Source organism: Pedobacter sp. UYP1, assembly GCF_040547305.1.
In the GTDB taxonomy this organism is placed as follows: domain Bacteria; phylum Bacteroidota; class Bacteroidia; order Sphingobacteriales; family Sphingobacteriaceae; genus Pedobacter.
Genome location: NZ_JBEPPL010000003.1, coordinates 346029 through 403699, shown reverse-complemented (window position 1 = coordinate 403699; position 57671 = coordinate 346029). Strand labels below are relative to the sequence as shown.

Below are 57671 nucleotides of genomic sequence, written 5' to 3'. Positions count from 1 at the left end.
GAGAAGAAAACGACCGATAAAACAAAGATATAGTGAGAAGTTTTTTCACTTTCCAGTTTAGTAAAGAACCACTTCGCAATTTTTGGGATCACAATAAATACCGTTGCAGTAAAAATAGTCAGGGATATAGCCAGTTGAATCCAGAAAGAACTGTTCAGCTCACCCTCCACAGAACCCATAATCACGGCCAGGATAATTAACACCGCTGTATCTGTCAGAATCGTCCCTCCAACAGTAACCGCTACCGCTTCATTTTTAGCAATTCCGAATTTATTGACAATAGGGTAGGCCACCAGCGTATGCGTAGCAAACATACTTGCCGTTAAAATTGAAGTCAGTAAAGAATAATGCAGCAAATAATAACAGACTGGAAAACCAATTAAAATGGGAACAGCAAAGGTCAGAAACCCAAAAATAAAACTCTTGTGCTTTTTCTTCTTAAACTCTGCCAGGTCAAGCTCAATACCCGCAATAAACATGATGTACAATAAACCAATGGTTGCGAAAAGCTCTATAGCAGAGTTTTTCTTCAGAATATTGAACCCATTAGGGCCGATCAGGATTCCCGCGATAATAAATCCTACAATGCCGGGGATTTTAATTCTGCCCAGTAAAATCGGGGCAATCAGGATAATAAAAAGTAATAAAGAAAATATCAGTACCGGATTGGTAAAAGGAAGCTGGAACTGCTTGGTGATATGGTAAAAGATATTTGTGTGCATATATTCATTATGAATTTATTTTACCAATTTGTTAACTACCTTATTTAAGGTTAATCCCTGAACGATAATCGAAAATATAACGATGATATAACTTGCCGAAACAATCAGCGCCTTATAAGGAGAGTCTGGTAAAGATAAAGCAAGTGCAACAGAAATACCACCTCTTAATCCTGCCCAGATCAGAATACCCAGCCTGTTATAATCAGTTTTTAAGGATCTTCTCATTAAAATAGTTGGCGCAGCGATACTCAGTCCCCTGGCAATCAGTACGAAAAATACAGAAAGTAAACTAATCAGCCAATAATTTTTAAAGAAAGGAATTACCACAATTTGCAGTCCGATCATCACAAAAAGGATCGTATTCAGCAAATCATCAATTAATCCCCAAACCTTATCTAATATATCTTTAAGATGTACAGTATTCGCATTTTCTCCTAATTTCATGTTGCTTAGCATCAATCCGGCGGTAACCGCTGCCAAAGGAATAGATACATGTAATAAGCCACCTACTACAGAAATTCCCATTACCATAGAGAGCGTAATCATTAAGATCGTTTGCAGTTCATCTACCTTTTTAACCAGCCTGGTACATAAATAACCTGAAGCCACACCCAATAAAATACCACCAAATACTTCTTGCGCAAATAACAACGAAGAATGAGACCAGGAAAAAGCCATACCTGTATTTTCAGTAAGCTCCCGCAGTGTTACAAATAGAAGGATACCCACGCCATCATTAAACAATGACTCACCACCAATGATGGTTTCCAGTGAAGGTGGGATTTTGGATTTCTTTAAGACCGACAATACTGCCACAGGGTCGGTAGGGGAGATCAAAGCACCAAACAGGAAACAATACATCAGCGGGATGTCTATATGCAGAAAAGACGCTGCCCAGAAAAACAGAAAGCCAAAGATTGTTGTACACCCGATCACACCTACTGTACTCAAAATAAGTACTGGTCTTTTTTGTGCTTTAAGCTTCTCAAAATCGAAATGTAATGCACTGGCGAAAAGTAAAAATGCCAGCATTACGTCCAATAACGTTTTGGTGAAATCTATACTTGAGGTAAGTTCAGAAATAAAATTATAAGCTGCCGGGAAAGTCTTTCCCGTAATCAAAATCAGTACAGAAAGACTGATTGCAATCACCATGATCCCGATCGTACCAGGCAATTTAACGTAACGGTGATTGAGGTAGGAAATGAGTGCGCTGATGGTTACCAGGATGGTAATCGTAGTAAAAGTATCCATTAATTAAATTAGGGTTTTCATCTCAATTTATTGTTTAAACAACAAAATAGGCTAAATTGTTCGTTTATGGATACATTTTTTGGACTCTTTTCCTATTTACCATAGGAAACTAAAAGGAATTAATCGTGTGTGCGAGAGAAACCTAAAAGGAATTAATCCTGCAAATCCCAAAAAACCTTCAAACAAATTCGGGGGGCTATAGTAAATAAGTTAAAACAAAACATTGATAACCAGTACTTAATAAACAATCCTGTAAATCTGTTGCAGAACTAAAAAAAACGGTTAATTTAGTCTGCTTGGCAGAGCGCTTAAAAATAACCCGGGCTGCCCTTAAAACAAGCATACACAATACCTAAATAAATAAGATGCAATATTCAAAACTTGGAAGATCCAGTCTGGAAGTTAGTAAAATTGGATTTGGCTGTATGTCTTTAACCGGAGATACCAGCGGAAATCAGTTAATTATTGATCGGGCACTGGATCTGGGAATCAATTACTTTGATACCGCAGATCTTTATGAACATGGGGAAAATGAAACTAAAATAGGTGCATTACTGAAATCCAGGCGGGATCAGGTGATCCTGGCCACCAAAGTTGGCAACCAGCACCGTTCTGACGGAAATGGTTGGGACTGGAACCCCAGCAAAAAACATATCCTGTCCGCAGTAGAAGGCAGCCTTAAAAGGCTGCAAACGGATTATATCGATCTTTACCAGTTACATGGAGGTACCATAGAAGACCCGGTTGATGAAACTATTGAGGCCTTTGAAATTTTAAAACAACAAGGTAAAATCAGGTATTACGGCATCTCTTCTATCCGGCCAAATGTGATCAGGGAATATGTACAGCGCTCTAAAATGGTGAGTGTGATGATGCAATATAGCTTACTCGACCGCAGACCTGAAGAAGAATGCCTGGAATTACTTCATGAACACAACATTGGCGTACTCGGGCGTGGAAGTATTGCACAAGGCTTATTAGCAGGAAAACCCGCAGCACCTTATCTGAGTTATAGCGAAGCAGAAGTTGCTCAGGCAGCAGAAGTTATCCGCTCCATTACCACTGAAAGCAATTCTTCTGCACAAACAGCTATTCGTTTTGTTTTACAGCACCAGGCCCTGGACAGCGCAGTGATGGGAATCCGGACATTGGCACAATTAGAAGATATTGCTGCGGCAGCAGACTTTCCACCACTTTCCAGCTGGGAAATTGAATTATTAATTAAAGCAGTAGCTACACCTTACTATACAGCACACAGATAATATGAAACTATCATTTGGCACAGAAGTCAATCATCAGCCTAATTATTTTCTGGAGAAAATATGGAAAGGCCTTATGTTAGGGCCCGGTAACCTGGAAGGAAGCTATCAGGATTACCAGCGCCGTCACCTGGAGAAATTCGGTAAATGCTGGGATGGAGATACCTTCGGGGAGTTCCTGGAACCAAAAATTCACACTATCCGCAGAGATTTAGATAATGAATGGAGTGCCGGAATGGAAATACAGCTCGTTATTAACCTGAATTCAACCGATGAATTTCAATTTGCACCCATCCTGAGATGTCAATCTGTGCAGCGGATACAAATTGATTACTCCAATCTGATTAATGATAAAGGACCGGCGGTTTTTATAAACTATGAATTGATAGACAAAGAAACTTTAGTAAGGCTGGCTATTAATGATGGCTTTGCCACAGTAGAAGATTTTTTTCTTTACTTTAATGAGGAGTTCAGCGGGAATTTAATTCATTGGACGCCATTGAAATACAGCTAATCTATCTGTAACCCATTGCCTGAAGATTAAACAGTTCCGCATAACGTCCGTTTTTATCCAGCAACTGCTGATGACTTCCAATTTCTACCAGTTCTCCTTTTTCCAGCACAAGGATTCTGTCGGCCATTCTTACCGTAGAAAAACGGTGAGAAATCAGGACCGCTGATTTTCCATGGGTCAGCTCAGAAAAACGTTGAAAAACTTCGTACTCAGCTCTTGCATCAAGCGCTGCCGTAGGCTCGTCCAGAATTAACAATTGTGCATCTTTCATATAAGCCCGGGCCAAAGCTACTTTTTGCCATTCCCCGCCAGAAAGCTCCACACCTTCAGAGAACCGTTTCCCCAATACCTGATCATAATGTCCCGGTAGTTTTTCTGCAAGCTGATCGGCCAGACTCTGATGTGCAGCAGCTTTGATCAAATTCTCATTGTCTTTCTCTTTGATATTCCCAACTGCTATGTTTTGAGAAAAACTCATTTGATAGCGGATATAGTCCTGGAAAATAATGCCCAGGTTCATCCTTAAATCTGCAAGATCATACGCTTTCAGATCTATGCCATCCAGTAAAATCCGGCCTTCCGTAGGGTCATATAAACGTGCCAGCAACTTCACCAATGTTGTTTTTCCAGCACCATTTTCACCAACCAGGGCCAGCTTTTCACCCGGAAACAGCGTAAAACTCAAATGCCTGTTCGCCCAGCGTTCAGAATTCAGATACCGGAAACCGACATCTTCAAAAGTAAAACCTGTTTGAATAATCTTTGGAAAGGGAATAGGTTTGTCTGCAGTAGTAATCTTCGGTTTGATTTCAAAGAATTCAAAGAAATCACGCAGATAAATAGCTCCTTGAGAAACCGCTGTGAAACGGGTCAGAATTCCTTCCAGTAAAGTTCTGAGCTGCCGGAAGGAACCTGCTAAAAAGGTAAGCTCTCCAATCGTCACTTTTCCTGAAACTGCATCCAGAATAATGACTACATAAGCCCCATAATATCCAGCTGTGCCTAATAAAGCAAAAAATACCCCCCAGGCCGAACGCTGTATCGCCAATCTTTTATTTGCTTTGTAAAACCTGTCCGATAAAAGTGAAAACCGGTCAATTACAAAACCAGAAAGATTAAATATCTTGATTTCTTTAGCCGTTTCATCACTGGCACCCAGAAAACGCAGATAGTCCAGCTCCCTTCTTTCGGGCGTCTGGCCTCTGGTTAATGCATAACTCTGATCGTTAAAATAAGACTCTCCCAAAAAAGAAGGCAGAATAGCGACGAATAAAAGTAAAATCAACCATGGATTAAATACAATCAAACCCGCTGCAAGAAAACCCATCGTAATCAGATCCTGTAACTGGCTCATCACCTGGGAAAGTAAAATTGTACGTCCCACAGTTTGCTGCCTGGCACGTTCCAGCTTATCATAAAAAATAGAATCTTCAAACTGATCCAGATCCAGTGTGGCAGCATGCTCCATGATCTGTACCGAAGTATGTTTAGAAAAAAGATCTCCCAATAAACTGTCCAGCAGGGAGATCGCCCTGCTCAATAAATCTGAACAAATGGCCAGTGCAAATTCCAGCGCAATCAACTCCCACAAATAAGTCAGATCATGCTGCTGCGGCGTTTTACTGAATAAGATCACCTGATCGATAATCAGCTTACCCACATATAACATAGCCAGTGGAGTTGCGGAACGTGCTATCCGCAAAAACAAGTTTGAAATGGTCATCCGCGGGCTTGTCTGCCAGACCATTTTAAAGAATTCCGGCAAATTACCTAAAGCTGCAAGTCTTTCTTTGAGCGTTAAACTTTCTTTTTTGGAATTCTGAAGAGAAGATTTATTGAACAACCTGTTTGTCGCCATGCTTACAAAAATACGTAAACTCTTCGAACAGACTGGCATCCTCTCCAGGTTTCAATCCTTCATGCGGAATCGCATAGTATTTTCCGTTAATCTGGTGTCCCTGCTCAGTTTTCTCAATCTCAAGATTTAAGAAACCATGCTGCATAGTACAAGCATTCTGCAATGTAACCGTATCAAAGAGGTCACTCTTATTCGTATACAAAAGATCATCACTTTCCACTAACCAATGTAACTCATCAAAACCACCCGCACCACAAACGATGAATGGAACGACTTCTCCATTTGAGTAAGTTTTATTAAAGCGCTGATAATTATGTACATGTCCACTTAAAACAAGATCTGGTGTTACACCCGCAGCTTCAAAACAATCTTCCATGAAATTAATCATCGGTAAACTAGAGCTATGGTTAAAATCTGCTGAATAAGGTGCATGGTGAACACAAACTACAATTGCTTTCTCTGCACGTTCAGTAGCAGCCTGTTTCAGCTCCTCAATAAACCATTGTTTTTGTTCTTCAGTAATGACCCCGAATTTAGGAACATTACTATGCAGGCCTATAATATTGGCTAATGGTGTTTGTAAAGTCCAGTACACATGAGGCTGCATTCCGCTCATACGATTTAGTCTCGTGCCGAAAGGAACCAATCTTGGGCTCTTTCCACAAAACACACTCGTAAACGGAGCAAGACTTGAATAAGGTGTTTTTGCATTCGGATTCACATCACTATCATGGTTACCCGCAATGGCATAAATCGGAGCAGGATAGTCTTTATAGGGAGTAAAAAACTGGCGCTCATATTGTTCAGCTTCCCCAAAATGATAGACAATATCACCTACATGGTAAAGAAACTGAGGCTGATCTGCCGGGCTTTTAGCCTGATGATATTGCTTGCCCATTTCTTCTGCAATAAGCTTTTGAAAAGAAGGGGACTTTAATCCTCCTGTATCACCAGCAATCTGGAAGACCATTTTATGCGGATCGGGCAATGTTAATGCTGGATTCAACCGGTAAGGATATTCCCCGAACGGTTCCGGCAGCGGCTGAAATTTATAGGTGTCGTCTGGTTGGTTTAATTTAAATAAAGGTGTTTTTCTATTTTCTGATGACATGCTTATCTACGCGTTTTTAATCAGGATAGCCTCGAGCACATTCGCTGCATCATCGCATTTATCGGTAGCCATCTCCAGGGTCTGGAGAATCTCTTTTTGCTTGATGAGCTCGATCGCATCTGTTTCTGAGATAAACAAACGGGCGATGGCAGTGTTGCAAAGAAAATCTGCCTGGCTCTCTCCCTTATTAATTCTTGAACAAACATCAGCAATAATATTGGTATTCTTGAAATTACGGAGTTCCATTATCGCTAATTCCAGATCTTTGGACATTTCTGTGATTAACTTGGCCAGATGTACAATTTCCTGACTAAAAACAGTGACTTTATACAATTCAATATTTAAAGAAGTCGCGTAGATATAATCTGCCACATCATCCAGCGCACTTACTAAAGCATGGATATCTTCCCTGTCAAAAGGAGTGATAAAATTTTTACTCAACTCCAGGAAAATTGAATGTGTAATGTCATCTCCCGTCTGTTCCAGTTTTTCCGTTTCTCTGAATTGCGCAATACGCTGTTCAGTATCTTCAGTAGTTACCGTAAGCAAAAGGCTTTGTGAGATCTTAACCAGATTTTTAGCATCCTGCTCAAACAGCGGCTGGAATTTTTTGTCTTTCGGACTGAAGAAATTGAATACAGAATTCATCGGAATGGGGTTTCTGTAAAAATAAACAGGTAATGTTAAGTCTTCATCAACTCTGTATGAGATTAGCTATCAGGCAATGAGTTTCTGTAAAGCAGCTTCGGGGATCAACGTCGGGTCCTTGAATTGTTTGTTCAATAAACCCCTGCGAATCCGGATTGTCCGCGTTGTGGTGACGATAACTGCACCAGATTTAGTATAACTATGAGACACATAAGATCCGATTGAAGGATCAAACAACTGAATTCTAAAAAGTAGTTCGTGGAAAATGAAAATAGGTAGCGGCACGGTGTAAAGGTAAATTAACAGTTTGGTAATGTTTAATTATCATTCTGTTAATGATGATTTTAAGTTAACATAGATTTAATATTGAACTGGTGATTTGGTCTCAGATGACCTTTATTATAACGGAAGAAATTTGTAAGATGTTTAAACAGATTGGATTAAATATTAATTTTTTAAATTATAGTACTCTTCAATGTATAACAATCCCTACATTTGCGCCACTCAAATTAAAAAAATGGCAAATCATAAAGACGTCAATAAGCTAACCGCGGCAGGTTTACTAATTAGCTTAGGGATTATTTACGGGGATATAGGTACTTCTCCACTCTATGTTTTCAAGGCAATTATTGGCGACAGGTTAATTACTGCAGACCTGATACTGGGAGGTTTATCCTGTATCTTCTGGACATTAACACTTCAAACAACTATAAAATACGTAATCATAACGCTACAGGCAGACAATAAAGGGGAGGGTGGTATTTTCTCTCTATACTCTTTGGTTAAGCGTAAAGCAAAATGGCTTATTATTCCCGCTATGATCGGTGGCGCAGCCTTATTAGCTGATGGGATTATGACACCAGCGGTAACCGTTTCTTCAGCAATTGAAGGATTGGGGATCATTTATAAGGATTTGCCAACTGTGCCGATCGTGATACTGATTATTACTTTCCTTTTCGGTATCCAGCAATTCGGAACTTCATTTATTGGTAAAGCATTTGGCCCGATTATGTGGCTTTGGTTTACGATGATTGCTGTTCTGGGTGCAACTTATGTCATGCAGTTTCCGGAGATCCTTAAAGCAGTTAACCCCTATTATGCTTACCATATCCTAACCACTAATCCCGAAGCATTCCTGATTATTGGTGCAGTATTTTTATGTACTACAGGAGCAGAGGCACTTTACTCTGATCTTGGTCACTGCGGACGCTCTAACATCCGTGTGAGCTGGGTTTACGTTAAAATCTGTTTGATTTTAAGTTATATGGGACAAGGCGTATGGTTATGGCAATTACAAGGTAAACACCTTGGAGAAATTAACCCATTCTTCCATATCATGCCAGATTGGTTCTTGATCTACGGGATTTTGATTGCAACTGTAGCGGCAGCTGTAGCCAGTCAAGCGTTAATTTCAGGATCATTTACCCTGATTTCAGAAGCTGTAAGATTAAATCTATGGCCTAAAGTTAAAATAAATTACCCAAGTAACTCAAAAGGCCAGTTATATGTGCCATCCATGAACTGGGTCTTGTTTATCGGTTGTATCCTGGTGGTCTTGATTTTCCAGAAATCAGAGCATATGGAAGCAGCGTACGGTTTATCAATTACCGTAGCCATGCTGATGACAACAATCCTGGTCTCTATCTTTTTAATGCGTAAAAAGGTACCGATGTACCTGATTGTGATCTTCCTGACTATTTACGGAGTGATTGAATTAACTTTCCTTGCAGGTAACGCAGTGAAAATCCTTCACGGAGGATGGTTTACATTAATCCTGGGTATGTCCCTTTTTTCTATCATGTGGGCCTGGTCAAACGGTCGCCGGATCAGAAACAGGTACATGCGTTTTGTGGATATTGAGAAGTATTTCCCAATTATCAGCAAGATCAGTGAAGATGAAACTATTCCTAAATATGCCTCACAATTAGTCTATCTGACCAGTGCCAATTTCAATTTCGAAATTGAATCTTCGATCATGTATTCTATTATTCAGAAACATCCTAAAAGAGCTGACGTATACTGGTTATTACACGTTGATGTAACCGATGAGCCTTTTACAATGGAATATAAAGTGGAGCAATTAGTTGATAAAAAACTGATCAGAATTGATTTCCGTCTTGGATTCAGGGTAGAGCAGCGCGTCAATGTGCTGTTCAGAAAAGTAGTAGAAGAGATGGTTAAAAACGGAGAAATTGATATCACCAGTAAATATGCTTCTTTGAAAGAACATAATATTGCTGGAGATTTCAGGTTCGTTGTGATTGAGAAAGTACTTTCAAACTCTAACAGTTTACGCTTTATTGAACGCTTTACGATGGCCTATTATACCATTCTTAAAACGTTTAGTGTACCAGAAGAAAGAGGATTTGGACTTGACTTAAGCTTTGTAGCGGTAGAAAAGGTTCCTTTGATCGTTGATATACCAACTGATTTTTACTTAAAAAGACTGGATTAGTCCTTCTTTCCAAAATCTGACGGCCTGATGTTCGTGAGCTGAAAAAATGCTTTACTGAAGGCCGCCAGACTATTATACCCTGTTAAATAGGCGATTTCTGTCGTCGTTTTATCACCCAGCATAATGAATTCTATAGCTTTTACAATTCTGAGTAACTTCAGATATTGCAAAAAAGAGATGCTCATTGTAGATTGAAATAGCCGCGATAAGGTGCGTTCCCCCATTCCAAAACGACTGGCCAGGTTTTCTAAAGTTAATGGTTGTGCAAAATTCTGAGAGAGATACAAGACAATAGGTCTTAACCTTGTATTGGATGTGGTAGGCAAAGCAATTGGAAATGATTTAGTACTTAACTGTGGTAAAATATCTTTGATCGCTACCAAAAAATTGAAACCAGGGTCTTTCTTCTCAATTGTTCCCGTCCAGTTCTCTGCAAAAACCAGCATCTCAAATAACAGACTGTTTACCGGGTAGATCCCTAACTTCTGATAAAAAGGGTCTAAATGATCATCTTCCGTATAAAAGTATAAGTTATGGGTCACCGTAGCTGCATTTCTCACATTCAGATAATGCTCCAGGCCGCCTGGTATCCATACATAATGTCTTGCCGGAATAATATAGGTCTTACTCTGGATATGAATATAAGCAATTCCACCTTCCACATAAGTGAGCTGTCCTTTGGTATGGGAGTGTTTAGGAAGGCTGCGTTCTAACTTCTCATGGACAATAAAAATGCTTTTTGGTTTAAAATCTATGTTTTTAAGGTACGCTGCTGTGTCTAAAATTGGCATTGGCTGGAATGGACAAATATTTGGTAATATAGATAAAATTACAAGTATTTCATAGCTGTAATTTTGTATCATTCTTAAAGACATGTACTACATTAATAAAAAAATCGTTCTGTTGCTCTTCTCTATTTTCCTGTTCAACAGGCTGAAAGCACAAGAGACAACTCCAATTTCAATGTCACTGAACCAGATCTGGGAAAAGGTGGCTGCAAATAATAAAACTATACAAATGCAGGACCTTCGGGTAAAAAGGACTGTAGAGGGAATTAAAGATGCTAAAGCAGAGCGTCTTCCTGAAATTTATGCCGAAGGCGAATACGCAAGAGTCAGCAATGTTCCTATTTATGACAATGGACTATTCCATACTCCCAGTCAATTTGAAGTGGTACATACCTCCTATAAATTTGGCGGCAGCGCTTATCTTAACTTGTATAACGGGAGTAAAACTAATATCAAGATCGCCGAAGAAAAGAAAGAAAATGAGATTGCTATTGAACAGCGTAACCTGACTACTTCGGAAATGAAATTAAGGGCGACTGCTTATTTCCTTGACCTGCAGAGAAGCAATATTTTTAAAGCCTTGTTATTAAAAGATATCAGTGATCAGGAAAAACAGCTGCAGGAAATCAAACAGTTGCTTAAAAATGGGGTCGTGCTCAAAAGTGATGTCCTGCGGGTAACCTTAAAATTATCCAGGCAAAAAATGGCGTTGGTTCAGTTGAATAACGATCTTGCTATAGCCAATCAGAAATTGAATATACTGACTGGATTACCCGATGAAACTGTGATTCAGCCGGCAGAAGATTTAAAAGCTGATTTGCCGGTTTTGAAGCCTTATAGTACTTATTTGTCGGATGCAATGGCACACTCCTTTGCTTATAAAATAGCTGAAAAAGAAACAGAGCTGCGTAAGTTGGAGGTAAAGAATGTGAAAGCAAATGTGTCTTTTAAATTGGGGTTATTCGCCAATTACGCTTATTCCTATCCTCAGATTTTGCTTTACCCTTATTCGATAGCCGTTTATGGCTTAGGGATGACTGGGATTAAAGCAAGTTTCCCGATTTCTTCTTTTTATCACAATACACATAAAGCAAGAGCGGCCGAATTGAAATATCAGCAGCAGGAAGTTGAGCATTCGGATACAGAAGATAAAATCAGACAGGAAGTGAACGAAGCTTATTTGAGATATAAGGAATCGCTGACCAGGATTGATGTGGCGAAAGAAAATATCACTCAGGCCACAGAGAACCTAAGAATTGTGAACAATACTTATTTCAACCAGTTAGCCTTAGTGACAGACTTACTGGATGCAGATACACAATTACTTCAAACGCGTTTCGATTACGCTGCGGCCAGAATCGCAGCACAACTACAATTTTATCAATTACAAAAGGCAATAGGTAACCTCTAACATGAAAACAAAGAATAACTATACAAATACGGATCAGCTGATTACAAAAATAACAGCCTGGATAGCTGGTGTCATTGCTGTAGGGCTTGCCGTCTGGGGAATCATATCCCTGGTTCAGCTTTACAATTATGAGGATACCAATGATGCACAGATAGAAGAATATATCAATCCGATCACTTCACGCGTGGGTGGTTTTATCAGGGAGATCAAATATGAAGAAAACCAGGAAGTGAAAAAAGGAGATACTTTACTGATCATTGATAACAGTGAGTATCAATTGCAGCAAGAAGAAGCTGAAGCTGCACTTTCCAATGCACAGGCGCAGATTTCTGTATTAGAAAGCAATGTTTTAACGACCTCTAAAGTTTCGCAGGTGAGTCAATCACAAATTGCTTCTGCAAAAGCAAAATTGGTAAGACAACAACAAGATTATGACAGATATTCTAAATTATTTAAAGTAGAATCTGCCACTCAACAACAACTGGAAAATAGTAAAGCAGCGCTGGATGTAGCTACTTCAGAATATCAGGCGGCTCAGGAAAACTACCAGGCATCCTTGTCCAAAGTAAATGATATCAGGTCACAAAAAGGAGTTTATGAAGCGGAAATCAAACGTCGCAAAGCTTTACTGAACAGAGGTAAACTCGATGTGAGCTATACGATTATACGTGCGCCATATAATGGTAAAATGGGCAGAAGAACAATTCAGGAAGGGCAACAAATCCAGACTGGACAAACATTGGCCTATATCGTAGATCAGGAAGCAGGTAAATGGGTGATTGCTAACTTCAAAGAAACACAGATTGGAAAAATGAGAGTCAATGGAGCAGCAGAAATTACTGCCGATGCTTTTCCTGGTCAAACATTTAAAGGTGCTATCGTTTCTCTTTCTCCGGCAACAGGAGCAAGGTTCTCCTTACTTCCTCCGGATAATTCTACCGGTAACTTTGTGAAAATAGTTCAGCGTATACCTGTCAAAATTAGACTGACAGAAAGTAAAGAAGTCGTAGATCAGCTGCGTGCAGGAATGAATGTCAATGTCAAAATAAGTAAGGACTGATGAGTTTAGCGCTGCCTGTATTTAAATCGTGGGTGCCTGTCTGGTTAATCAGGGCAACTATCTTCCTGGTTATCTTTCCCGGACTTTTGCTATTCGGTTTATCAACTGCCAGTGGTGCCGGAGCAGCTGGGTATTATGGTATTGAACCAGCAGATGTCCAGTATTCTATGGTGATTTTTTATGCGGCAGTAGCCGGATTCTTTGCGCTGGAAAGAAGGTTTTTTATTTTCATGGCCACCAGGGAATATTTTATACTTAGCATTCTGATCCAGATGGGGACAGCTTATGTTTGTTTTCATACTCAGAATCTATATATCCTGTTGTTCTTTAGATTCTTGCAGGGGATGTCTAATTGTATGTCTACCAGTATTTGCATCACGCTGATTTTTGGAAGCCTGCATAACGAAAGAGCCAGGGAAATAGGTTATTCTATCTTTTATGGAATGCTATTGTGTATTACACCAATATCCACTATCATTACCGCACCTATATTAGACGCCTTTGACTATAATGTCTTATATAAGTTTATCATTTTCGCTTATATCCCAGGCGGGATTCTGCTGCTGGTGATCATGAATAATATCAGGCTGAACAAAAAGATGCCACTTTATCAGCTGGACTTTTATAGTTTTATCATTTATTCCCTGGTCTTGTGTTTATTAGGCTATACACTGGTCTACGGACAGCAATATTACTGGCTTCATGATTCAAGGATAGTCTGGAGCGTATCAGGAACGCTGGTATTGATAACTTTACATATTATTCGTCAGCTCCATCTCAGACGCCCATACCTGAACCTGGATGTCTTTAAGCACAGGAATTTTAATGTAGGGATGTTTATGATCTTCATCTTATACCTGGTTCGTGGAGCTTTAGGAATTATCTCAATCTATTTCGCTGTTATTTTAGGGATGGATCCTATACATATAGGTTATATCATGGCGGCGAATATTGTCGGTATAGTATTGAGCGTATTGATCTCTTCGCGTTTGATTATTATGAAAAGACCAATCCGGTTAGTCTGGCTCTATGGTTTTATATTATTATTAATTTTTCATGTCTGGATGTGGTTCCTGTTCACCACACAAGCCGATCCCTCCACTTTTGTTCTCCCTTTAATTATCCAGGGAATGGGAGCGGGGATGCTCATGACACCAATTATTGTTTTTGCGATCTCCTCGGTACCTGAGCATTTAGGGAGTTCTGCATCTGCAACCGGCGTATTCTTTCGTTTTACCGGATTTTGTTCCAGTATTGCTTTAATCAATTACTTTCAGTTGCAACAGAAAAGTAACCACATCAACCGTTTCCAGGAACACCTGAGCGGGCTGAATACTGTGGTTACTGAACGTCTTGCGCAATACACGGGTGCATTAACCCATAAAGGTATGGCACCCGATCAGGCAGCCAAAGTAGCGAGAGGTTTATTAAACAGGACCGTAGATAGCCAGGCACAGTTAAGAGCAATGATGGATTACTATCTGCTGATTAGTATTTTGCTGATCGCTGTTTTGCTGGTTATCGCTTTATTTCCGAAGCTGAACAGGACTAAAATTAACCTGAAATCCAAACAGCCAGCTCCGGCTTCTTATTAAAAACCTGTTTATTCTGATCTCCTGCGCTGCAGGGGATCAGGTGCGGATTATCTTCTCATTCTCGTCTTCATCTTCGTCCCTTTGACCTGCACCGAGGTTAGTTTTGGTCTTTTTGCCATACAATGGGTCATCGTTTTGTGTCATATTATTGTCAGAATCATTGTTTTTGGCGTCTTTTAGCTCATCTTTTATTCCATCCTGTTGATTCAGATTTTCAATAGCAGGAAGCTCAGATCCATCCCTATGTTCGCTGGTACTATTGTACCTTGGTAAGGTCTGTTCTTGCGGTTTATCTGTGTTAAAGTCTTCTGAATCAGCTACTTTATGTTTTTCTTGTGAATCGTCTTTTTTCATGGCTTTGCGGGTTAATGAATCATAGAACCTTTAACAATACCCTGTAGAAATGGTTTTAAATAAACATCCAGACATATTAAAACCCAATTATCGTTCGTTAATGATTTGGAAGAAAACAAACAATTATTAACTTTAAGCCCAGAAATCAAATTTAATTAACAAAATATCATGGAAAAATTCGCAAAATTAAAAGAGTTAATCGCCGGAGTTGAGGCAGATGCAGACAAGTTTTACAATTCAGGTAACGGTGCAGCTGGTACTAGAGTACGTAAAGCAATGCAAGATTTAAAAACACTTGCTCAGGACATCCGTACTGAAGTAACTGAAAAGAAAAACAGCGACAAATAATAATATTTGTACCTGCATTAGCAGGCTTAATAAAAAAAACCGGTTCATTAATCATGAGCCGGTTTTTTTATTGGAAGGGATTGCTGAATTCTACTTTTTCAGTGCCAGTATATTATCTTCTCCGGGATGAAACTCATTCTCAGTTTTTGCAATAACAATCGTAGCTACCCCATTTCCAATAATATTTGTGATTGCACGTGCCTCGCTCATAAACTTGTCTACTCCTAGAAGGAATGCAAGTCCCTCTACAGGGATCTTATGAATTGCGGTAAGCGTAGAGGCCAATACAATAAAGCCGCTGCCTGTCACGCCCGCAGCCCCCTTAGAGGTTAACATTAATATACCAATGATACTCAGCATCTCTGCAAATGATAAATGAACATTATACAACTGCGCTAAAAAGATAACTGCCATTGATAAATAGATAGATGTTCCATCCAGATTGAAAGAATAACCAGTGGGGATAACCAGTCCTACAACCGATTTACTGCAACCCAGCTGTTCTAGTTTTTTCATAATAGAAGGCAAAGCCGATTCAGAAGAAGAAGTTCCAAGGACAAGCAGCAGTTCTTCCTTGATGTATTTAAGAAAATTCAGGATGCTTAAATTAAAATACCTGAGTATAGAACCCAGAATCACGAATACAAACAATGCCATGGTTAAATAAACCGTACCCATTAGTTTTCCTAAAGGAATCAGCGTTTGCAAACCAAATTTACCAATCGTATAAGCCATTCCTCCGAAAGCACCGAGAGGAGCGAGGTACATCACATATCTTAAGCCGCCAAAAACTAATTTTGAAGCTTTGCCTAAAACACCGATAACCGCTTCTCTTTTTGAATAAAAATTGAGTGCGACCCCTATAACAATCGCAACAACCAAAACTTGTAAGGTCAGGTTAAACATAAAAAACTTACCCCAGTCAAAACCAGCACCCGATTCTGCAGCTTTAGTATATTTAGAAGGATCTTGTATGTTCAGGCCCGAACGGTCAATATGCCCTGGACGTATAATATAAGCCACAAATATCCCTATAGCTAAAGCGAATGTCGTTACGATTTCAAAATAAACCAGTGACTTCACACCAATCCGGCCCACCTTTTTCAGGTCGCCCATACCGCTGATCCCTAAAACAATAGTCAGAAAAATAATCGGCGCAATGAATAGTTTGATGATATCTACAAAGGTCTTACCCACAATTTCCATTTTTATGGCCAATGCAGGATTTGTGGTTCCCAGAACAATCCCGGCAATAATTGCAATCAAAACCCAAAAAGTGAGGTTTGTCAATAGTCTTTTCGTAAAGCTTCTTTTTTGTATTTTATCGGGGGTAGTGTAAGTAATTTCCATATTGAAGGATTAAAAATAATGATTATTAGTTTAGGAATTAGTCAATTGAGATGTGATACATCAGTACATACATCATTTTTCTCATAGTCGTAGTTAGTTCACCGTCAGCCTGTGCCCTGAATATGGGCCTGCTTTGCGCATTAAAGACAAATTTGGAAGAGTGTCCTTTCAATAATAAACTGACACCAGCATCATAGGTAACCATAGGATCTGCTAACCTTTCGAATTTGGAATACTGAATACCCACAGCAGGCAGCAGTTGTGCTCCTTTTTTCTTCTGGTTAAAATAGGGAAGTAGAAAGCCAGTCTGTATACTGATACTGTTACCTGTTCCAATGACCGGATAACCATTTCCAGAACCATTGAACGAAGCTGTACTTGCATCCAGGCCGTTTGCGGGGTTTCCTATAGCCAGTATCCTTGTGTAATTGGGGCCGAAATCATGGTGGTGATATGCCCCATAAAAAGTAAATGCAGTACCTTTTTCTTTATTGATAGGGGTATCATAAAAAATATCGGCAGCAAACTGCTTCAGGTTATCAGAAATAGTATCATTTATTGCATTCTTATGCCATAACGCATCTTTTTGAAGTTCGAATCCGGCACCTATAGCCAGTACTTTCTTTTTGCCCAGATAAGCTCCTTGATTTTGCGCCATCACATTACTCTCTTTATCGAAAAATTGCCATTTAATATAGCCTGACCAGTTTGGCTTGACCACTTTAGTATTGAAAACGGCAATAGTATTCAAAGGAGCTGTTCCGCCTGTATTGTAAGGAGTTGTATACGCAAAGCGATAATCTAATTTTCCAATAATACCTTTTACAAATAATCCCAGCCTGCGCTGTGTAATGTCTCTTCTGTTAATATCCCCAAGGTTAATTAAAGGAGTTTCATAGAGTAAGGTCTTCGTATACCCAGTAGCATAGCGTGACAGCCCCATCCAGGAAGAGCGGCCACCTCCAACAGCAATGTATTCGTTGATTTTATAATCCACATATCCGTCCAGTAAATCTACATAAGTATCCATTTTGGTCAGGTTATTCACGTTGGTAGGACCGAGTTGCAATACAAGCATCAAATGATCAACGGGCATAGCTGTTACTTTCAATCTGACGCGTCTTAAAGTCACATCGGTTACAGAGTTGAGCTGCGAATCGTTGATTTTGCTGCCAGGATTAAGTTGCGTATTCCTTAACCAGACCTGCAGGTATCCGCCAAATTTCAGATAATGTGTTTTTTCTTTGTTCAAATAAAGCGTGAGGGGATCGGCAGGGGGAGGTTGGTTCTGTGCCAGCACAATTACAGGCAGCATAAACAGGATGCCTGACAGGTAATGATAGAATTTCATATTAAATATTTGGTTTGTAATCAGCTAAGAGGAATCAGCAGCTAATTTTACCCCATTGTGCAGAAAAAAAATCAAAATGTGCCGGTGCAAAACTAAAGACCATCGGTTTAGAATTTAAACTGCAGTCTGGCGTAATAGTTCATGCCATTGAAACCGAATTGGTTAGCCGTTCTGCTATAAGGAATCTGTCCGCCAAAAGATAGATTGGTGTTCAATTCATTAATTTCTTTTATTTCATCAGGATAGACATTAAACAAATTATTGAAGCCCAGGCTAGCCGAAAATCTTTTGTTCAGACGACAGGAAAACTGCACATCGGTAATCACCTTACTGCTAAAGGTCTGGTCAAAGACAGGATCATTCTCCCAGGCCGCAACCTGTCCGAAATAAGTATTGCGCAGCAAAAAATTGAAAGCATTCAATTGATAAGCGCATGATAATATCATTTTACTATTCGGCTGTGCATGTTCAATAATTCCGATATCAATACGGGGAAGTAATTCGGAAGCCGGAATATTTCCTCCTCCGGCAAGCGGAAGACTGGCCACTTTCATTTTAACTCTGGTCCTGTTGAAAGAAGCAGTTCCATTGATGGTCAATGATTGCTGCTGTGCAAAAACTTCCGTGTAATTAGCCGTGAGTTCAATCCCTTTGGTATAGGTATTCAATGCATTGATGAAAAACTGAAGATCTGTTACCCCTGCGCTCGCTAAAACTGGCTGGAGGGCTACAACCGAACTATCGAGCCTTCCGGAAACGACGATCCGGTTGCGAATGGGGATGTAGTAAAAATCTGCAGAGAATGACAAGGAAGAATTAACAGTTCCAGTAAGCCCTGCACTCAAGTTTATAGAAGTCTCAGGCCGGAGCTTAGGTACCCCCAATTGCTGTAAAACAGGGCTATCATTGCGAAAATGCTGTACCAGGTAAACATCCGACTGTCCGTTCTTCTGGAAAAACTGAAACTGAAGCTGATCATAATAAACCTGCTGTAAAGATGGTGCCCTGAAATTACGGCTAAACGAACTTCTGAATACAAAAGCATCCGTTATTTTATGTCTGATTGCTACTTTACCCGATAAATTTCCTCCAAAATCACTATATCGCTCATAACGTGCAGCGGCAGAAATTAAGGTTTTTTTGGAAACATCTATGTTGGCTTCAGTATAAAATCCAATATTAGCCCTGTATTTATTCAACTGTTCATCAGGCTTAAAACCTGGCCTCCCATTGGCTCCAGGGAGTTTTAAAAGGGCGGGGGAGGTGCCTGGTACATTTGCATCCAGATAAGAAGCTTCATCTCCAGTAATGATCTGGTAATTTTCCAATCGTGATTCTGCCCCTGCTGCAAAGGTAATACCAGGTACGAGCGTCCTGGAAAAATCCAGGTTTACAATGCCCTGGCGCAAAATAGTTTCACCGGCATTAAATGCTGTTGGAGAATTGGAACCCATCGAGGCATTTATAGTATTAACCGCCTCACTATTGAGTTTGTTATATCCATAAACTGCGCTGAAGTCCATATTCCAGCTATCAGTACTCACTTTTTTAATCCCTGCGGCTAAAGATCCATTAGATAATACCGCTGGAAATTTTGGTAAATATCCATCGGGATAGTATGGAGTTGCTGCGGGATAGAAATTTGGAAAGCGGTAAAATCCAAAGGTGACTGCCCTTTTTTGTGAAAAACCACCAAATGAATAAAACTTCCAATCCTGATGAACAGGTGTTTCCATATTGAACCACAGTGATATGTTTTTGGCTTGTGCATCACCATATTGTCCTTGATTACGTTGAAAGCCTTTTTCTTTAACCAGTAAATCATCTCTGCGTTTATTTTCCGCAATTTTACCAGAGGGCGCAGGGAAATTGATACTGCCCAATTTTGAGGTATCACTAACTTGATTATAAACCAATCCGGTATAAGCCCTGGCGCGGTTAGTGGATTGCTGATATTGATAATTTAGGGTGAAATTAAGAAAGCCCTTGCCCGATGCCAGTGGTAAACCATAGTTGAAATTGTTCTGTGTGTAAATCCCGTCACCTTGACTAGTTTGCCCAAACTGTGTACTCAAAGTTCCACCGGTTTCTTTTTTCAAAACGATATTGATAATACCAGCAATCGCGTCAGAGCCATATTGTGCAGCAGCACCATCCCTTAAAACTTCAATCTTTTCAATCATTGCTGCAGGAATTGCACTTAAATCTGTTCCTGCGGTTCCTTTTCCAACTGTATTGTTCAGGTTTAAGGCAGAGATCTGATGTCTTCTCTTGCCATTAATTAAAACCAGCAATTGGTCTGGCCCAAGACCGTGCAAGGTGGACTGTTCCGCATAAGAAGCTACATTATTGATTCCGTATTTGGAAGAATTGAAGGAAGAAGAAGTATAATGGAGCATTTGTGCCACTTCTACCTGACCCGTTTGCATCAGATTACGCTGATTAAAAACATCTACAGGTAGGGCCGTTTGTAATTTTGTACGGGACATTCTGGCGTGAGAGCCCAAAATAGCGACCTCTTCTAAATTTAGGGTAATCGGTTTTATAAAGGGTTTTTCTACAGGTAAAACAGCTTTGATAATATACTGACTATCAGAAATCTTTTTAAAGGATAGATTTAACGGCCTTAATAAGTGATATAAAATCACATCCAGATTCGGCCCATCCTGACGTTTATAATTGTTTAAATCTTTGACCGCAGCGATCAATTGTGCTTCATAAACAAAGCTGACCTTATACTGAGCAGAGAGCAAGCCTAATTCATTTCCAAGAGACTGATTGGCCTTGTTTTTTGGCAACTGTGCAAAGGCTGTTTCACCGAAAATAGTAAATAGCATCAGCAAAAGAATGCCTGCCACATCTAAATTAGCTCCCGATATAAACTTCTTTGCCATTCTTTTTTACTGTCGTATTCAGCAAGGCTGCCAAAGTCTGCATTAAAACAGGCTCATTTTTAAGTTCAAGTGTACCGGAAAATTCTTTGGTACGGATTGATTGGTCTTTGATCAGATATTTTTTGCCATAATAAGCTGATAACTTATTGCAGACTTCAGCTACAGTTGTGTTTTTGAAAATATATTTGCCATTGACCCACGAGGTAAACTGTTCTACATCACCCACTTTTCTTCTGAAAGCAATTTCTCCCTTTTTACAGGTCGCATATTCTCCAGGCGCGAGAATAAGAGACTGGTCTTTATGTTTTAAACCAACCTTACCACTTACCAAAGTAACCAGCGTACTATCTCCGTGCGTATTTACGTTGAATACAGTTCCTAAAACACTAACTTCAGTAAGATTTGCATGTACCGTGAATGCCAGGGCCGGCTGATTTTTCTGTTCAATATGTTTGATCTTAAAATAAGCTTCCCCATTCAACCAGATTTGTCTGTTTGTTTTATCCCAGTTTTTCGGATACTTAACCGAACTGTTTGCATTTAGAATAACCGTGGAACTATCAGGAAGCATAATGGTTTTAGTATTTCCATATGGAGCAGAAATAGTTAACAAAGGGATATCTTGAGCTTTGTTGCGCATATAAAATAACAAACCTGCACCAATCACAAGACCAGTTAGTATCGCTGCTATTTTGAAAAAAGGAAATATCTTTTTAGTAACTGGCTGATAATTTGCTCCCTGCGCACTAATTGTGTTGTCAATCCGGTTTTTTAGACTTTCGTAAAATTCTTCCTTTAGTGGGTCTTTTCCTAAAGAAAGCAATCCGATGATTTCTTTGGCTTCATTCACTTTTTCCAGAGACGAAGGGTTGTCGTGAATCCACTTTTCCCAGAAAAGCATAGCCTGCTGATCGGCAGCTTTTACGTAGTTCGTAAAGCTCTCATCATTTACAAAATCAGCTGTTGTATATTCCTGATATGACATTTTTATCGATTATAATTTATAAGAGGCTTTTTAAGTATTAATTACCCCATGTATCCAAAGTAAAAATAAAATAAGGAGATGTTTTTGTCTCAGCCCGTCTATTGCCCTGCCCATTAATTTATAACAGCCCTTGATACTGATATTTAATAAAGCAGCTATTTCTTTAAAACTCATTTCCTGATAATAGCGCAAATGTATCAGTTCCTTTTGTTTAGGTGAAAGTGTCTCCAGCATCGCTAAAACTTTTGCTGCTGTAGATTGGTGGCTTTCCCTTGCAATAAATTCGGACTCAACTGTGTTATAAAATGAAAAATCGCTGTGTATTTCTTCATCATCATCTACAAAATCAGTGCTTACATTTTTTTGTTGTGTTTTTAATTTATGAATAATCGTTGTTCTTACCGATTTGATCAGATAACTTTTTAGAGAATACCTGATATCAAACTTAGCCCTGTTAGTCCAGATCCATACAAACACGTCATGGAGACTGTCTTCTATGATTGGTATATCATCCGTTAAACGTAAGCCGTAACTCGTCAGTGTTTTTGCAAACCTTGTATAAAGCTCGTCAAAAGCTTGTTTATTATGTTGTTTAATCTGATCAACCAATTCGGCATCACCAAGCAAGGACGTTTTACTATTCCTGTTATTTGCCTGCATAAAAATTATATAAAAGAATTGGTTAGTTCTTGCTTGTAAAAATAAGGCTAAACTTAGATTATTTATTTTGTTTTAGATGCTGTTTAAAATTATAGTGCGAAAATATTTTAGTTAAGTCATTTGTATTAAAATAGTTGTATTAATTTTTTTATTAAATTTTATCTCTAAATTAAAATTAATGAATATATTTATTTACCAGCTGATAATTAATTAATCCTAAAAAATCTTATTTATTAATAATGTAACAAGTCTACCATCTTTTTATTTTGTTAAAACGTTTTAATAATGCCTAAAATACAATTATTTAATCTTTAACCAATAAATCTAAACCCTATGAAAACCAAATCGATGATCTTTAGTCTGCTCGTTTTAAGCACCGGGATCGCCTGTACCAAACAAGATCCGGCCAGTAAAGACGGACTTTCTTCTGGTAATTCACTGACTCAGCCCAATGCGGCTCTTGCTGAACCTCCAACTACCTGGAAAGAGCACTGGTTTGAGCACAACCAATTGCTGAACCGCGTTTTTAAAGACTCAAATGTCGCTGTTTACTATGACAACGAGGTAGACAGGAGTATTACATGGCCTAATACCTTTCTGGCTCAAGTTTGGAGTTATACCAAAAGGACTTATGGCGCTTTCGGTAACGAATCGCCACTATATGTGATTTTGCATACTGGAAAATACAGTGGCGGTCATCCAAGTACTTATATGGATGCCAGTCATGACTATAGAAATGTGATTGACTGCGGCTCTTCGAGTACACAAGCCTGGTTATCAGGAACAGGTAATGACCTGGATCTGACTACTCATGAGGTTGGTCATATCGTGGAAGGCGCTTCAAAAGGCGTCCATGGTTCACCAGCATTTGATATCTGGCATGATAGCAAGTGGATGGAAATTTATATTTATGATGTATACCTTGGGCTGGGAAGGACTGCTGATGCGCAACGCTGGTATAACCTGGTTTCACCAGGATCGGATAATTATCCACGCGCACAATCACATTGGTTTAAAGACTGGTGGTACCCACTTTACACGCAATATGGAAAAACAGCAGTTTTAAATAAGTATTTCACTTTGTTAGCTGCAAATTTCCCAAAACACGTAGTTTCAAACGGCGTGACAAATATCAATGAATACAGCAGGAAATTAAATTTTGGTGAGTTTGTTCATTTCTGGAGCGGGGCTGCAAACGCTGATTTAAAACAGCTGGCGCTTACTGCTTTTGGAAATAAAGATGAGCAGGGCAATGACTGGACGGTACAATTACAGCAAGCCAGGTTAACCTTTCCTGGAGTAACTTATCCAGGAAGTACCAATTAATAGTAATTATTCAATGTAGCGTAAGTTTAACTTACGCTACATTTATGGTTTTGGACGATGTGTTTTCATCCAGTTGTCTACAGAGTATGGGCCCGAACCTACCACCCAGAAAAGAACCAGCAGGAGCAATACAATGATTGACAGCCATAATTCTGAATTGAGGAAAGAGAATCCTTTAGAAATATTGACAAAGAAAATAGCACCCAAAAGAATTGGGATTTGTATCACAGCAGCAAAGCGCGTAACTAATCCGATCAGGATCAGTAAACCACCGACCAGGTGTGCAAAAGCCACCGTATGTAATACTGCAACAGCCATTAATCCTGAAAATCCAAGCGTATTGTGCTGTATAATCCATTCTTGCTGAACTCCAGTGTCACTGACAAACGCAATGCCTTTGCTTAAAATCAGTAATCCGAGTCCGATACGGACTATGTCGAGCGATTTGGTATGGTGGATATCACCCCAATGCTCAATTTTTTGAACCATATTCATAAAACCTCCTTTTTAAGATAAACTCATTTGGTTATATTAAGTTAAGGATAAAATATAGTTAAAACACAAATATTTGCTGCTTAAATGTTTACGGTTTAAAACTTAAGCCATAATCAGTTCGTGGTTAATCATCGCACCTGCAATACTACCTGCCGCCACTGCGTTCGCAACAGATCTCATCGGGCTTATATTATCGCCTGCTGCGTATACTCCCGGAATTGTGGTTTTTTTGAAATCATCAGTTAAAATATAACCTCTTTTATCCATTTCACAGCCCATTTCTGCAGGGACAAGGCAATGTTGTACGAATGGAGGCCTGGTATAAAGTGCATCAATTTTTTCTAGTGTTCCGTCTAAAAACCTAATGCCTGTCAATTGTCCGGCTACATGTTCGATGCCTGCTATGGGCTTTTCAATAATGGTGACATTTGAAGCGCTGATTTCCTGTTGTTGAGCCGTACTGAATTTTGGCGCTCCGTTGGTAAAAACACGGAGATCTTTGTTCCAGTTGAAAACTAATTTGCTGAAATCTACTGTGTTTTCATCATTTGATAAAATCCCCATTGGCTGATCTTTATATTCATAACCATGGCAATAGGGGCAATGAATAACAGAAATCCCCCAGCAGGACGAAAGTCCGGGGATATCAGGAAGCTGGTCTGATACACCGGTCGCAAACAGGAGTTTTTTTGCGCTGATCTGTAAACCTGAAGCAGTAGTTACGGTGAAATTATAGTCCTCTCCAACCGCACTGACCACAACGTCTTCCATAAACTGAATTGTTGGGTAAACTGACACCTGATCTTTAGCTGCTTTTGCAATTTGCGCCGGACTAAAGCCATCCTGCGTAATAAAATTGTGAGAATGTGGTGTTTGACGGTTACAGGGTTGATTACTATCGAGGATCAACGTTTTTCTGATCGCCCTGCCTAAAGACATAGCTGCTGATAAGCCACTATAGCTACCACCAATAATGATAACTTCAAATTCTAGTTTTTCCATTTTATAGTTTATTAATTCCGATTCCGTTACTGAATGAAAACCAGGCAAAGCCTTTAATGTCGTTTTTTGCTACCGCTCCACTAGTTGAAGATTGAATGGTCGCTGTGATAATTCCGCTCATAAACAAATTAATCCAGGCAAGCGTAAGGTTAGGACTGATAATCTCCCGTTTTTGTAATTCCTTAATAACAGCTGTAGTCGGGGAAAAAGTCTGGTCATAGGTTGCGCAATCCTCATCTTCTTTCTGGTGCTGGTGCCCCTGATACTGATGTAATTTTTGAAAGAAAGCATATTTAGAACCGCAGTCTATACTTGCGTATAAAACCCGCTCTAACTGGATAAGCGGATCTTCAGTGCTATTGATAGCATTGGTAATATTGATTTTGCATTTGTTTTGCATTTCTAAGTGGCAAGCCTTTAGTAAATCATTCCGATCTGTAAAATACCGGTGAAGTGTTCTTCTGGTTACTTCTGCCCGTTCAGCCACCTTTTCAAGTGCGCTTGAATAGTCATCATTAAAGATTTCAATAGCAGTATCAATAATTTTTTGTTTGGTGTCTTTCATGCGTATTCAATTTTATAACTTATGCAGACACAATTGTAGGAATAATTTCTCAAATGTGAGACATTGTGATTCAGGTATTTCGAAAAATGACGTTTTTAAGGCAATAGGAGTATTTGGATGATGACTCGCGTAAAGTTTTGTAAAGGGGTAAAATATGCCTTAGTTAAGCTTGAGTTGTATTTTAAAAGGGTATTTACGGTGGTTGTATAGGGTTTGTGCTATGGTTTGAAACGGGTTTCAAACCCGCTTCAAACTGCTGGACAACATAGCCAGTAACCTTGTAGAAACCTGACTTAAATTGAACAAAAACCTGATTTAAATGGGGCAGAAGGCTTTCTGAAATATGAGCTGGCTTAAGCAGAAAATTATAAACACAATTCCGCTTATCAACTGATTTTAATCAATTAATGAAGCCGTAATAATTTAACTAATCAATGAATTAAGGAAGGTAATCTAGTATTTTGTCTAATAATTCGCTCTCTTTATAGGGTTTAACTATATAGTCATTCAAACCTGAAGAAATGTAATTCTGATGAGATTCAGGAGAAATCTGGCCAGTTATAGCTATGATTGGTGTTCTGCATTTTTTTATATCATGATGCGCTCTGATCTGCTTAGTCAGTTCAACACCATCCATACCCGGCATTTCTATATCCGTTAACACCATATCATAATGCTGGGCGTCAAAGGCTTTTAAAGCATCTTCTCCATTTGTTGCAGTATCAAAACTGATGTTATGCTTATTAAAGATCATTTTGATCACCAGTAAATTCATATTTGCATCATCCACTACTAATAAATGAATGTTTTTAAAAGCATCAACTCTGGAAACCAGGGCTTCTTTGTCTGTTAAAACTTCTTGTGCATGCTCCGCAATTGCATAAGGCAGTTCCAGGTGGAAACTTGTGCCTTTACCCAAAATACTATTCACAGTGATTTTTCCGTGATGGAGATCAACCAGCTTTTTACAAATTGGTAATCCCAACCCTGATCCTTTTTGCCAATCCATACGCTTGTTGTTGATGACTTGTGAAAACTCATCGAATATAAAAGGCAGTTCTTTTTCTGAAATTCCTATACCGGTATCACTGATTTCTATCAACAATAAAACATGACCAGTTTCTGTTTTCTTAATATCAGCTTTTACCCGGACTTCTCCCTGATCCGTAAATTTAATTGCATTGGCAATCAGGTTGACCAGGATTTGTTTTAAACGGTAAGGATCGCCTGTGATCAACAGGTCTGGTGCATCCTTTTGGTTTAATATCAATTTCAACCCCTTTTGATTGGCTAATACAGCAGTAGCTGCAACAATTTCATGCAGAATAGTTTTGTAATGAAAAGGAGTTTTTGAAAGAGACAATTTTCCGGTTTCCATCCTTGAAAAGTCGAGGATTTCATTGACAGCAGATAGCAACATCGAAGAAGAGGTTTCCAGCAAATTTGCCATCGTTTCCTGTTCAGTATTTAATGGAGTAGCCTTAAGCTGTTCAGTTGCTCCCAGAATCGCATTTAACGGTGTCCGCATTTCATGACTTATACTGGTAAAGAACCTGGATTTAACGATAACCTGCTCAGAAGCTAATTTGTTAGCTTTGACAATCTTGTTATAGGCACGGTAGAGTGTAATCAGTAAAGAAATGATCACGATCAGTGAAACTATATTAATCAGGAAATTGATCTTTCCTGAAGTGCCAATGACTTCTAAAGAATGCAGTGTCTGATCTCTTAATGACATCTTTCTGGCTTGTTGAAGCTGATGTTCCCTGGTACTGAATTCATTAAACATCACTTTGATATTGTCCAGGATCTGTCCGTTGATTTTTAAAATTGCTCTTTCATTTTCGGTCAGCAGCTTGTGATTCCCACGCTGACTTTCAAAGAGGTTTTTATAGAATTTTTCTACATCTTCCAGATTTTTTCTTGTATAAAGGTTATCATTTTCAGTGGCCTCGATAATCACGGTCTCTGTTTTACTGGTCTGTGCGGTATCTTTCTTATCTTCTTTATTCAGTATGGCGCTTTTTATACGCTGAAAGAACTTAGTCTTCTTCGCTTCAGAAGCGGGCTTGATGACTTCTGTTTTGATAATCTTTTTGACTACAGGCCGTGGTGATTTCTTAAAGGAAATGTTTGCAGGTAAAGTTTTACCAGTATCAACTTTCAGATTGACAGACATCAGGGAGTCTGTCATCTTTTTGATTTTGGCATAAAGTAAGATTTGCTTATTCCTTTTAGCTAAATCATTGGAAATATCGGTAGAGACAGCATTCAAATCTTCTTTTGAGAAACTTTCCAGTAGAGAAGAGATATGCTGGATACCCTGGCTATACTTGATGAAATATTTTTTTTCCCAAAGGGAGGTGTACATTCTGAAGTTGTTTTCCGCTTCCTGCAATCCCATATTAATGGTGTCCAGCTTGTAGATTTGCTCGTTATTTGCATCTCTTTGCAGACTTGTGGCCTGAAGTGCTTTTTGCCCGGCATACTGGTTGAAAGACGTTCTTAACAGCAACCCAATAAATAAGACAATAATTACCAGAATTACTATAAAGGAGATGCGCTTATTCTTCATTTTGTTTTTTTTTCAATCTTATTTCCTGTGTTTTTCTACTTAAGAAGGCTTGGTCCCTGAATAGTAAAAAATTTTACAAGAGGTTTTAGGTTATGCTATAAACCAGAACGATTTGCAGAAATGGCTTATTAAAGGTTGTAAATGTAGTTGAAAAATTTGTTAGAAATATATTTGGGGCAGAAGCATTCTGATTTGGGCCGTATAGCATTTCATTTATTGCCATTTTATTAAGACCTTGGCCAGCTATGTCAGACTTTCGTTTAGAAGTTTTTTATACCGTGGCCAAACGGCTTAGTTTTACTAAAGCCGCCGCTGCTTTATTTATCACACAGCCTGCTGTGACCAAGCATATTTATGAATTGGAGCAGCAATATGATAACAAGCTTTTTGAGCGGAAGGGGAATAAAATTCAGCTGACACCGGCGGGAGAGCTATTATTCAGTCATACGGAATCGTTATTTGATATCTATCGGAATATTGATTTTGATATGAATGCCCTGGTTCATAAAAAAGAAGGGGTTTTAGCGCTAGGAGCCAGTACTACTGTTTCTCAGTATGTAATCGCGCCGATCCTTGCAGGGTTCAGGAATAAATTCAATGCGATAGAAATCAATTTGATTAATGGAAATACTGAACAAATCGAGAAAGCTTTACTGGATAAAGAAATTCAGCTTGGAATTATAGAAGGAAGATCTAAACATCAGGAAATTAGTTATACCGAGTTTATCAGGGATGAAATTGTACTGGTTTGCGGTCAGGACCATCCTCTGGCTAAAAAATCTGAACTCAGTAAAGAGTTACTGCTGGAAAATTCTTTTGTAATGCGTGAGCAGGGGTCAGGTACACTTGAGGTGATAGATTATGCTTTAAAAGAGATTGGGATGCAGGTATCAGACCTTAAAGTAGAAATACACCTTGGAAGTACCGAAAGTATCAAATCGTACTTAATGCATTCTAATTGCCTGGCTTTTGTATCCATACATGCGCTAACCAATGAACTTCAGCGCGGAACTTTAAGGGTAATTGATGTAGCAGGACTCCACATAGAACGTCATTTCTATTTTATCCATCTTCAGGGTAAACCAGATGGTTTATCGGAGGTTTTTTTACGGCATGCCCGATTAACTCATAACCTGAAGTAATGGCGGATTAATTTTGGCGATTTGACCTGCGTGGGCATTTGGGACATCTTTGCAGTATAAATTACATAGATGATGCAAATGAGCCTGAATACCCGAAAAATTATATTTATTGTTGCCGCATTAGTTTGCCTGTTGCCTTGCATGTCTCCGCCACCAGCCCTTTTGCTGGGTCTGATAATTGCCCAGTTGATGGAACACCCATTTCTCCGTTTTAATCATACCGCGACTAACTGGTTATTAAAATTAGCTGTAATCGGGCTTGGATTTGGAATGAACCTTTCCTTTGCCCTGGACGCTGGCCGGGAAGGCTTTTTGTTTACAGTTTGCTCAATTTTCGGTGTACTCACCTTGGGTTTCATCCTGGGGAAGGTATTTAAGACTGAACGTAAAACCTCCTTTTTGATTTCTTCAGGTACAGCTATTTGCGGGGGGAGTGCCATTGCAGCGTTATCTCCGGTAATGAAAGCTGGTGAAAAAGAGATTTCTGCTGCATTGGGTATCGTATTTATACTGAATTCTGCTGCCTTATTTATATTTCCGGCCATAGGACATGCTTTGAATTTATCGCAAAGCCAGTTTGGAATCTGGTGCGCTATTGCTATTCATGATACGAGTTCTGTGGTTGGTGCGGCAAGTAAGTATGGTGAACAAGCTTTACAGATTGCTACCACTGTAAAACTGGCAAGGGCATTATGGATTATTCCGGTAGCGTTTGGTACAGCCTTTATTTTTAAAAGTGACCAGAAAAAAGTTAAAATTCCTTATTTCATAGGATTGTTTGTACTGGCAATGTTAGCGAATACTTATTTGCCGTTTATTAAGCCATTCGCTCCATATGTGGTAAGCGTAGCTAAAACAGCATTGACGCTAACCCTGTTTTTGATTGGGAGTGGCTTATCATTTAAAGTAATTAAAGCTGTAGGGATCAGGCCTTTTTTACAAGGTGTTATCTTATGGATCGCTATTTCTACAGTTTCGTTATGGGCAATTATGCTTCTAGCTTAGCAGTTGAATTCTGATAACAATTTTCGCGCAAACGTTTGATAAGCTCCTGTAAGATAATGTACTATATTTTTCAGGTGTCTGTGTACTGGGTTGTGTCCAGTTTTAAGACAATTGATGATGGCTTTGTAAGCTGTAAATGTTGACCGATAACTATTCTAAAAGGTATTTGCCATGTGAACTGGAAAAATGGACTTATTATTTGATTATTATACTGGCAGCAAGTCAAACGTTTGCGTATCATTTAATAGGCTTGGTTTTTTTTGATATCTATAGATTACAATTGTATAAAGCATTGTGCTTGAATACAATATCTTAACCTAATCGAAAAATACTATGAAAAGAAAACTATTATTATTAATTCCCGTACTGGTCAGCTTCATGGCCTGTAAAAAGGCAATAGATCCTTCGGGTGGTCGTACTACGCCAGTAGATGTGGTCACTACTGTTGATGGCTACAGCAGTGATCATGTCCATAACCTTAACCTGGTTTATTTTATACCAAATGATTTAGATACACTTGCTGGTTATCAAAAGCGTTTAAGTGACCTGATGCTCTGGGGACAGAAATTCTATAAAGATGAAATGGCCCGTAATGGCTATGCAGATAAAACTTTTGGCTTGTTCACCAGCCCGACTAAAGGGGTGAAAATTACGGTGATCAGGGGAACCAAACCAAAAAGCAGTTATCCTTATTCTGGTGGAAATGGAGCTGTGGCACAAGAGATCAATGCCTATTTCACCGCGCATCCGGCAGAAAATACCAGTGCACATACTTTGGTAATTATACCGCGTTATGAATTTAAAGCAGATGGGACACCAAGCGGCGGGCCATTTTATGGAACTGGAAAGTGGTGTTATGCGCTTGATTATGAGGGTATGGACATTAAAAATCTGGGTAAAACTGATGCAGATGGTAAGCGTTTCAGTGTTTGGTTTGGCGGAATGATGCATGAATTAGGCCATGGTTTGAATTTACCGCATAACTGTCAGAAAGTATCAGAAAATGCATCGCTTGGAATGGCATTAATGTGGGCAGGTAATGGCACCTTAGGTATTTCTCCGACTTTTTTAACCGCTACAGATGCAGCGATATTAAATGTAAATCAAGTATTTAATAAAGGTGATAAGGCTTCTTATGGAGCTGTTAAGGCATCAATCAGTAAGATTCATGCAAAATATGACCCTTCGAAATCGGCGATTGTGGTTTCCGGCCGGTTTACATCAGATGTTAAGGTAAACAGTGTGGTTTATTATAATGACCCGAATGTAAATAATGAGGGGATTGGCGTAAATAAGGACTATAACGCCACTACCTGGGAATCTAAAGCGATAGGCGTAGATAGTTTTTACGTGGAAATGCCAATTTCGGAGCTCAAATACAAAGATGGTAATCCTTATGAGTTGAAAGTTAAATTAGTTCATGACAATGGTAATGTAACAGAAACGATTTATAATTATGAGTTTGTAAATGGTATTCCGGTACTTAACTTCAGCAGCAGGGATGAGTTTAGTAAAACTGGCTGGAACGTATTGAATGTCAGTTCACAAGAGACTTCTGAAGAAGATGGTAAAGCGGCGAACTTGATTGATGGGGTAATCAATACGTATTGGCATTCACAATATTCAGGTACAACCGCTGCTTATCCGCATTCATTTACCATAGATATGGCCGCTGCTAAACAGGTAACCGGAATCAGTCTTTCCCAAAGAAATGGTTTGCAAAGAGCCATTAAAGATTTTGAGATTCAATATAGTACCGATGGGTCAAGTTTTGTTTCTGCAGGATCATATGTGCTGGCTAATGTAAATGGAGCACAATACATTAATTTACCTGCTAAACAGGCTTTCCGTTATTTTAAAATTATAGCGAAATCTTCTTATGATGGCCAGTCTTTTGCTGCCTTGTCTGAAGCAGGGGCATTTTAGTCGTTACTTCATGTAGAAATAATCCCCTGACTTTTTAGTAGTCAGGGGATTATTTTTAAAAGATTCCTTTCTTATGGTGTGCAAGTGTAGCAGTTTGCGCTGGTGTAATCCCAAAATGATCTTGAACAAGTTGTGCCGGATTTGCACTTAACCATTCATTCAATGAGATTTCCTGATACTCTGGGGCATTAAATAATATAATCAATTTAAGCGTTTCTGTACCCGTGTTTTCGATATAGTGACCGTAACCTTGTTTGATAAACGATACCATACCTTTTTTATAAGGCATTGTTTTGACACGTCCATGTGAACCAAAAATGCTCAGATTTCCTTTTCCGCTCATTACATATTGCCATTCATCAGCATTTGGATGCCAGTGAAGTTCGCGGATCGCTCCTGGTTCAATATCCATACGTAAGGCAGTCAGCGTAGTTTGGATCGGGAATTCTTTAGAAGAAACTTTTCTTGTAAAACCGCCTGCAAATTGCTGAAATACACCATCTTTTTCCATACGGAACTTATGTGCAGAGCTGCTGGTTGGGATATTCGGATCTAAGTTTTGTGGTCTTGGTGCTGTAGCTATTTTCCCGGTACCAATATAAAGTTCTTTATGCGGGAAAGCAGCAAATGTACTTGCTGACAATCCTGAGTTACGGGCCATAATCTCTGGAGAAATATGGCTGATCCAGTCTGTTGAGCTAAATGTTCCAAACTCAGAGAAGTGACCATTGTCAAAACCCAGCAGGAATAAGCAATGTTCGTCTCCTAAACATTGTAAGCAGTGGCCATGACCTTTAGGAAAATACCAGATGTCGCCTTTTTCAAAGTCATCGGTCGATGTTGTCCCATCGGGAGAGACCACTGTTGTACGCACTTTTCCTTCTAAAATATAGGCCCATTCTGCTGCAATGGAGTGCCAGTGCAATTCACGGAAGCTACCTGGATTTAACCGCATAATTACTGCTGCTATACTTTGTGAAACCGGAAATTCTTCGACAGTGGCTTCTTTGGCAGTTCCACCAGTGCCTGTCCAGCCCGTACTTCCGTTTTCAATGTCATAAACAAAATCTTCCAATTCTGCTTGCGGACCGTCTGGTCCTTTTTTTACCGTTGATTTTACTGCTGCATCAGCCTTTTGAGGGATTAATAAATTCAGGCTTGTTGCAGCTGTTACCAAACCAAAGGTGGATAAAGATGCTGCGGAAATAAATCCACGTCTTGTAGTTGCCATACTTTTTTAGATTAATATGAAGCAAATATATAATGCAGAAATGATATTTTAAAATAAAACATCATATGTTTGTTTTAACATCATATGTTTTAGGTGAACGCTTATATAGCCATGGTGAATACTTATTATGGGTGCAAGACTGTTTTTGTGGCTTCTTACTAGTTAAAAAATAAGAGCATGTAGATGATGTTTGCAAGAAACATCGTATGTTTGTGACAAAGCAATTATTTTGATCAACTCCATCAAACTTTACGAAAAAGTAATTAACCTGATTAAAGAGGATATTTCCCAGGGGAAATACAAAGCGGGCGAGAAAATACCTGCTGAGCCTGAACTGATGAAGCTATATGGTGTAGGGCGTTCCAGTATAAGAGAAGCCATCAAGACCTTAGCCATTTCGGGAATTCTGAAGGTGCAGCAGGGGTCTGGTACTTTTGTGAATACGAGTTTTCAGGAAGTCAGCATCGAGCAGCGGTTAAGACGCGCTGATTTTGATGATGTGAATGCGGTAAGGCGCCTGCTGGAGAAGGAAATTGTGAAGCTGGCGACACATAACCGTACTGAAGAACAGCTTAAAGAAATTGAACTGGCTTTAGGAAACCGTAAATCGGCTATCGAAGCTGAAGATCCTCAAAGTTGTGCTGATGCCGATATTGCATTTCACACGGCTATTGCCCAGGCTTCTTTAAATCCTGTATTGTCTGATTTGTATTATAGTTTTACGCTGATCATGCGTAGTTTCTTTGTGGCCAGAGAGAAACAGGGGATTAGTCGTTTTGCGATGAACCATCACTTGCATGAGCAGTTGTTTAAAGCAATTAAGAGTAAGAAGCTGAATCAATCACAATTAATTCTTCAAAAGATTCTTGACAATAACTATTAATAATATTTTAGAAAAAAGGCCTGCTAAAATAATAGCAGACCTGGTTTAATTGGTGGTTGTGAATTTCTTTGTGTGGTAGTGGAAACGTTTCTTGTTGAAAGGCGGAGTCTTGTTGAATGAGAAGCAGGTTCTTGTTGAAAGAATAACCGTTTTTATAAAAAGGGGTTCTGGTTGAAATGGAAATATTTATTGGACTGCATCTGCATAAGTAGAAGCAATGCGTATTTTCTTCACCACATGGGTAACTTTTGCAGTGTCACCACCATATACTCCCCATTTTGGATCGCAGAAATCACTATCCAGCGTTCTGCATTTTAATCTTTTATTCCCATTGGAGAAGGACTGCTGAACGCCATTATACCAAAATTCTATAAAACCGACAGCTGGGTCTTCAGATACTTTCATATGGATCACAAATTGCTGCCAGGTTCCTGTAGCTAATGCAATTGACCAGGGCACAGTTGCGGTATGATTTTCATCAAAATGCTGTAACTCTAATTTGCCATTATTTGTACGGAGCATTAAAGGGTGATTGGCTTTTGCTTTTGAAGTAGGGTAGGCTTTCCATTGAAATATAGCCTCCGTTTTTAAAGAAACCGGCATATATATTTTACTGGTCCAGCCTATATAAATATCTGATCCTTCTGCAGCTTGATAGTTTTTTGCCCCATGACCTTCAGCACGATGGCTGCCTATAGGTTTTAAAAAGTTCCAGCAAAGCGTTCCGGTTTCATCATTGATAGTGGTAACTGAACCATCCTGTTCTACATTGGTTTCTTTCCACACATTGCTTTTTCCATTGACTGCATCTCCATTAAATAATACGGCCAGCGGATTAACAGCGTTTACTTGTGCCGCGGAACTGTTTAAGTCTTGATTCTGACTAATAGTCTCTGCTTGTTTTTTACAATTCGTCAGCAAAAAGGCAGACCCCAGGGCCAGCATAATTGTAGTAATTTTTGTTTTTCTCATGAAGTAATATGTTTACTGTTTATATGATTTTAGGATAGATTCTTATTTTAATATATTTTTTGGTTAACTAAATAAACTTTAAGTGAATGTAGGTAAAAATATTATATGTTTTTTGATAATTAACTTTATAAGTTTGTTTCTTTAAATCATACTGGTTTTATTCATTTTCTCCGCGAAATACAAAGATCTTTTGGAGTGAATTTTTTAAAAAAAAATTAAGGTGGAATACAGGTAATCTTTATATTTAAATAATGGGTAATTCCTATATTTAATAAAAAAAAGGATGAAGATTCAACAGTTATTTCTGATTTTTATAGTGCCCCTTTGGTTTACGGTTGTTTATGGACAGCAAAAAGGACAGCATCTGGACTCTAAACAGCAGGATATGACTTCTCAGCAGCAGGAGCTGGCCGCTAAAAAACAACAGGTTGATTTTAAGAAACTGGAATGTTTGCTTGGGAAATGGAAACGCACCAACGGAAAGCCGGGGCAAATTACGACTGAGGAATGGGTAAAGGAATCCGCTTTTAAACTTAAAGGAACAGGAGTAAAAATCACTGGAGCAGACACGGCTTTTGTAGAAAAAATGACATTGCTGATTAAGGACAATGCCATTTTTTTTGTAGCTGATGTGAAGGAAAACAAAGGACTTGTCTATTTTAAATTAACAGCTATCGATGCCAATGGTTTTACCTGTGAAAACGCAAGTCATGATTTTCCAAAGAAAATCGTTTACAAGCAATCAGGTAAAGAGTTACAGGCAACTATCTCAGGAAATGGAAAAAGTATCGGCTATACTTTTTTGAAACTGTAAGTTATTCATATTGATTAATTAGTTCCCATCAATGGAGCTTATTGATGGTGAGCTCATTGATAGGAAACCAACTACTGAATGATTATTTCTTGCCCCAGCTAGTTTTTGATATGTAATTCCTGCTTTGCGCGGTCCGCTGTGCTTAGCTGAACTCTGGCTTCGAATGCTTGCGCTTTTTCCGTTGTCGGGAACCAGTTTCTGTCGGGAGTAACTAAGATCAGCAATCCGTTTTCATCACCGATAACTGCGAAATTTTCTGTCTTAGGTTGCTTGGCGTAATAATCAAGACCGTATTGACTAATCAATGTTTCTGCAGTTGCAAGCACATCGGCAGTTACTATACCAATTTCACTGACGAATAGTATCGAGCTACTATCAAATGTAGTATTGGATTGGTTGTCAGCATCAAAACGGCAGATCAATTCAAGTAGACTCCCATTGTTGTCATAAAAATAGAATGACTTTGCATTCCAGGCTTCAAACGAGGAAAATTGACTGTTGGCTGTTACCGGTAATACTGTTGTTCTTTTTTGAAGCCATTGAAAGGCTTCCTCCAGTTTATTTTTTGGGATATCAAATGCAAGATGATAATTAGGATTTTTAACAGCTGATTTTTGAAAAGATACCTTTGTTGTTCCCATCAGAAAAGATACTTCATTTTCGTTTTTTGAAAGGGTTTTAATGTCGAGTATGTTGTTGTAAAATTGCTCGGTTTCTATAATATTATTGCTAAGTAAGTCAATTGCTTCAATCTTCATAAAAAGGGTTTTAAAATGTTTTGCCTGTTTAAAATAGGACTGTTAAGTTCAATATATCCTTAAATCTTTAATTTTGGCTATCGAAACAAGATGTTGACAATAATATTATTATTGAACGATAATAAAGCTGGAACTAATACTATTAGCCCCAGCTATCAATTGATGTGTGTATGAATATTTGTTTTTTTTCTCCAGAAAGCTGGTGGCTCCCGGATTGATTTTATTTTGAAATTGTCGCAATCTTCGATTTTAATGGAATATTACTGGAGTCTAATCCTGGGGTCTGACCATGCATATCAAAGGCAATTTTAACCTGTGGTCCGAAGAATAAACAATGTGTAGATCCTCCAAAATGGAACATTCCCAGCTGTTCGCCTTTTTTAACATGCTGTCCCTCATAAACAGTAATCTGGCAAGAAGATACTTCTGCCATACCAACTGGCATAATGCACATCAGGCCAATATCAGGGTTATCTGCCTGAATAAAGATCAATGCCCTGGTGGCAAGCTCAGTGATATAACCCTGAGATTCATTTGGGCCGGATGGATCATAGCCTTCTGATTGTGCCTCGGCATAATAAGTGCCGTCTACTACATAGGCTTTTACTATTTTTCCACTTACCGGGCTATGCCAGCGATGATAGCTTAAAGCACTTAAAAAGGCCTGGTATATTGTTCCTCCTACAAATTTATCAAGTAGTGGGTCATTAGCCATCATATGCTCTAATGAATAAGGTTGTGCTTTTATCCAGAATTTATCATGCTTTTTAACCTTTTCTGCAATTCTATAAGGAGCAGATTCACATGCATTTGCAATTATATTATCATCTTCCGGGCTGGCCAATGGACGCTGACCTTCTCTGAACTCCCTGGTAAAGAAATCATCCCATGATTTAAAGCCATGGTGAGGCTTGGCAGGGTCACATATAAATTCCTGATCGAAGTCTGGCATTGCTTTTTTTGCATCAGCGCCAAACCATCCGCTTTTAGGGTCTTTACTTAGTACATATCTGGAATCTGCTGAACATAGGAAAATTCCCCATTCGTTCAGTATTCTTTTGAATTGCCAATTCACTTTCTCATTTAAGAAAGCAGCATATCCAGCAGTAGTACCCATAGACCAATCCAAAATGGCATTAATCGGGAAACCAACGAGTCCGGTTTCATTAAATTCTGGCGCCCTGGTCATTATTCTATTGATCAGGCGTAACATCAAATGATAGTCCCTAACCTGAGGTTCACCTTCAGGATTTTTATTATAAGGTGGTTTACGTGGTACTTCCGAGAACATCAGGTGGAACCACATGAATACTTCTGGATCATCTTCTATTAAGTCCTTTAATTCTTCAATTACTGGTAACAAAGGATGTTTATCCTTTTCTACTTCTGTAATGAGATCTCCTAACCATTTTTCCAGGATAGTCTGATCGGAGGGAAGCCATCTGCCAACACGGAAGGGAAGCGACTTTTCGTTAGCTGTAGTTTTCATCTATTTATTGTTTTTTGTTAGCTGCGCCTTTGATGATTCAACTAGTTATTATCCTGCGGGTTTAATAATTATTACCATTTAGATTTTATAATTACTACGCTGTAGGTTTAATAATCAGTTGAGCTATGCCGGGCTCATAAATTTTGTTTTGTCCTATGAATTTAGGCAAACCCACAAAATTAAAAACGCTTGTTCATATTCATTTTCTGTTCATTTTCAAAACAGTACTGAATGACGTATGTGGTTAAAATAAAGATGATTACTGCTTTTTATGGCGCTCAGATTTGCTACCGGTAAATATTTCAGCGAAGAATATTTACCGGACACAGTTTGTTACTGGTAATCAGGTAAAAGCCTGACGAAATTCCAGCGGCGATAAATTCGTCTTCTTTTTGAAAAGCGTGCTAAAGGATTGCGCGTGCTCAAAACCCAGGGCATAGGCGATCTCGCTGACTGAAAGGCTGGTCGTGGAAAGTTTTTCTTTGGCTTTCACAATCAGTTTTTCATGAATATGCTGCTGTGTGTTCTGCCCGGTATGAACCCGAAGCAGGTCACTCAGGTAGTTCGGTGACAGGCTCATCTGCGCAGCAATGTATTGTACGGTGAGCAAACTCTGTACTTCGCTGTTAAAGTAGCCATCGATCAACTGCTCAAACTTGGTGAGCAGCGCTGAATTATTATTCTTGCGGGTCAAAAACTGCCGCTCATAAAAACGGTTGGAGTATTTTAGCAGGCTCTCGATCTGCGTTAAAATGATCTCCTGGGTATGTTTATCGATATGCTGACACTCCTTATCAATTTTATGGAGGATCGTGATCAGGTCATCTTCTTCCTCGGCCGACAGGTGCAGCGCTTCGTTAACTGCGTAATCGAAAAAACCGTAGTGATGAATGCTGTTTGCCAGCGTATGCTGTAACAAGAAGTCCGGGTGAAAGATCAGGAGATAACCGGAACCGCATTCCATATTTTGCAGCTCCAGTTGTTGCACCTGGTTAGGCGCGGTAAAACTCAATACCCCTTTATCGTAATCATAATGCTGCTGTCCATACCTGATCTTGCCTTTGGCTTCGCGTTTAAGCGCCACGCAATAAAAGCGGTTAACGAAACCTTTCCAGATCTCGTCTTCCAAAAAGACACTTTCCGACAGATTGATCACACTCACCAGCGGGTGTCGGGGTTCTGTTAAGGACAGCAAACGGTGAAATTCCGATATGGAGTTAATAACGTTCATAAACAAAATTAATCAATTAAGCCCATACTGAACTCATCATAAGGCGCACCGGTATCCGTACCTAAAGGCACGATGCTTTCCAGTTGTGATAAATCCGCCTGAGTTAATACAATAGTTGTTGCCGCAATGTTTTGCTCCAGGTACTTCCGGCGTTTCGTTCCCGGGATCGGTACGATGCCTTTGCTCGTGATCCAGGCCAAAGCCAGCTGTGAAGAAGTGACTTGTCTGGCTTCGGCCATTATTTCGATAGCTTTCACCAATTCAATATTTTTGTCGAACTGTGCGCCCTGGAAACGCGGGATTGCCCTGCGGAAATCATGCTCGGGTAAGTCATCGATGCTTTTGATCTGCCCGGATAAGAATCCACGGCCCAGCGGTGAGTAAGCTACAAAACCAATACCCAATTCCTTTAAGGTTGCCAAAACGCCTCGTTCTTCCACCGTCCGCTCGAACAAAGAGTACTCGCTTTGTACGGCAGTGATCGGGTGCACGGCATGTGCCCGCTTAACTGTTTCGGATGAAACTTCCGACAATCCGATATAACCCACTTTACCTTCTTGAACCAGCTCAGCCATCGCCTCAACGGTCTCCTCGATTGGCGTATTTTTATCCAGGCGGTGCAGGTAATACAGATCAATGTAATCCGTATTCAGATTTTTGAGCGAACGCTCCAAAGATTTCTTTACATAATCTTTCTTACCATTGATGGCCCAGGTTACCTTATTGTGATCGTCGATCTCCCAGCCAAACTTGCTTGCCAGGATATACTGATCACGTTTACCACTGATTGCTTTAGCAATCAACTGTTCATTTTTCAGCGGTCCGTACAGGTCGGCAGTATCTAAAAAATTACCGCCTAACTCAAGCGAACGTTGAATCGTCGCGATGGCTTCCTGCTCGTCCGCAGGGCCATACATATGCGCCGCTTCAAAACCCGTCATGCCCATACAGCCAAGGCCGGTCACAGGCACAACCAAACCCTGGCTACCCAATGCTATTTGTTTTATTTCCATGATCCAAAGGTCGGTAAGCCAAATCGTGCGCATGTATGCAAATCCCTGAAGCTTGTAAGCAAATCAAGGAATGATTTTTAAACGTCTATAAACGTTTCGACTTATGGAAGGAGCTAACTTAAATGAAACAGAGTTATCCCAATAGCTTGGTGAAATTGAATTTAATCTGCATCAAATAAATAACCGCTATAAGCAAGGCCTTTAGCAACGCTTGTAAAGTTATCCCCAGAATTTACCGGGATATGAGGGAATTTATTCCTGAAAAGATTTTGTACGCCTCCAACTAATGAACTTCCGCCGGTAAGGAATAAACTATCAATTTCTTCAGGTTTGATATTGTTTTTTAGCATGAATTCATCAAGATAAACACTGATCTTTTTGATATCTTTCTCAATCACTGCAGCATATTGTTCTCTGGAAACTTCTTCGTCTATTTCAATTTCCATATTTGAATAGGTAAATTGAGAAACCTGCTCATCAGATAAAGTAATCTTTGTTTTTTCAATAGAACGAAAGATAGAATAACCCAGATTATTATCAATTAGTGTAATCAGGTTTTTGAACTTCCTGTCTTTTTTAGAGTAGTGATAATAATCCTGTAAGTCTTTTTGTATCCTCAACCCATTAAAGAAGTTCATTTTATCCCAGGTACAGATATTCGCAAAAAGCGACATTGGAACGGTCAGCACTTTTCCGGGGGTAGCTTCATATAAGGTATTCTTCCCGAAATAAGGTGTGCCTTTATCCCACATAAAAGCAGAGTCAAAGCTGTCTCCACCAATATAAATACCACCAGAGGCCATCATGTCATTTCTCCTGTCTTTGTTGCCGGAATGATCAGGATCAAGCACCAGGTAAGTGAAATCTGTTGTTCCTCCACCTAAATCGGCTACCAGTACTTTTTCTTTTTTTGTAATAGTCTTCTCGTAAGCAAAGGCAGCACCAATGGGCTCAAACTGAAAACGTACTTCCGTGAAACCTGCATTTTCAGCTGCTTTACTCAATCTTGTTTGCGCCAGGGTATCTTTGGATGCACTATCATCATCAAAAAATACAGGACGACCAATCACAGCCTTTTGACAATCATATCCGATGATTTCATCAGCCTTGTTTTTTAAATCTTTCAGGATTAAAGCGACAAGGTCGGATGCATTGTATCTTTTATTATGAATGCGTGTTTCTATAAAGCTGCTTCTTGATAAGATTTGCTTGATAGATTTGATAAACCTTCCCTTCATCCCATCGCTCAGATAAGCATCGATAGCATTTTCACCCACCACGTAATTTAAGGGCTGGGTTGCACTTTGTTCTTGCTGAAAATACAAGAGCGAAGGAACTGTTATCGTACTTATGATTTCGTTCTTTTCTTCGTCATAAATAGATAGTGCAGAATTGGTTGTTCCAAAATCAATTCCATATAGAAACTTACTCATCTCAAAAGGGGAAATATTGTTTTATACTTAATTTTTATGCCAGTCTTCTTCCTTCTGTTATTGGTAATAGGATAGGAGTGAAGAGCTTACAGACTATTCAGATTGATATACTCTGTTTTAGCGGGTGCAAAGGTAAAATATTAAAATAATAATTAGATTATAACCTTGTATTTAATGTCTTTTACCAGCATATCAAGTTTTTATAGTACATCAGCTTTCTTATCTTTTCTGCAGGACGTTCACAATATTAAACATCTGTTTCACTTCATCAAGGTGAATATCGAAGTCAGGATAGGCAACTTTGTCCGGATTTAACGAATGGCAAGTAATGATACCAGTTTCAGTGTCATGGTTTGAGATCCGTTTCGCGATAATCCCCATTTTACGATGTACAATGACATAATCTTTAAATCTGTGGGTGTGAAATTTAGAAGTCCACAAATGCTGCTGAATTTCTCTTCCAGTAGCTATACTTCCATCGCTGATACTTTCCTTGGTGTTATCATCCATACTATCACCAACTATTTCAAATGCTCTGTAACTGCCTTTATGATATTTGTCCACGATTATTGTATGCTTTGGTAATACTTCTAAATACTCAGGGTCCTTGTAGCCGGATAAATAGCCAGCATAAGCATATTCATTAACTAAAGGTACAACCATTAAATACTGTCCTTCTCCCAGGTCTATAAAAGGAGAGTCCGTAAACTCTAAAGGATATTGTATTTCGCCAATTGATCTGGCATTTGGTTTTACAGTATTCGCAGTCATTTCCCCCTGGCCTGTTTCCAGCCATTCTATATTTAAAGAAAATTCTTTATTTAGTGCGTTTTTTATATCTCCCGAAACCTTCACTTTGCCTCTTTCGACATCCGCAAAACTTCCTTGTTTTAATCCGGTAACCATTCCAAACTCCATTTGAGTTTTATTGAGTGATTTCCTGAATATTTTAAGACGTTGATTTTCAGTGTTTTCCATGATTATTTAAAGAATATTCTATTTGTATATTGCAAATATAGAATATTCTATATTATATTTGTATCGTACAACGAAGTAAATGTACAAAAAATAGGATTATACAAGAAATAGATAATTAATACACATGTTATCCGCGCTACAGAAAATTTATTCCAGTAAGCCGGAAAGATGGATTTGTAACCTGATTATCAACATAAATAAGAGGAAAATATGAGTGACTTTAGAATAGCAGAACGGTTGACAGGGATAAATGAAGGTGGATATGTGAATGATCCGAATGATAAAGGAGGGGAGACCTATGCGGGCATTTCCAGAAATAACTGGTCCGGATGGAGAGGCTGGCTGATCATTGACGGACTGAAAGATACGAATGGTGTTTCTGCTGCACTGATCAACCGGAAAGCAAAGGACAATGTGCAGTTAACTGAACTGATCTGGTCTTTTTACAAAGAGAATTTCTGGGATATTAATCAGTTGAGTTTGATTCATGATCAGCAGCTGGCCAATACGGTTTATGATTTCGGAGTGAATTCCGGAACGGTAAGGGCGGCTAAATATTTACAGGATTCAGTTAATCTGATCTCTGCTATAAAGCTGACTTCAGACGGTATTATAGGCCCCTTAACTATCCAGGCAGTCAATACAAGCGACCCAGCTAAACTTACTTTAATATATAACAGTAAAAGACAGGCTTTTTACAATTCGATCGCAAAAGGGACACAGGCCAGGTTCCTGAAAAGTTGGTTAAGCAGGATTAAACCTTATAAAACTTAATTACCATGGAAGAAATACAAAATCCACCAACAGAAACACAAGACATGATAGACAGAAAAGCTGCATGGATTGAAAGGATGTTTGACCGGTTGTTTACCGCTGTTCAGCAGAACCCTTTTGCTACGATGCTCCTGCTTTCTGTGGCAATGAACTTTTGGCAATACAGTGTCCTGAATGAGATGAACCGACTTCGGATCAGAGATATAACCTCATTAAATGAGAAGATTAACCTCGCTGTGGAAAAAGGTGTTCAACAGGAATTGCCTAAACAGCTTGCGCCTTACAAGGAACAGCAGGATAGTAATAACAAAAAACTGGATACTTCTTTAAACCATTTAAATGGAACGGTAGAATCGGTCCGGAAATACTTTAATGAAAATAGGGGGAGATGAAAAAACTTTTAGCACTGCTCGGATTGCTGTTGCTCATTGGCGGTGTATTGCCAACAAGGGCCCCACCAGAAAAAATAGAAGCTATAGAAATCACGGATTATCCGGTTAACTGCAGGCTGGATAGCATTAATCAGACTTTGGATGAGTTGAATAAACTCATGAAGGAGTTCGCAGACAAACAGAAATTTTAAATAAACAATCTATAAAACAAATAAACTATGAGTCTATTTTCATTACAATTAGCAGCAACGGCTGCACAAGATCAAACGGGTTCTATTAGCGTAAACGGCCGCGTAATTACTTACACAGTGAGAGGTAATATCATCATTTATTCGGATGGCAAAATTGCGGCTCCCTCTATCGCAAGCACAGACTTCGAAAAGGCTTACGCAACGGCAATTGTGGTCTCAGTAACACCTCCTGTTGATCCTCCTGTCGACCCTCCGGCAGATCCTGATTTTGTAAGTATAGGTACGGGTTCAGGTCAGCTCATTCTAGAACCACTTGCCAATACAAATGTGAAGATTGTTCCGGGCAATTATGATTACATCTATGTCGAAAAAGCGACTAATGTCAGAATGGATGCAACAGGAGTAATTCTAAAAGGCGGATCTATAGATATTGACCAGGCAGACAATTTTGAGTTATGGGGAGCGTCGATTATTGACCAGTCGTACCGCGCTCTTTCTATTAAGGGGTATAGTAATGGTATTTATCTGCATGATATCAGCTTTAAAAACGTAGGTAATTATACAATTGCTTATGAAGATAAAACGATATATGATGGTACGGACAGTACGGTTTCTAAAGACTGGAAATTTGAACGCCTTACTTTTGAAAATACTGGTTTAGCTTTTAGTGGCGGCGGCGGATTTAACGATGCAGGAATTGAGACGCTGATGCGAAACTTTAAATTCCTACACTGCACGGTGAAAAACTGCCCTGAAATTTCGGACGTAGTTTATATGGGAGCGGTCGATGGGTATGAAATCGCATGGAATACAATTGATAATGTCAATACATTATATGACGATCCTAATGCTCCGAACGGTTATCATAATGGTCTTTTCCACATGATTGGTAATGGTTCTTTCCATGATAATAAAATCACAAATCACCAGGGAAATGCAATTCGTGCATGGGGGGCTTCTTATGGTACTGATACCAAAGACATCTTAATCTATAACAACATTGTTTGGAACAGCTGGAAATACTCTGCTTTTGAGTTGCAGGTTTTCCCGGAGATGTTTACTTACATGGAAACTTACCCTTCGAGAATGAAACCAGCCAATGCAAAAGTATACAATAATACTGCTGGTCTTTTAAACAGATCTCATGATTGGGAGGGGGTGATGATTGATCTGTATCAAACTGGTGGTTCACTGGAATTTTACAATAACCTTGGTTTTGAAATGTACAGAGAGAATTCATCGCGCCCGGTAGATGATATGATCAATATGGGCGGGCCGGAAATGATCCGCAATGAGAATAACCATTATTTCCCTTCTCATCAGCAAGCGGTAACAGATACGGTCAATTTTGTTTCGCTTTTAACAGGTGTTGGAGCGCAATAAATGATCAAAAAATAATATTGTCAAATTAAATAACAACAAACTATGAGTCAATTAACCACACAAGCAGCAACAGCTGCACAAGATCAAACAGGTTCTGTTACTGTAAACGGCAAGTTCATTACTTACACAGTGAAAGGTAATATTATCATTTATTCGGATGGTAAAGTTGCAGCACCTGCTATTGCAAGCACAGATTTTAAAAGAGCTTATGCAACGGCAATTGTGCCACCGGTAGCTCCTCCGGTAGATCCTGATTTCGTGAGCATAGGTACAGGTTCAGGTCAGCTGATTCTGGAGCCGCTTGCCAATACCAATGTGAAGATTGTTCCGGGTAATTACAGTTACATCTATGTGGAGAAAGCAACCAATGTCAGAATGGATGCAACTGGAGTAGTGTTGAATGGTGGAAGTATTGATATCGGCCAGGCAGACAATTTTGAGTTGTGGGGAGCATCAATTACGGATCAGACTTACCGCGCTATTTCTATTGAAAACCATAGTAATGGGATATACCTGCATGATATCAGCTTTAAAAATGTGGGCGACTATACTATTTCTTATCACTACAAAGGAGTGTACGATGGTACAGATGCATCTACTTCTAAAGACTGGAAATTGGAGAGGCTTACTTTTGAAAACACGAGTACAGGGTTTCATTGTGATGGTGCATTTGCAGCCGAAGGAATTGTAAATCTGATGCGAAATTTTAAATTCCTGAATTGTGTAGTTAAGAATTGCCCGGGTATTGGAAATGTAGTTTACGTTGGACAGGCTGATGGTTATGAAATTGCCGGAAATATTATGGACAATATCAATACAAGATATGATGATCCTAACGCTCCGAACGGCTATCATAATGGTATTTTCCATCTGGATGGTAACGGATCGTTCCATGACAATAAGATCACGAACCACCAGGGAAATGCAATTCGTGCATGGGGTGTGTCTTACGGTGCTGAAGTTGAGGATATTTCGATTTACAATAACATTGTGTGGAACAGCTGGAAGTATTCTGCGTTTGAGCTTCAGGTTACTCCGGAAATACAGGATTATCTGGCGGCTTATCCTTCCAGAATTAAACCTGCTAATGCGCAGGTATATAACAATACTGCCGGTCATCTCAACAGATCCCATGACTGGGAAGGGGTGATGATCGATCTGTATCAAACTGGGGGTACACTCGAATATTACAACAACCTTGGTTTTGAAATGTACAGAGAGGATGTATCCCGTCCGATAGGGGATATGATCAATATGGGCGGGCCGCAAATGATCCGCAATGAGAATAACCTATACTTCCCTTCACAACAGGAAGCGGTTGCTGATACAGTTACTTTTCTTTCATTGATCCCAGGTGTTGGTGCACAATAAACTATCAAAAAATAATACCTGTTAAAAATTAGTTCATCCGGTCAGGGATATTCAATATAAGCGCAGAGGGAATAACCCCGGGAGCTTTATATTTTAATAACCTGCATCAGTTTGACTATCAGCTTATAACATAAGCTATCAAATTAAATAACAAATCCATCCTTATGAAAAATATACACCCGAAAACAATTTCCCTGTTCATCTGCTCATTGCTTCTCATCTTATCGGGATGCGGAAGTTCCCGTCACGTATTTCGGGCAACGGAAAAGAGCAAACAGGAAACTGCTCAGCAAACTAAAAAAGATACAGTGAGTTTAACGCTTGATCATTCATTGACCACTATCAGAGAAAAAACAGATACTATACTGATTATTCCCGGACAAGTAATTACCACAGACACTTATATTGATTACGATGATCTGGTGAATGGGGTAATGGCTATTAAAAGCCCGCTTGCAGAGGTCAGTTTAATTTTAAATCCTGTAACGAAAAAACTTTCGGCCAGAGCCTTGATCAAGGAGCAGGTGATCCCGCTGAAAATTAATAAAGAAACAGTTATACAAAAGGACCTGACGGTACTCTCCAGGAAAAATGAGTTTAGTTTAAATTCAAACAGGATTGAAGCTGAACAAACTGTTAAAGAAAAAGAAACCTTAAAATTAAGTTCATGGCTGCCCGCTTTGTTGATATTGCTTGCTTTGGGATCTGTTTTCTATTGGATAAAAAATAGAAGGTGGTCATGATCAATTGATTTTTGGCAGCTCAGCTAAGCGGTGTTTTGCTGTAAAAGAAAATTTCAAAGGCAGATCATTATTTATTAGCTTTAATTAATCGTTGTTAATTAGTAGAAAAATGAAACGTACTGCTATTATATTCTGGATGCTTTATATGCTGTTTTTTGCAATCCCATTTCCTATGATTTTGTATTATACGATCAATAGTGAATATGATATAACTGATCTTAAAGACAAAGATCCGTGGTTAGCACTAAGTGTTTTGGCTATTTCAGTTCTATTCTGGGCAATCCTTCTGGCAGGATTCTTTCAAAAATGGGTATTAAGCGTTTTTGTGAAAAAGCATCGCCTGGAAAAGCTGCTGGTTAATGGAATACGCCGGGAAGCTAAAATTCTAAGCGTAAGCAAGGTTTCAAAGACGGGCGATAAATATGATACTTATGAACTGGACTTATCCGTAAATAACCTGGCTGATACAGAAATTGTCCTGCGTAAAGTGAGGGTTACAGATAGCAGACCGTACGAACGTCGTTTTGCGGCAGGCAAAAAAGTTGCTTTGCTTATTGATCAGGAATTGAAACATATTCCGTGTTTCGTTTTTGCCAGTACTAAGGTGACTATAAATACAAAAGCTATCCTGCTTGGGATTCTAGGTTGGCTGGTCATGCTTGCTTTAATCATTGGTTATTATATTTATGCTTATCAGTCTGAAAGCTTTGGTATGGGCTGGCGCTTTATGAGTTTTGCACATCCGCTGATAGTTTGTTCAACGGTATTGCTGTTATATCATATTTTAGGAAAAATTGTTTTTAGAATAACAGAGAAAAAACCGGATAAGCTGAACCAGATCAGGTTTAAAGGGAAAAGGGCAGCTGCAAAAATTGTTAGTGCCCGTCAAACCGGCAGACTGATGAATGCACAGCCAGTAATCCATTTTGAACTTGAATATACTGATGATTACCAGCATAAATATCATAAAGGGCTGGAAAAAGTCGTGAATTTGCTTGATCTGAATAGTACTCAGCAGGAGCATATTGACATTTTTTTTCTTAGACAGAATCCGGAAAGTATTGCTTTTGCCAGTGATATTAATGAAAAAAGCTAAACACTATGAAAAAAGTATTTATCTCAATTATTTGTGGTAGTTTATTTTTAAGCTGCAAACCTGTTTCAAAAAGCATTGAAGATACCTTAAATTCTCAGGGGACTTCAGTCCATCAGAAGGAGCAGGGAAAAGATCATACGGTCACAAATAAAGAACAACACACTGAAGGAACGAAAACCGGATTTTTAAATGATACTGATAGATTACTCAGTGCAGAAGCTGCATTGAAGAATTTGCCTCAATACGCAGGAAAGGAAATCTTTATCTATCTGTTTCTTGGTTTTTATGATAATGGCACTATTAACGTTATGTTGCAGCATCCGGAAAACCCTGAGTATGTTGATGTTTATGATTATAGAGATGGAAAATGGTCTGCGCCTGTGCCTAAGCAATTATCATTACAGGAGGATATTCAGCACGGTCTGATTTCGCTGAATAAAGTCAGCTTCGCTACTGTAGCTCAGGTGAATAAAATCTATAGGGAAAAAGCTTCGGGGATTGATGGGGTGAAGCCATTAACAAATATCTACATCACTGTTGTAAATAATGTAATTGACTGGTATCCAATGAATATTGAAGGAAGCCGTGAACGGTATGCGATCCGGTTTAATACTGATGGGACATTAAAGTCATTCAAACAAGATTAAACAGGCTGATTTTAACTAATGGCGGAGATGATAAATCTTCTCCTTTGCCATTTTAGCTATTCAGTTCAATAATTTTATTATTGCTTATTCACAAAGATACCTCTGAAGGCAGACCAGCACGCGTTCTTTATATCAATAGGAAGGGCGTCTTTTACATAAAATTGAATACCGTTCTCATCATAGAAATAACGGAAATAATTTCCTAGTCTATCTGGTTTCTCACCTGTATGAATATTTTCACGATTAACCAGCCAACGAGAGTAAGTTACTTCAACGCCATTCAATGCATCCTCAAGATCTTTAATCTTGCCAGAGTTCTTGTCGCTGTTAATCATATCACTATAGTCTTTCATATCAAATATCCATTTAAATGGCAAAGGTACGGAATATAAAGGGGTTAAGAGACTATTGATCAGATTGCCCATTAATCGTACTCAAATCTTTACCTGATTTGAGTACGATCGGGCAGTTAATCTGGTTATCTTCTTTCGTTAAATACCCCAAATTCGGCGATTTCAACTGTTGAACCGGTACTTTCTATTTTAATCCTTACTTTATCACCATAAACGGTATTAAACCGGTGAATCTTTATTTTATGGTCATTCTCTCCAGAGAATAACGTTTTCCATACACCGTCCAAACGATATTCCAATCTATATTTCTTGATGGTTACCGGAGTTTTATCTGCAATCACAATGGTATTAAATGCTTTCTCTTTCTTAAACTCAATCTCATACCACGGTTTTTCAACTCTTGGATTAACCCTCCAGGACGTGTTGAAGTTATCATCATTCGCGAAATCCATAATATTCATATCATCGCTCCAGCTACCTTCTGAAGGTTGGTTTTTGGCCAGGTTAGGAGAAATTATTGGTGCATCTGCTGCGGGTAATTTCTGTGTAGCACCTTCATTTTTCCAGGCTTTACCTATTTCTTTTAGTGCTGCTAATGCGTTATCGTCAATTAATCCATCACGGTTTGGTGCTACGTTGAGGATAAAATTGCAATAGGCATTGTTGAAGGGAATGATATTGTCATTCACCATTTTTAGCGGATCTTTTACTGCGGTTGTTGGAAAAGATTTTTTCCAGAACCAGTTTTGCTGTAATGGCAAACAAGAAAGAGCAGGTAATTTATTGGTTTCTTTGGAGATATGTTGTCCTGCGCCCTGTTCATATGATTTGATATCTGTATAATACAATGCTTCTGAAGGATATTTTGCCGCATTCAGATCCATTACCAAACAGTTTGGCTGAATAGATTTAATCAAAGTATAAATCTCTTCAAATGGAATATCATCATAAGATATTCTTGACCAGGGTGCATCCCATCCATCTATAATCAAGGCATCGATTTCACCATAATTGGTTAGCAGCTCTGTTAATTGTGCTTTTACCATTTTGATATGCGCTGGTGTAATCAGGTTTGGTCTCAATTTATGATGTGTATCCAGAATTGAGTAATATAACATCACTTTCAGACCGTTTTTCCTGAAAGCATTGACGTATTCTTTAACCACATCTCTTTTTAACGGACTATTCATGACGTTGTAATCCGTAGTTTTTGTATCCCAGATGGCGAAACCACTGTGGTGTTTAGTGGTTAAACAGCCATAAGTCATGTGCGCAGATTTTGCGGCTTTTGCCCATTGTTCACAATCTAGTTTTTTAGGATTAAATATTGCAGCAGGGGCATCCGGATCTGGCCAGTCTTCATCCATATAAGTAGGGATATTATAATGGATAAACATCCCAAAACGCAGGTCAACAAAGTTTTGTTGTAAGCTGGCAAGGTCTTTTGCTTTGGATAAGGATTTATTTTGCCCCCATGAAAATACAGGAATAAAAATGAGCAGCAGGATAAGGAATGAAAACTGGTTAGATCTTTTCATAATGGATTGGTTCTGGAGAGGTCTTTTATAGATTTAGATTGCTAAATCCTTAAATCTAAAATATTTCCTCCAACCAGACAATCCTCGTCACACAATTAATACCCTTTGGGTAGAAGTTGTGAAACCTATTTTACTGTTGTCTTTCTTTAACAGAAATTGGATATGCTTTTGAACGGTCTTCCAGCATTGGATCTGCGATTGAAATACCATGAGGTAAATGATTTGGAATGAAAGATAATTCTTTATCCTCTGCAGGTGTGTTATCGGCTGCTTTATAGATTTCTATTGTTCCCAATAATACCTTTTTCCTGGAATCGGGCCATGCTATGGATGGATCTTCAATTTTGTCCCCTGCTTCAGCTAGTTGAGCATATAACTTAAATTTAACTGGATGCAAGGCTACCCTTTTTCTGATTTCGGCGCTTAAATAATCAGGTCCGGAAGCTGAAAGCTGTTCTTTGGTCAGAAAATGTTCTCCAGCTTCGGGAATGAACTGGTAACGGGCATAACGTGATTTTCCTTCTTTGTTTGTGAACTTGAAAGTATTCACACCGTAATAAGATAAGGTTCCATAACTTACAGAGGCCGGTTTTTGTGTCATTAGAAAAGTCTTCGCTATTGGATGTGTACCTAGAAATTTATCCAGGTTAGTGGGCTTTCTGGCATTGGCACCACTGGATCCTATAGCAAGTAACAGCGCTCTGAATTCATCAGTAGTTGCTACTGGAAAGCCATTAAAACTATGTGCAACGATATCAGTTGCAGACCCATCAGGTAAATGAAATTTTACTGCCATTCCTCTCGGGTTGGAGGCACCTGCAGTATCCGGAATATTTGGAATACCTGTGAAGTCAGAAAAACGCAGGGTTACAAGTACGGCTTTCTGTTGCAAATGAGGTGCAGTAGTGAGTTGATGTGCTTGCGGAGCAGGAGTGAATTTTGCTGTTAAAATGATTCCCTTCGCATGGACGGCACGAGCAGCTGGGTGCTTGCCGAATACTGTGTGTAATGCATCTACCATTTGAGCAGGTTGAGAAATCGTAGGGGTGTTTTGAGCCCGCAAGGTTACAGAAAAAGTGGTTAATGTAATGAACAGCAAGAAGGAACTTCTTTTGCTGTATTTAGGTGCTGAATTATTTATCATCTGATAGGGTGTTTGAATGATTTATTGTTTGTTTAACAAAGGTAAGTTCCCGGATATCTGATAATTGGTGACAAAAGTCACAGGAGGAGCTTAATTTTTCCCCTGTCTGCTGAATTTGATTGGCTGCTTCATTTAACATTTTGTTAATACGTCTGTCATTTGGCAGCTCTAATTTTGCTCCATATTTTATGGGCGAAAACAATACTGCCGGATTTAACGGAGATCATGTAAATAACTTCGATGGAAAAGCATTCGAGGATCTTTACCGGCGCATGTATCCTACGCTTAAGAAATATGCGATTTACCTGGTAAAGGATGTAGAGGAAGCTCAACTTATTCTGAATGATGTATTTATCGCCATCTGGAAAAATAAAACCCGGATCTCGAATGAAAAAGCATACCTGTTCCGGGCAGTAAAAAATGCTTCAACAAATTACCATAAGGTTTCCAGGTTAAATTTTCTGCACCTGGAGGAAGAGGAGTTGCCTGACATTCTGGATGAAACAGCAGATCCTGCTCAGCTTTACCTGGATAAGGATAGAAACCGGATATTATACAAGTTAATTGATCAGATGCCAGAACGCAGACGTTTGGTTTTCTATCTATATCGTATAGACGGTTTTAGCTATAAAGAAATCGCCGCTTTATTGGATATCTCAGTCAGAACAGTGGAAGACCATTTGGCCAGGGGCTTTCTTTTCTTGCAGGAGAGGATACTGAAAAACGAGTCAGAATTCCGGTAAAAAGACCCTTAACTATTTCTTAACGCAATGTTAACGTTTTGCGGCCCGTAGTGCATCCCTTGTTTCTTGTCTTGTTTCTATAAAGCATAGGAATGGATCAAGAGACCTGGAAATTTGTAATGGATTATTTATCCGCAAAGGAGAATGCCGGCGGCAATGTTCAGAAAATTGAACAAGAAGAGAAAAAGATACAAGAGTGGCTGAGTAAAGATCCCGGGCATCAGAAAGAACTGGATCGGGCTTTATGGCTATGGAAGCATACTGCAGCGCTGCCGGAGAATGACGAATGGAAGGAAAGTTTTAATGTTATACAAGCTTCTATACTTCAGGAAGCCCCACAAAAGGTCATTAACTTTAAACTCTGGCTATCTGTTGCCGCTATTTTTACGGCAGCTGCATTGTTCACTTTAGTCTATAAAGTACACCAACCAGTTTTACAGCAGACCAGCATTGCATGGGTCACAAAGTCTGCAAGTTCCGGAAAGATTATTAATGTGATGTTGCCAGACAGCACGCAGATCTGGTTAAACTCCGGTAGTAGCATAAGCTATCCGAAAAACCTGCGGCATGCCGATTTAAGAACTGTCATGCTTAAAGGAGAAGCATTCTTTAAAGTAAAACGTGATCCGCAGCATCCATTTGTAGTGCATAGTTTAAACATCCGGACGCGTGTGCTTGGCACAAGTTTTAACATTCGTGCCTGGCAAGGGCATCAAGCCGAAGTAACCGTTCTAACGGGTAAAGTAGCTGTTTCAAGAGATTCAGCAGGAACACAGTCTATAGCTATTCACCTGTTGCCAAATCAAAAGGCTGTCAGTAATTCTGCTAAACTACAATTGGAAAATGTGGAAGATGCCCGGACTGCTATGGGCTGGACTGAAGGCAAAATGGTTTTTGATCAGTTACCTGTGAAAGAAGTTTTTGAGACTTTAGAAAGGAGATACACAGTGAAAATTATTGCTGACCAGTCCTTTAAAGGATGTAAACTCACCGCGAAATTTAACAATATCAGCTTAAATGAAGTTTTGCAAACCCTTCAAATGACTTTAGATATTCATTACACAATCAATAAACAGACAATTTATATAAAAGGAGGCAAATGTAATTAGACAGCTATAAAGAAAAAGCCGAAGCATGTTGACGCATGCTCCGGCTAATGATTTCAATTTTATTTTAACCCATTCAATGATTAAAACATACAAAGTTATGAAAAAGTCCGCAGTGACTAATCAATTAATTTTTAAAGTAATGCGTTTCCTTACTCTCCTTTATTTTATGCTTACTGTCTTGTTCTTTGCTTCGCAAGCATCGCCTGTAAAGGCGCAGGAGCTGAATAACAGGATAAGTTTCAATTTTAAAAACGGCACTTTAACAGCATTGCTGAAAAGCATAGAAAAGAAAACCAAGCTGTCTTTTGTTTACACCAATACAGATGCAGTCCTGAACCAGCAGATTGAATCTGTTAAAGCAGAAAACGAAATGGTGAGCAGCCTGCTTAACCGCGTTTTGATCCCAAGACAGTTAACTTACATCATCCAAAACAACCAGATTATTATCAAAAAAGCTGTCCGGATTAAAGGTAAGGTTACTGATGAAAAAGGTTTGCCTGTACCGGGGGTAAGTGTGCTGGAAAATGGGAGTAATAATGTCACCACGACCAATCTGAACGGTGATTACAGCTTAAATGTAAGGGAGTCTTCATCTACTATTTTGTTTAGAATGATGGGCTATCAAACTAAAGAATTTGTTCTTAGAGGAGAAACAGCGGTCAATATCAGCCTTGTTCCGGATGAAACAGGTTTGTCTGAAGTAGTGATTACTGCTTTGGGTATTAAGCGAAATGAAAAAGCGCTCGGTTATTCTATTGCTACGCTAAAAAGTAGCGATGTGAATACGGTCAAAGAAGTTAATGTGGTGAATTCTATTGCCGGAAAGGTAGCGGGTGTAAATGTAGTAAGTACGGGTTCCGATCCGGGATCTACCGCCATGATTACTATTCGCGGGCAATCATCGATTGCGACCGATAACCAGCCGCTTTTTGTAGTGGATGGTGTTCCTGTAGCACATTCGCTGCGGGCTACTTCCGAAGTAGGGCGTTCTTCTGTAGATTATGGAAGCCCGGTTGCTGATATCAGCCCTGATGATATTGAAAGCATTACCATCTTAAAAGGGGCGAGTGCTGCGGCTTTATATGGCAGCAGGGCAGGAAGTGGGGTTGTACTGATTACCACAAAGAGCGGTTCATCGGCTAAAAAAGGTTTAGGCGTAAGCTTCAATTCGAACGCGATGTTTGACCAGGCCTGGATGTTTCCGCATTTCCAGAATCAGTTTGGTGCAGGAGAATATACAGATGATCCGGCAGTGAGCACCACCTCGGCCTGGGGCCCGCGTCTGGATGCAGGAACCAAGCATTTACAATGGAACAGCCCGCTTGATGCCCAAAGTGGAAAACCTATACCTACAGACTGGGTATCACACCCAAATAACGCTAAAGATTTTTACAATACAGGTTCTACTTATACCAATAACATTGCCATCACTGGTAAAAATGCGGATGGTAATTACAGGTTGTCTTATACCAATATGGTCAATAAGGGGATTGTGCCGCATACAGATCTGAGCAGGAATACCTTGAATCTGGCAGCAACCTATGTATTGCATCCTAAAGTAAAGATCAGTACCAATATTGGTTATGTAAATAATAAAAGCGATAACCGCCCTTCGGCTTATAGGGAAAGTGTGACGCAAATGGTTTATTCCATGCCTTCCAATATGAATATTAATGATTTGAAGAATTACTGGAAACCAGGCCGGGAGAACTTAGAACAATTTTCTCCGGATGATTCTGATAATCCATATTTTGTGGCTTATGAACACACCAATGGTTATGACAGAAATCGTATAACCGGAAATGTACAGGCGGTATTCGATATCACGAATGATTTGAGCTTAATGGTACGTACAGGGCTTGATTTATACAATGAAGAACATGAAACCAAACGTCCTTTTAGTGCGAAGCGATTTAAATTCGGAGGTTATGGTGTAGATAATTCTTTCTTCAAAGAGCAGAATACAGATTTCCTGCTTAGTTATAAGAAAACCCTGAATCAGGACTGGTCATTCGGTTTGTCGGTTGGTGGGAACCAAATGGATCAGACCAACAGAAGTACTGCTCAGCGTACCGAAAGTCTAAGTATTCCAGGGATCTATAATATCAATAACGCACGTGCAGGAACGATTACCAATGCGCAGTATAATTCCCGTAAACGAATCAACAGTTTATATGGAATGGGGCAGGCTTCGTTTAAGAACATGGTATTTCTCGATGTAACCGGCAGAAATGACTGGTCAAGTACCTTACCTGCTCAAAATAATTCTTACTTCTATCCTTCAGTTTCATTAAGTACTGTTTTAACGGATGTGTTTAAGATCAAATCTGACCTTTTATCCTTTGCTAAAATCAGGGCGAACTGGGCACAGGTTGGAAGTGACACTGATCCTTATCAGCTCTACAATACGATTCCTTTTAACCAGGATTGGGGAGATGTGAAAAGAGCGACCATTGAGTTTAACCTGAAAAACAACTTCTTAAAACCTGAAATCGCAACTTCTTATGAGTTCGGTGCAGACCTGCGCTTTTTGAACAACAGGTTTGGCCTGGATGTGACCTGGTATAAGACCAACAAAAGAAACCAGATCATTAATATTCCGACAACCATTACTTCAGGTGCATCGAACCGTTTAATCAATGCTGGAAACATTCAGAATAGTGGATGGGAAATCGGTTTGACCGCTGTTCCTGTTCAGGGAGCATTGAAGTGGGAAATCAATGCAAACTTTA

At 39.2% G+C, this 57671-nt stretch carries 52 protein-coding genes (2 of these 52 cut by a window edge); 24 read left to right on the top strand and 28 right to left on the bottom strand.

The features are described 5' to 3' along the window. A protein-coding gene (locus ABIB30_RS09585) for a cation:proton antiporter domain-containing protein (protein ID WP_354301438.1) crosses the window boundary here: on the bottom strand, positions 1-722 show its 5' end (the start). The gene continues 1300 nt to the left of window position 1, outside the view; only the first 722 of its 2022 coding nucleotides appear in the window; the start codon lies at positions 720-722; its stop codon lies beyond the left edge, outside the window. Between the two features lie 15 nt (positions 723-737). Beyond that, on the bottom strand, positions 738-1976 hold the full coding sequence (locus tag ABIB30_RS09580) for a cation:proton antiporter (RefSeq protein WP_354301436.1): 1239 nt from the start codon (positions 1974-1976) through the stop codon (positions 738-740). Between the two features lie 365 nt (positions 1977-2341). Between ABIB30_RS09580 and ABIB30_RS09575 the strand changes: the two genes are divergently transcribed. Both ABIB30_RS09575 and ABIB30_RS09570 read left to right on the top strand, forming a co-directional pair. Beyond that, positions 2342-3238 (top strand): aldo/keto reductase, encoded by an 897-nt coding sequence (locus ABIB30_RS09575; RefSeq protein ID WP_354301434.1) that lies wholly within the window; start codon positions 2342-2344, stop codon positions 3236-3238. A gap of 1 nt (position 3239) precedes the next feature. Then, a complete protein-coding gene (locus ABIB30_RS09570) occupies positions 3240-3749 on the top strand; it encodes a hypothetical protein (RefSeq protein WP_354301432.1) in 510 nt (169 codons plus the stop codon). 1 nt (position 3750) lies between these two features. Here the strand turns inward: ABIB30_RS09570 and ABIB30_RS09565 are convergent, their stop codons facing one another. The 4 genes from ABIB30_RS09565 to ABIB30_RS09550 form a co-directional block, all read right to left on the bottom strand. Beyond that, on the bottom strand, positions 3751-5646 hold the full coding sequence (locus ABIB30_RS09565; RefSeq protein ID WP_354301430.1) for an ABC transporter ATP-binding protein: 1896 nt from the start codon (positions 5644-5646) through the stop codon (positions 3751-3753). Beyond that, complete coding sequence (locus tag ABIB30_RS09560) at positions 5582-6718, bottom strand: metallophosphoesterase family protein (RefSeq protein ID WP_354301428.1); 1137 nt, start codon at positions 6716-6718, stop codon at positions 5582-5584. Before ABIB30_RS09560 ends, ABIB30_RS09565 begins: the two co-directional genes overlap by 65 nt. Positions 6719-6724: 6 nt before the next feature. Further along, positions 6725-7366, bottom strand: a complete 642-nt coding sequence (locus ABIB30_RS09555; protein ID WP_354301426.1) for a DUF47 domain-containing protein — start codon at positions 7364-7366, stop codon at positions 6725-6727. Positions 7367-7435: 69 nt separating this feature from the next. Further along, entirely contained in the window at positions 7436-7651 is a 216-nt protein-coding gene (locus ABIB30_RS09550; RefSeq protein ID WP_183866356.1) for a hypothetical protein, read from the bottom strand. 232 nt (positions 7652-7883) lie between these two features. Here ABIB30_RS09550 and ABIB30_RS09545 point away from each other — a divergent pair, with 232 nt between their 5' ends. Further along, entirely contained in the window at positions 7884-9821 is a 1938-nt protein-coding gene (locus tag ABIB30_RS09545) for a KUP/HAK/KT family potassium transporter (protein ID WP_354301424.1), read from the top strand. On the opposite strand, the gene ABIB30_RS09540 is transcribed toward ABIB30_RS09545, so the two are convergent. Continuing rightward, entirely contained in the window at positions 9818-10612 is a 795-nt protein-coding gene (locus ABIB30_RS09540; protein ID WP_354301422.1) for a helix-turn-helix domain-containing protein, read from the bottom strand. The genes ABIB30_RS09545 and ABIB30_RS09540 overlap by 4 nt on opposite strands. 82 nt (positions 10613-10694) lie before the next feature. Here ABIB30_RS09540 and ABIB30_RS09535 point away from each other — a divergent pair, with 82 nt between their 5' ends. Genes ABIB30_RS09535 through ABIB30_RS09525 form a run of 3 tightly spaced genes read left to right on the top strand, consistent with a single transcriptional unit; the run spans position 10695 to position 14675 of the window. After that, positions 10695-12020, top strand: a complete 1326-nt coding sequence (locus tag ABIB30_RS09535; protein WP_354301420.1) for a TolC family protein — start codon at positions 10695-10697, stop codon at positions 12018-12020. 1 nt (position 12021) lies between these two features. Further along, positions 12022-13080 (top strand): HlyD family secretion protein, encoded by a 1059-nt coding sequence (locus tag ABIB30_RS09530; RefSeq protein ID WP_354301418.1) that lies wholly within the window; start codon positions 12022-12024, stop codon positions 13078-13080. Beyond that, positions 13080-14675, top strand: coding sequence for an MFS transporter (locus ABIB30_RS09525; RefSeq protein WP_354301412.1), 1596 nt, complete (start codon positions 13080-13082; stop codon positions 14673-14675). The genes ABIB30_RS09530 and ABIB30_RS09525 overlap by 1 nt, the downstream gene beginning before the upstream one ends. A 36-nt stretch (positions 14676-14711) precedes the next feature. Here the strand turns inward: ABIB30_RS09525 and ABIB30_RS09520 are convergent, their stop codons facing one another. Next, positions 14712-15029 (bottom strand): hypothetical protein, encoded by a 318-nt coding sequence (locus ABIB30_RS09520; protein WP_354301411.1) that lies wholly within the window; start codon positions 15027-15029, stop codon positions 14712-14714. Positions 15030-15197: 168 nt separating this feature from the next. Here ABIB30_RS09520 and ABIB30_RS09515 point away from each other — a divergent pair, with 168 nt between their 5' ends. Further along, the gene (locus ABIB30_RS09515) at positions 15198-15377 is read left to right on the top strand and encodes a BF3379 family histone-like protein (protein ID WP_068396067.1); all 180 of its coding nucleotides are present in this window, start codon (positions 15198-15200) and stop codon (positions 15375-15377) included. 90 nt (positions 15378-15467) lie between these two features. Here the strand turns inward: ABIB30_RS09515 and ABIB30_RS09510 are convergent, their stop codons facing one another. The 5 genes from ABIB30_RS09510 to ABIB30_RS09490 form a co-directional block, all read right to left on the bottom strand. Next, positions 15468-16727, bottom strand: coding sequence for a cation:dicarboxylate symporter family transporter (locus ABIB30_RS09510; protein WP_354301408.1), 1260 nt, complete (start codon positions 16725-16727; stop codon positions 15468-15470). Positions 16728-16764: 37 nt separating this feature from the next. Continuing rightward, complete coding sequence (locus ABIB30_RS09505; RefSeq protein ID WP_354301406.1) at positions 16765-18078, bottom strand: hypothetical protein; 1314 nt, start codon at positions 18076-18078, stop codon at positions 16765-16767. Positions 18079-18185: 107 nt separating this feature from the next. Beyond that, complete coding sequence (locus ABIB30_RS09500; protein WP_354301404.1) at positions 18186-20972, bottom strand: TonB-dependent receptor plug domain-containing protein; 2787 nt, start codon at positions 20970-20972, stop codon at positions 18186-18188. Further along, positions 20944-21957, bottom strand: a complete 1014-nt coding sequence (locus tag ABIB30_RS09495; RefSeq protein ID WP_354301402.1) for a FecR family protein — start codon at positions 21955-21957, stop codon at positions 20944-20946. The genes ABIB30_RS09500 and ABIB30_RS09495 overlap by 29 nt, the downstream gene beginning before the upstream one ends. A 30-nt stretch (positions 21958-21987) precedes the next feature. Beyond that, positions 21988-22617 carry an RNA polymerase sigma factor gene (locus ABIB30_RS09490; RefSeq protein ID WP_354301400.1) on the bottom strand — a complete coding sequence of 210 codons (630 nt, stop codon included), beginning with the start codon at positions 22615-22617 and terminating at the stop codon, positions 21988-21990. Positions 22618-22950: 333 nt separating this feature from the next. Here ABIB30_RS09490 and ABIB30_RS09485 point away from each other — a divergent pair, with 333 nt between their 5' ends. Continuing rightward, entirely contained in the window at positions 22951-23943 is a 993-nt protein-coding gene (locus tag ABIB30_RS09485) for a hypothetical protein (protein WP_354301398.1), read from the top strand. A gap of 42 nt (positions 23944-23985) precedes the next feature. Here the strand turns inward: ABIB30_RS09485 and ABIB30_RS09480 are convergent, their stop codons facing one another. From ABIB30_RS09480 to ABIB30_RS09465, 4 genes are all read right to left on the bottom strand, one after another. After that, positions 23986-24438, bottom strand: coding sequence for a DoxX family protein (locus ABIB30_RS09480; protein ID WP_111632622.1), 453 nt, complete (start codon positions 24436-24438; stop codon positions 23986-23988). Between the two features lie 102 nt (positions 24439-24540). Beyond that, the gene (locus ABIB30_RS09475; protein ID WP_354301395.1) at positions 24541-25440 is read right to left on the bottom strand and encodes an NAD(P)/FAD-dependent oxidoreductase; all 900 of its coding nucleotides are present in this window, start codon (positions 25438-25440) and stop codon (positions 24541-24543) included. Between the two features lies 1 nt (position 25441). Beyond that, a complete protein-coding gene (locus ABIB30_RS09470) occupies positions 25442-26005 on the bottom strand; it encodes a TetR/AcrR family transcriptional regulator (RefSeq protein ID WP_354301393.1) in 564 nt (187 codons plus the stop codon). A 439-nt stretch (positions 26006-26444) separates the two neighbouring features. After that, positions 26445-28580, bottom strand: a complete 2136-nt coding sequence (locus ABIB30_RS09465; RefSeq protein WP_354301391.1) for an ATP-binding protein — start codon at positions 28578-28580, stop codon at positions 26445-26447. Between the two features lie 245 nt (positions 28581-28825). Between ABIB30_RS09465 and ABIB30_RS09460 the strand changes: the two genes are divergently transcribed. The 3 genes from ABIB30_RS09460 (at position 28826) to ABIB30_RS09450 (ending at position 32653) form a co-directional block, all read left to right on the top strand. After that, a complete protein-coding gene (locus ABIB30_RS09460) occupies positions 28826-29722 on the top strand; it encodes a LysR family transcriptional regulator (RefSeq protein ID WP_354301389.1) in 897 nt (298 codons plus the stop codon). A gap of 69 nt (positions 29723-29791) precedes the next feature. Beyond that, positions 29792-30727, top strand: coding sequence for a YeiH family protein (locus ABIB30_RS09455; RefSeq protein WP_354301387.1), 936 nt, complete (start codon positions 29792-29794; stop codon positions 30725-30727). A gap of 333 nt (positions 30728-31060) precedes the next feature. Continuing rightward, positions 31061-32653: a discoidin domain-containing protein gene (locus ABIB30_RS09450; RefSeq protein ID WP_354301385.1), complete on the top strand. Its 1593-nt coding sequence runs from the start codon at positions 31061-31063 to the stop codon at positions 32651-32653. A gap of 55 nt (positions 32654-32708) precedes the next feature. Here ABIB30_RS09450 and ABIB30_RS09445 read toward each other — a convergent pair whose 3' ends face one another. Then, a complete protein-coding gene (locus ABIB30_RS09445; protein ID WP_354301383.1) occupies positions 32709-33884 on the bottom strand; it encodes a cupin domain-containing protein in 1176 nt (391 codons plus the stop codon). A 229-nt stretch (positions 33885-34113) separates the two neighbouring features. Between ABIB30_RS09445 and ABIB30_RS09440 the strand changes: the two genes are divergently transcribed. Next, complete coding sequence (locus ABIB30_RS09440) at positions 34114-34767, top strand: FadR/GntR family transcriptional regulator (RefSeq protein WP_354301381.1); 654 nt, start codon at positions 34114-34116, stop codon at positions 34765-34767. 186 nt (positions 34768-34953) lie between these two features. Here ABIB30_RS09440 and ABIB30_RS09435 read toward each other — a convergent pair whose 3' ends face one another. Beyond that, positions 34954-35739: a heparin lyase I family protein gene (locus ABIB30_RS09435; protein WP_354301379.1), complete on the bottom strand. Its 786-nt coding sequence runs from the start codon at positions 35737-35739 to the stop codon at positions 34954-34956. Positions 35740-36022: 283 nt separating this feature from the next. Between ABIB30_RS09435 and ABIB30_RS09430 the strand changes: the two genes are divergently transcribed. Then, entirely contained in the window at positions 36023-36553 is a 531-nt protein-coding gene (locus ABIB30_RS09430) for a DUF6265 family protein (protein WP_354301377.1), read from the top strand. Between the two features lie 98 nt (positions 36554-36651). Here ABIB30_RS09430 and ABIB30_RS09425 read toward each other — a convergent pair whose 3' ends face one another. The 6 genes from ABIB30_RS09425 to ABIB30_RS09400 all read right to left on the bottom strand — a co-directional run bounded on the left by ABIB30_RS09425 (position 36652) and on the right by ABIB30_RS09400 (position 43455). Further along, complete coding sequence (locus ABIB30_RS09425) at positions 36652-37311, bottom strand: VOC family protein (RefSeq protein ID WP_354301374.1); 660 nt, start codon at positions 37309-37311, stop codon at positions 36652-36654. Between the two features lie 220 nt (positions 37312-37531). Continuing rightward, positions 37532-38800, bottom strand: coding sequence for a phosphatidylserine decarboxylase family protein (locus tag ABIB30_RS09420; protein WP_354301372.1), 1269 nt, complete (start codon positions 38798-38800; stop codon positions 37532-37534). 343 nt (positions 38801-39143) lie between these two features. Then, entirely contained in the window at positions 39144-40031 is an 888-nt protein-coding gene (locus ABIB30_RS09415) for a helix-turn-helix domain-containing protein (protein ID WP_354301370.1), read from the bottom strand. Between the two features lie 8 nt (positions 40032-40039). Next, entirely contained in the window at positions 40040-41044 is a 1005-nt protein-coding gene (locus ABIB30_RS09410; RefSeq protein ID WP_354301368.1) for an aldo/keto reductase, read from the bottom strand. A 161-nt stretch (positions 41045-41205) separates the two neighbouring features. After that, on the bottom strand, positions 41206-42477 hold the full coding sequence (locus ABIB30_RS09405; protein ID WP_354301366.1) for an Hsp70 family protein: 1272 nt from the start codon (positions 42475-42477) through the stop codon (positions 41206-41208). A gap of 219 nt (positions 42478-42696) precedes the next feature. Next, positions 42697-43455 carry an XRE family transcriptional regulator gene (locus ABIB30_RS09400; RefSeq protein ID WP_354301364.1) on the bottom strand — a complete coding sequence of 253 codons (759 nt, stop codon included), beginning with the start codon at positions 43453-43455 and terminating at the stop codon, positions 42697-42699. 210 nt (positions 43456-43665) lie between these two features. Here ABIB30_RS09400 and ABIB30_RS09395 point away from each other — a divergent pair, with 210 nt between their 5' ends. From ABIB30_RS09395 to ABIB30_RS09360, 8 genes are all read left to right on the top strand, one after another. Then, complete coding sequence (locus tag ABIB30_RS09395) at positions 43666-44229, top strand: glycoside hydrolase family 108 protein (protein ID WP_354301362.1); 564 nt, start codon at positions 43666-43668, stop codon at positions 44227-44229. A gap of 5 nt (positions 44230-44234) precedes the next feature. Continuing rightward, complete coding sequence (locus tag ABIB30_RS09390; protein WP_354301360.1) at positions 44235-44621, top strand: hypothetical protein; 387 nt, start codon at positions 44235-44237, stop codon at positions 44619-44621. Continuing rightward, positions 44618-44812, top strand: coding sequence for a hypothetical protein (locus ABIB30_RS09385; protein WP_354301358.1), 195 nt, complete (start codon positions 44618-44620; stop codon positions 44810-44812). Before ABIB30_RS09390 ends, ABIB30_RS09385 begins: the two co-directional genes overlap by 4 nt. 27 nt (positions 44813-44839) lie before the next feature. Beyond that, the gene (locus tag ABIB30_RS09380; protein ID WP_354301357.1) at positions 44840-46195 is read left to right on the top strand and encodes a hypothetical protein; all 1356 of its coding nucleotides are present in this window, start codon (positions 44840-44842) and stop codon (positions 46193-46195) included. Between the two features lie 42 nt (positions 46196-46237). Further along, positions 46238-47566 (top strand): hypothetical protein, encoded by a 1329-nt coding sequence (locus ABIB30_RS09375; protein WP_354301355.1) that lies wholly within the window; start codon positions 46238-46240, stop codon positions 47564-47566. A gap of 164 nt (positions 47567-47730) precedes the next feature. Further along, positions 47731-48309, top strand: coding sequence for a hypothetical protein (locus ABIB30_RS09370; RefSeq protein WP_354301354.1), 579 nt, complete (start codon positions 47731-47733; stop codon positions 48307-48309). A 109-nt stretch (positions 48310-48418) separates the two neighbouring features. Continuing rightward, positions 48419-49405 carry a hypothetical protein gene (locus ABIB30_RS09365; RefSeq protein WP_354301352.1) on the top strand — a complete coding sequence of 329 codons (987 nt, stop codon included), beginning with the start codon at positions 48419-48421 and terminating at the stop codon, positions 49403-49405. A gap of 5 nt (positions 49406-49410) precedes the next feature. Continuing rightward, positions 49411-50052 (top strand): hypothetical protein, encoded by a 642-nt coding sequence (locus ABIB30_RS09360; RefSeq protein ID WP_354301350.1) that lies wholly within the window; start codon positions 49411-49413, stop codon positions 50050-50052. Positions 50053-50129: 77 nt separating this feature from the next. Here the strand turns inward: ABIB30_RS09360 and ABIB30_RS09355 are convergent, their stop codons facing one another. The 3 genes from ABIB30_RS09355 to ABIB30_RS09345 all read right to left on the bottom strand — a co-directional run bounded on the left by ABIB30_RS09355 (position 50130) and on the right by ABIB30_RS09345 (position 53087). Beyond that, the gene (locus tag ABIB30_RS09355; protein ID WP_354301348.1) at positions 50130-50477 is read right to left on the bottom strand and encodes a hypothetical protein; all 348 of its coding nucleotides are present in this window, start codon (positions 50475-50477) and stop codon (positions 50130-50132) included. 53 nt (positions 50478-50530) lie between these two features. Further along, entirely contained in the window at positions 50531-51943 is a 1413-nt protein-coding gene (locus ABIB30_RS09350) for an alpha-L-fucosidase (protein WP_354301346.1), read from the bottom strand. A gap of 130 nt (positions 51944-52073) precedes the next feature. Continuing rightward, positions 52074-53087: a catalase family peroxidase gene (locus ABIB30_RS09345; RefSeq protein ID WP_354301345.1), complete on the bottom strand. Its 1014-nt coding sequence runs from the start codon at positions 53085-53087 to the stop codon at positions 52074-52076. Between the two features lie 188 nt (positions 53088-53275). Here ABIB30_RS09345 and ABIB30_RS09340 point away from each other — a divergent pair, with 188 nt between their 5' ends. From ABIB30_RS09340 to ABIB30_RS09330, 3 genes are all read left to right on the top strand, one after another. Continuing rightward, complete coding sequence (locus ABIB30_RS09340) at positions 53276-53830, top strand: RNA polymerase sigma-70 factor (protein ID WP_354301343.1); 555 nt, start codon at positions 53276-53278, stop codon at positions 53828-53830. A gap of 92 nt (positions 53831-53922) precedes the next feature. Beyond that, positions 53923-54939, top strand: a complete 1017-nt coding sequence (locus ABIB30_RS09335) for a FecR family protein (protein ID WP_354301341.1) — start codon at positions 53923-53925, stop codon at positions 54937-54939. Positions 54940-55036: 97 nt separating this feature from the next. Further along, positions 55037-57671: the 5' portion of a SusC/RagA family TonB-linked outer membrane protein gene (locus tag ABIB30_RS09330; RefSeq protein ID WP_354301339.1), read on the top strand. It continues 821 nt past the right edge of the window; 2635 of the gene's 3456 nt are visible here — the first part of the coding sequence; it begins with the start codon at positions 55037-55039; its stop codon lies off the right edge, out of view.

Bases quoted from the DNA above. Each gene is read 5' to 3' on its own strand.
- ABIB30_RS09580 (WP_354301436.1), bottom strand. From the start codon at position 1,976: ATGGATACTTTTACTACGATTACCATCCTGGTAACCATCAGCGCACTC.
- ABIB30_RS09575 (WP_354301434.1), top strand. From the start codon at position 2,342: ATGCAATATTCAAAACTTGGAAGATCCAGTCTGGAAGTTAGTAAAATT.
- ABIB30_RS09570 (WP_354301432.1), top strand. From the start codon at position 3,240: ATGAAACTATCATTTGGCACAGAAGTCAATCATCAGCCTAATTATTTT.
- ABIB30_RS09565 (WP_354301430.1), bottom strand. From the start codon at position 5,646: ATGCCAGTCTGTTCGAAGAGTTTACGTATTTTTGTAAGCATGGCGACA.
- ABIB30_RS09560 (WP_354301428.1), bottom strand. From the start codon at position 6,718: ATGTCATCAGAAAATAGAAAAACACCTTTATTTAAATTAAACCAACCA.
- ABIB30_RS09555 (WP_354301426.1), bottom strand. From the start codon at position 7,366: ATGAATTCTGTATTCAATTTCTTCAGTCCGAAAGACAAAAAATTCCAG.
- ABIB30_RS09545 (WP_354301424.1), top strand. From the start codon at position 7,884: ATGGCAAATCATAAAGACGTCAATAAGCTAACCGCGGCAGGTTTACTA.
- ABIB30_RS09540 (WP_354301422.1), bottom strand. From the start codon at position 10,612: ATGCCAATTTTAGACACAGCAGCGTACCTTAAAAACATAGATTTTAAA.
- ABIB30_RS09535 (WP_354301420.1), top strand. From the start codon at position 10,695: ATGTACTACATTAATAAAAAAATCGTTCTGTTGCTCTTCTCTATTTTC.
- ABIB30_RS09530 (WP_354301418.1), top strand. From the start codon at position 12,022: ATGAAAACAAAGAATAACTATACAAATACGGATCAGCTGATTACAAAA.
- ABIB30_RS09525 (WP_354301412.1), top strand. From the start codon at position 13,080: ATGAGTTTAGCGCTGCCTGTATTTAAATCGTGGGTGCCTGTCTGGTTA.
- ABIB30_RS09520 (WP_354301411.1), bottom strand. From the start codon at position 15,029: ATGAAAAAAGACGATTCACAAGAAAAACATAAAGTAGCTGATTCAGAA.
- ABIB30_RS09515 (WP_068396067.1), top strand. From the start codon at position 15,198: ATGGAAAAATTCGCAAAATTAAAAGAGTTAATCGCCGGAGTTGAGGCA.
- ABIB30_RS09510 (WP_354301408.1), bottom strand. From the start codon at position 16,727: ATGGAAATTACTTACACTACCCCCGATAAAATACAAAAAAGAAGCTTT.
- ABIB30_RS09505 (WP_354301406.1), bottom strand. From the start codon at position 18,078: ATGAAATTCTATCATTACCTGTCAGGCATCCTGTTTATGCTGCCTGTA.
- ABIB30_RS09500 (WP_354301404.1), bottom strand. From the start codon at position 20,972: ATGGCAAAGAAGTTTATATCGGGAGCTAATTTAGATGTGGCAGGCATT.
- ABIB30_RS09495 (WP_354301402.1), bottom strand. From the start codon at position 21,957: ATGTCATATCAGGAATATACAACAGCTGATTTTGTAAATGATGAGAGC.
- ABIB30_RS09490 (WP_354301400.1), bottom strand. From the start codon at position 22,617: ATGCAGGCAAATAACAGGAATAGTAAAACGTCCTTGCTTGGTGATGCC.
- ABIB30_RS09485 (WP_354301398.1), top strand. From the start codon at position 22,951: ATGAAAACCAAATCGATGATCTTTAGTCTGCTCGTTTTAAGCACCGGG.
- ABIB30_RS09480 (WP_111632622.1), bottom strand. From the start codon at position 24,438: ATGAATATGGTTCAAAAAATTGAGCATTGGGGTGATATCCACCATACC.
- ABIB30_RS09475 (WP_354301395.1), bottom strand. From the start codon at position 25,440: ATGGAAAAACTAGAATTTGAAGTTATCATTATTGGTGGTAGCTATAGT.
- ABIB30_RS09470 (WP_354301393.1), bottom strand. From the start codon at position 26,005: ATGAAAGACACCAAACAAAAAATTATTGATACTGCTATTGAAATCTTT.
- ABIB30_RS09465 (WP_354301391.1), bottom strand. From the start codon at position 28,580: ATGAAGAATAAGCGCATCTCCTTTATAGTAATTCTGGTAATTATTGTC.
- ABIB30_RS09460 (WP_354301389.1), top strand. From the start codon at position 28,826: ATGTCAGACTTTCGTTTAGAAGTTTTTTATACCGTGGCCAAACGGCTT.
- ABIB30_RS09455 (WP_354301387.1), top strand. From the start codon at position 29,792: ATGATGCAAATGAGCCTGAATACCCGAAAAATTATATTTATTGTTGCC.
- ABIB30_RS09450 (WP_354301385.1), top strand. From the start codon at position 31,061: ATGAAAAGAAAACTATTATTATTAATTCCCGTACTGGTCAGCTTCATG.
- ABIB30_RS09445 (WP_354301383.1), bottom strand. From the start codon at position 33,884: ATGGCAACTACAAGACGTGGATTTATTTCCGCAGCATCTTTATCCACC.
- ABIB30_RS09435 (WP_354301379.1), bottom strand. From the start codon at position 35,739: ATGAGAAAAACAAAAATTACTACAATTATGCTGGCCCTGGGGTCTGCC.
- ABIB30_RS09430 (WP_354301377.1), top strand. From the start codon at position 36,023: ATGAAGATTCAACAGTTATTTCTGATTTTTATAGTGCCCCTTTGGTTT.
- ABIB30_RS09425 (WP_354301374.1), bottom strand. From the start codon at position 37,311: ATGAAGATTGAAGCAATTGACTTACTTAGCAATAATATTATAGAAACC.
- ABIB30_RS09420 (WP_354301372.1), bottom strand. From the start codon at position 38,800: ATGAAAACTACAGCTAACGAAAAGTCGCTTCCCTTCCGTGTTGGCAGA.
- ABIB30_RS09415 (WP_354301370.1), bottom strand. From the start codon at position 40,031: ATGAACGTTATTAACTCCATATCGGAATTTCACCGTTTGCTGTCCTTA.
- ABIB30_RS09410 (WP_354301368.1), bottom strand. From the start codon at position 41,044: ATGGAAATAAAACAAATAGCATTGGGTAGCCAGGGTTTGGTTGTGCCT.
- ABIB30_RS09405 (WP_354301366.1), bottom strand. From the start codon at position 42,477: ATGAGTAAGTTTCTATATGGAATTGATTTTGGAACAACCAATTCTGCA.
- ABIB30_RS09400 (WP_354301364.1), bottom strand. From the start codon at position 43,455: ATGGAAAACACTGAAAATCAACGTCTTAAAATATTCAGGAAATCACTC.
- ABIB30_RS09395 (WP_354301362.1), top strand. From the start codon at position 43,666: ATGAGTGACTTTAGAATAGCAGAACGGTTGACAGGGATAAATGAAGGT.
- ABIB30_RS09390 (WP_354301360.1), top strand. From the start codon at position 44,235: ATGGAAGAAATACAAAATCCACCAACAGAAACACAAGACATGATAGAC.
- ABIB30_RS09385 (WP_354301358.1), top strand. From the start codon at position 44,618: ATGAAAAAACTTTTAGCACTGCTCGGATTGCTGTTGCTCATTGGCGGT.
- ABIB30_RS09380 (WP_354301357.1), top strand. From the start codon at position 44,840: ATGAGTCTATTTTCATTACAATTAGCAGCAACGGCTGCACAAGATCAA.
- ABIB30_RS09375 (WP_354301355.1), top strand. From the start codon at position 46,238: ATGAGTCAATTAACCACACAAGCAGCAACAGCTGCACAAGATCAAACA.
- ABIB30_RS09370 (WP_354301354.1), top strand. From the start codon at position 47,731: ATGAAAAATATACACCCGAAAACAATTTCCCTGTTCATCTGCTCATTG.
- ABIB30_RS09365 (WP_354301352.1), top strand. From the start codon at position 48,419: ATGAAACGTACTGCTATTATATTCTGGATGCTTTATATGCTGTTTTTT.
- ABIB30_RS09360 (WP_354301350.1), top strand. From the start codon at position 49,411: ATGAAAAAAGTATTTATCTCAATTATTTGTGGTAGTTTATTTTTAAGC.
- ABIB30_RS09355 (WP_354301348.1), bottom strand. From the start codon at position 50,477: ATGGGCAATCTGATCAATAGTCTCTTAACCCCTTTATATTCCGTACCT.
- ABIB30_RS09350 (WP_354301346.1), bottom strand. From the start codon at position 51,943: ATGAAAAGATCTAACCAGTTTTCATTCCTTATCCTGCTGCTCATTTTT.
- ABIB30_RS09345 (WP_354301345.1), bottom strand. From the start codon at position 53,087: ATGATAAATAATTCAGCACCTAAATACAGCAAAAGAAGTTCCTTCTTG.
- ABIB30_RS09340 (WP_354301343.1), top strand. From the start codon at position 53,276: ATGGGCGAAAACAATACTGCCGGATTTAACGGAGATCATGTAAATAAC.
- ABIB30_RS09335 (WP_354301341.1), top strand. From the start codon at position 53,923: ATGGATCAAGAGACCTGGAAATTTGTAATGGATTATTTATCCGCAAAG.